The sequence below is a fragment of the Brucella sp. LJL56 genome (genome assembly GCF_054871705.1).
Window position 1 is genome coordinate 172,722 of sequence record NZ_JBTXLQ010000002.1, and the last position, 57,671, is coordinate 230,392.

Sequence of the window (57,671 nt, forward strand, 5' to 3'; positions counted from 1 at the left end):
GACGATCAAGATTATTCTTGAAATAGAATAAGTTAGAGCGCCAATCTGATCCAATCAGATAGAAACGTGCTCTAACGTCGCCCGATCGTTATCAGGAAACCGCCCTGCCCCCGGCCATATAACCCGGTGCATAATCTTGCATTATGAAATGATTTACAAACCTGACACATGCGGCATGCTGGGGCGTGCGTCGCGATAACAGGTTAAACTTCTCTTTTCAGCTCATCATGAGCATTGCCTTGCGTTGGAGTATTGACTTTTGTCAGCATCGATGACTAATGTCAGAACCTCCAACGGAAGAACCCATATGCCCGTCCGACCGATTGACCAGATCATCCACAAAGCCGCCTGGCTCTATTACACGCACGGCCTGCGGCAGGATGAAGTTGCCCAGCGGCTCGAAATCTCTCGTGCCTCGATCGCCATGTATCTACGCAAGGCGCGCGAAATGGGAATTGTCACGATCTCTACCTCTTCGCAGCTTTTTTCGGACGATGTTCTGGCTAGGGAATTGGAAGACGCGACAGGTCTGACCTCTGTCTGGCTGGTACCGGAAGACCGCCAGGCGATGGACCCCGCAGCGGAAATGCCGGTGGTCGCCGCCACTGTTTTCCTCGAACTCCTCAACAAGGGCGACCGGGTCGGCGTCGCGTGGGGCCGCACCGTCTATCACATTGCCGACGTGATGCCCTTCGCTGACCTGAGTGGCGTTACCGTCGTCCAGCTCTGCGGCAATCTCGGTGCGCCTTATTCCTACCGGCCAGACCAGTGCACCACGGAAATCGCTCGTCGCCTCAATGCGGAAGGCATCAATTTCTATGCGCCGCTCGTGCTTTCGTCCGAGCGCCTTGCCGACGAACTGCGCGGCGAGCCTGTCATCAAGGAGCAGCTCGCAACAATCTCGGATTGCGATCTGGCGCTTTATTCCGTCGGGGGCATCGAGGACGACAGCCATCTTGTCAAATGCGGCGCGCTTTCGGCTGCCGACATGCATGCCATGGGCGAAAAGGGCGCAGCCGGCGTCATTGCCGGCCAGTTGATTGATCGCGATGGCCAGTGGCTGGATTGCAATCACAACCGGCGCTGCATTTCCGCCGATCTCGATTCCATTCGCGCCATCAAGAAGCGCATGCTCGTCGTACAGGAAGACAACAAGTTCGATCCGCTGATGGCAGCGCTGAAGGGCGGCTTTGCCTCCCACCTTGTCGTCACCACTTCGATGGCGCGACGCATTCTGGAGCGCTGGACCAAGGAAAGACTCGTCAAGAGTGATTTGGGCCAGGGCGGTTTGGATAAGGCGTGAAAGAATATTTGGGTCCACCGATGCCGGTCGGACCGGTTTATCGGGAGGCTGAACACCATGGAAAATCTCTGGCGTGATGAAGAGGCGGAAAAAGTCGTTACCGACTATGCCGCAAAGGGCATTAACCGCGATCTCGCACTGCGTACCTATACGACACGGCTTCTAGGCGGCGAGCCAAGGCTGGTTCTGCACGGTGGCGGCAACACATCGGTAAAGACCGAGGTAACCGATCTCGTCGGCGATGCTCATGCGGTCCTATGCGTCAAGGGCAGCGGCTGGGACATGGGGACGATCGAACCGGCAGGACTCCCGGCCGTAAAAATCAGTGCGCTCCTCAAGAGCCGCAAGCTCGCAAAACTCTCGGACGAAGACATGGTGACGCTGCTGCGCGCCAATCTGATCGAACCCTCAGCTCCGAACCCGTCGGTGGAAGCATTGCTGCATGCCTTCCTACCGCACAAATTCGTCGATCACACCCATTCGACTGCCATCCTTGCCATTGCCGACCAGGCGAAGAGCCGGGAGATGAGCGCCGAGTTATTCGGCACGAAGATGGGTTTCGTGCCCTATATCATGCCAGGCTTCGCGCTTGCCAAGGCCGCAGCGGAGGTTTTCGAACAGGACCCGACAGTCGAAGGTCTTGTCCTCGACAAACACGGCATCTTCACATTCGGCGCGACGGCGAAGGAAGCTTATGACCGGATGATCCACTATGTCACAATCGCAGAGGATCACGTCAAGAACAACGGTCGCAATCCGTTCACACCCGCTGCCCTGCCCCCTTCGCTGGCAAGCCCGGGTGACATCGCCTCCATGCTGCGCGGCGCCGTGGCCGTTGATAAGGGAGAAGGCCGCTACGACCGGATGATTAGCGTATTCCGCACGTCTCCGGCCATTCTCGATTTCGTCAATGCCAGCGAAGTTGCGGACATGGCAGCACGCGGTGTCTCCACACCCGACCTTTCCATCCGCATCAAGACCGGACCGATGGTGTTGCCTGCACCTGCCACGGACGACCTTGCCGGTTACCGCGCGGTTATCGATCAGCATGTCGCCGCCTTCGCCGCCGAATATACAGAGTACTTCCACAACAACGACGGGCGCGACAACGTCAAGCGCACCATGCTTGATCCTATGCCGCGCCTGACATTGGTGCCGGGCCTTGGCATGTTTGGCCATGGCCGGACCTTCAAGGATGCGACCATCGCCAGCGATGTTGGTGAGATGTGGATCGAAGCGGCGCGCGATGCCGAATGCGTCGGTCGTTTTGAACCAGTCAGCCGTCCTGATCTCTTCGACCTTGAATACTGGTCGTTGGAACAGGCGAAGCTCGCGGGCGCCAAGCCGAAGCCGTTCACGGGACAGGTCGCGGTCGTCACCGGCGGCGCGGGGGCCATCGGTGTTGCCGTCGTCAAGGCATTCGCAGCCGAGGGCGCTCATGTCGTAGCGCTTGATCTCGACGGCGAGAAGGCCGCGGCGGCTGCCAAGGCTGCCGGAAATAACTCCATCGGCATTGCCTGCGACATCACCGACCCCACCTCTGCACGTGTTGCCTTCGACAAGGCCGTGGCGACCTTTGGCGGCATCGATATTGTCGTGTCGAATGCGGGGGCGGCCTGGGAAAGCCCGATTGCCACGATGGACGATGCGCTGCTGCGCAAGAGTTTCGAGCTGAATTTCTTCGCCCACCAGACTGTCGCACAAAATGCCGTGCGCATCATGAAGGCGCAGAAGACCGGCGGCGTACTGCTGTTCAATGCCTCCAAGCAGGCAGTCAATCCCGGCGCGAAATTCGGCGCTTACGGACTGCCGAAAGCGGCAACGCTTTTCCTGTCACGGCAATACGCGCTGGAGCACGGTGCCGACAACATCCGCGTCAATGCCGTCAATGCAGACCGCATCCGCTCCGGCCTGCTGAACGATGAGATGATCGCCAACCGTGCGGCGGCGCGGGGCCTCTCCGTCAAAGAATATATGGGCGGCAACCTGCTCGGCCTCGAAGTGACGGCAGAAGACGTCGCTCGCGCCTTCGTGCACCACGCGCTCGCCGAACGCACGACTGCCGACGTGACCACCGTCGATGGCGGCAACATTGCAGCCGCTATGCGCTGATCTTCCGGGTTGAGGGCAGGCAACTGCCCTTCCCTCAACCGGCTATACAAAAGGGGCGGCCCGATGGACCGCCCCTTTCTTCATTCCATCATCCCCGAATTCAGGGCTTTGGCATCCATGCGGGCATAGCGACATCGGCATGAGAAAACTGCGGCAGCTTCACACCGAGTTCTTCCATGTTCTTGATGTCTTGATCGTTGAGATCTTTCTGCGTGATCAGCGTCGGCGGTACGATGACCTGCTTGCCTGGATTTTCGCCAGCAAGCAGCATGGCAAGCGAACGTACGGAAACCTGACCGACCACAGCCGGGTTGGTCGCGGCCGTCGCAACCCATGCAGAACCGGATTCGCGCATGGCCGCGATGTCGGAGGTCGAGATATCGGCCGAGTAAATCTTTACGTCGGATGACATGCCAGCTTCGTCGACGGCAATCTTCACACCCTTGGCGAATTCGTCATAAGGAGCAAACATCACGGTTATATCGGGGTTGGCGGAAATCACCGAACGTGCCTGATTGGCGACCGAATTGGCGATAGGATTGTCCATCGTACCAAATTGGGCAGCTTCGTTGATGCCCGAATACTTCGCCTTGAACTCTTTCCATGTCTCGTCACGACGATCAAGCGGCGCAATGCCTGCAACATAGACATAGCCAGCCTTGAAGCTCTCACCATTGTCCTTGATCGCCTGTTCGAGTGCCAAACGAGCGAGGTCATGATCGGACTGTTCAACCTGAGGAATCTTCTCGTTCTCGACGTTTACATCGAAAGCAACGACCTTGATTCCCGCATCGACCGCGCGCTTGGCCGCTTCCTTCATGGACTCCGTCAAACCGTGCTGGATAATGATGCCCTGAACGCCGAGTGCGATGGCCTGATCGACCATATCTGCTTGAAGGGCCGCATCCTGACGGCTGTCAAACACCTGTAGCTGGACACCCAGCGACTTGGCCTGCGCTTCCACACCGGCGAGGTATGACTGGAAGAAATCACCGGTCGAAAGATAGCGGACCAATGCGATCTTCACATCACCGGGCTTGTCGAAAGGTTTCGGCATATCTGCAGCAAGGGATGGCGCGGCAAAAGTTGCCGCGGCCATCAGCCCGAGCGTCAACTTGCCCAGGGTTCTACGAGTAAAATTCATTTCAGTCTCCTCCACTGATGAATATTGGTAGCCCGCTGAAGGTTCCCGCCTCAGCGTTTGCCTCTTTTCGAGAGCGCAAAGGTGAAGATCAAGGCGATGACGAGCACCGCTCCCTTGACGAAATCCTGGGTGTAGTAAGGAGCGTTCATCATCGTCAGGCCTTGCAACAGGATGCCGACGAAGAGAGCGCCGACGGCTGTGCCGAACGCATTTGGCTTGGCAGCGCCCAACACGGCATAGCCGATGAGGGCAGCAGCAACGGCGTCGAGAAGCAGATTGTTGCCCGAAGCGATGTCGCCGCGCCCAAGCCGGGCAGCAAGCAGAATGCCGCCGATCGAGGCAAAGACCCCGGAAATGATATAGGCCGAGATCTTGTAGGCATTGACGGGCGCGCCGGCGAGGCTTGCCGCGCGCTCATTGGAGCCGACGGCATACATCATGCGGCCGAAACGGGTGTATTCGAGGAAGAACCAGATGACTATAGCCAGCACGATCAGCACGACGACCGAAACCGGCACGAGATTAGGCAGGATGAAATCGAAGCGGTGACGGCCAAGCGCCAGAAAGGCTGGGCTAAAAGCCCCCGTTGCGGTCGAGCCATCCGGCAACGTCATGCCCGTTGCGATCGAACGCCCTTCGGTCGGGATGCGCTGCAAACCGAGCAGCAGGAACATCATTCCAAGCGTCGCCAGAAGATCCGGAACGCGCATATAGACGATGATAATGCCATTGACGAGGCCGACGAGTACGCCGACAGCAAGACAGACGAGTGTCGCCGTCAGAGCGTCCCCGCCCATGACCACCATCACATAGGACGAGGCCATCATGGCAGTGGTGGCAACCGAACCGATGGAAAGATCGAAACCGCCGACGACGAGCGTCGCCGTGACACCAAGCGCCAGAATGCCCGTGATCGATACAGATTGCAGGATGAAGACCGCGCTCTGCGGCGAGGCGAAACCGCCGGTGACCAATGAGAAATAGAGCACCAGGCCAGCAAGCAGCACGAGGAAGCCATATTTGATCGCGGTTTCCCGGATATTCAGGGCCGCTGGCGGAACGGTGCCGGTGGCGGCGGGTTTGCTCTCTTCACTTATCATCATGCACTGACCTGTTGATGGAATTGTCCGGCAATCTCGGAGAGCAGCCGCTCGACATCGATGTCGACATTGCGGTGCTCGCCCACGATGGTCTGTTCCGACATCACGAGGATGCGGTCGGCGACTTCGAAGGCTTCGTCGAGTTCCGTCAGGAAAAGAATGGTGGTGCGCCCGACCGCGGAAGCACGCAGTTTCTCACCGATATCACGGCGGGCGGCGATATCGACGCCCTGGAATGGTTCGTCAAGAATAAGCAACCGTGATGGCTCGGACAGCCAGCGGCCGACCATAACCTTCTGCTGATTGCCGCCCGACAACGTTTGCATCTCGTCGCGCTCGCTGCGGCAAACAACACTGAGCGACGAAATCTGCTGGCGCGCCGATGCCTTCTCCGCCCGGCGGCTGGCAATGCCAAAAGTCGAAAGGCGGCGCAGAAACGGCAGGCTGATATTCTCGTAGATATTAAAATCGGGCACGATGCCGCTGATCGCCCGGTCCTTGGCAACAAGGAAAACGCCCTCGACAATAGCCTGGCCCGTCGTTTTCGGCGCATAGCGCATGCCATCCAGCGTCATTTCGCCGGCTGCCGGGGCGCGCGCGCCAAATAGCGTTTCTGCCAGCGCCGTTTTGCCGACACCGACAAGACCGGTAACGGCAACAATCTCGCCGTCACCGAGATCGAAATCAAAGGGCCGTGCCTGTTCTGACAACTTGAGGCCCCTCACGCTGAAGACCGGACGGCCAGCATCGCGCACATCAACTGCACCGGCGGACACCTTGCGACCCAGCATGGCATTGACCGCGCCTTCGTAATCAAGTTCCGGTCCTTCGAAGCGGCCAGTGATGCGACCGTCGCGTAGCGACACGATACTGTCGGCAAGGCGGCGGATATCCGACATGCGGTGCGAGATATAGAGAATGGCGACGCCCCGTGCCTTCAGCCGGTCAACGAGGTCAAACAGGCGGTCCGCCTCGGCGCTGGAAAGCGACGAGGTCGGTTCGTCAAGGATCAGCACTTTTGGTTCATGCGCCATGGCGCGTGCAATCGCCACCATCTGGCGGTCAGCAAGCGTCAAGTCATTGATATTTGCCGAAAGATCGATGGCAAGCCCCATGCGCGAGGCAACCGCAGCCGCTTCGCGGCGTACCCGGCGCGGATTGAAGAACAGTCGCGCGCCGCGCCCGTTCAGCCGGTCCAGCGTAAGGTTGGTCGCGACATCGAGGTCGGCGACGACGCCGTCATTGATGTTCTGGTGCACGGTGACAACACCCGCGCGGATCGCCTCGGCCGGTTTTGCCGGTTCGAAGACACCGCCCGCCAGCGTGATGGTTCCGGCATCGCGCTTATAGACACCGGAGAGGATGCGCACGAGCGTGGATTTTCCGGCACCGTTGGCACCCATCAAAACCGTCACTGCGCCTGCCTTGAGGTCGAGGTCCACACCCTGCAGTACCGTCACCGGCCCAAAGGATTTACGCACGCCCTCAATGCGAAACACTGGCTGTTCGCTCATAAATTCCTCCCACTGACGCCACGTTAAGATAGGCCGCCATCAAATGTCAAGACCATTGACATTTGACAGAATGATGCCTTAGCTGTTGGCAAAGACGGCATGGCGGCGCGTGGTGGAGGCGGCCCATGCGCAGGAGGAGAACATCATGGACAGCCACGTCTTCGAGGCGCTGAGCACAGAGACATTGCCGGTTCGGCTGGGCGGCAACGCCGCTCTGAGGGAGAAAATCGGGGGCGATTCGTCCCGCTGGACCATCAGGGAAGTTGGCGACGGAAACCTCAATCTCGTCTTCATCGTAACGGGTGAGACGGGGGCAGTGATCGTCAAGCAGGCACTGCCCTACGTGCGTCTTGTCGGCGAAAGCTGGCCGCTCCCGCTCAAGCGCTCGTTCTTCGAATATCACGCGCTCAAGCGCCAGGGCGCCCGCGATCCTGGCATGGTGCCGGACATCCTCTATTTCGATGAGGCCCAGGCAATCATCGTCATGGAGTTTTTGACGCCACATATCATCCTGCGCCGTGCGCTGATTGATGGGCGCGAGCTCCCGAAAATTGGTCGCGACCTGGGCCTTTTCGTCGCCCGCACCCTCTTCCGGGGGTCCGACCTTTCCATGGCGACCCGTGAGAAGAAGGCGGATGTTGCGCTTTTCTCTGACAATGTCGAGCTCTGCGACATCACGGAAAACCTCGTTTTTTCCGATCCCTATTTCGAGGCAAAGCTCAATCACCACACCACACCGCAGCTCGATCCAATCGTTGCGGAACTGCGCGCCGACCGTGAGCTCAAGGTAGAGGCACAGCGGTTGAAACACCTCTTCTCCGCCAAGGCCGAAACGCTCTGCCATGGCGATCTGCATACCGGTTCGGTCATGGTGACCGACGACGAGACGCGCGTCATCGATCCGGAGTTTGCCTTCTACGGTCCGATCAGCTTTGACGTCGGCATGCTGATCGCCAATTTCTGGATGAGCTATTTCTCGCAGGCCGGTCATGAGACCGCACCCGGCGCACGCGATGGCATGCGCGCTTATCTGCTCGATACGATCGACACTCTGTGGGAAACGTTCCGCGCCGAATTCGCTACTCTGTGGCGCTCCGAACGCAAGGGTATCCTTTATCAGGCAAGTCTCTTCGAAGATCGCCAGGACCCGCTTGCTGCCGAACAGGCGCTTAACATCGTCATCGACGAAATCTGGCACGAAATGCTGGGCTTTGCCGGCATTGAAACCCACCGCCGCATCTTGGGTCTTGCCCACAATGCCGATTTCGAAACCATCGCCGACCCCGACCGCCGCGCCTCTTGCGAGACCAAGGCGCTGAAGTTCGGGCGTCACCTCGCCGTCAACCGGCAGCGCATCCATAGTCTCCGGGATATCCGTGAGACGGTGGAACGGCTTGAAAAGGAGATCCTTGCGTGAAAGTCGGAGAACGCCACTACCATACGATCTGGCTGAACGAAGACGGAAGCTCCGTCGACATCATCGACCAGCGCTGGCTGCCGCATGAATTCCGCGTCGTGACGCTGAAGACCGTCGCCGACGTTGCTGTAGCAATCCGCGATATGTGGGTTCGAGGCGCTCCGCTGATCGGTGTCACGGCTGCCTATGGCGTCGCCATCGCCATGGCGAAAGATCCATCCGATGCGCATCTCGATGCCGTCTGGGAAGAGCTGAACGAGACGCGCCCGACGGCCATCAACCTGCGCTGGGCGCTGAATGCGATGCGCGAATATCTGCGCCCGTTGCCGGAGGCAGAACGTGCGGATGCAGCCTACAAGCGCGCCGCCGAGATCGCCGAAGAAGATGTCCAGCTTAACCGCGCCATCGGCGCCAACGGCCTCGATGTCATTCGCAAGATCGCCTCGAAGAAAAAAACGGGCGAGCCCGTGCGCATCCTCACCCATTGCAACGCCGGCTGGCTTGCAACCGTCGATTATGGCACCGCGACCGCACCGATCTATATGGCCGTAGAGGCTGGAATCCCGGTCCACGTCTATGTCGATGAGACGCGTCCGCGCAATCAGGGCGCCTATCTGACGGCATGGGAAATGAACGGCCATGGCGTGCCGCATACGCTGATCGTTGACAATGCCGGTGGGCATTTGATGCAGCATGGCGATATCGACATGGTAATTGTCGGTACCGACCGCACCACGGCAAACGGCGATGTCTGCAACAAGATCGGCACCTACCTCAAGGCTCTCGCGGCGCACGACAACGAAGTGCCCTTCTATGTTGCACTCCCCTCGCCGACCATCGACTGGACGGTGCATGACGGCGTCAAGGAAATCCCCATCGAGGAACGCACCGCCGACGAAGTAAGCTTCGTCCAGGGCCGCGCCGCCGACGGCTCGATTGCCAGCGTGCGTATCTCGCCGGAGGGCAGCACCGCCGCCAACCCCGCCTTCGACGTCACGCCTGCACGCCTGATCACCGGCCTCATCACGGAGCGCGGCATCGCAACGCCGTCGCCCGAAGGTCTGAAGGCGCTCTTCCCGGAAAGGAGCTGAGACGATGGTTCTAGCCAACGAAAAATCCACCGAGGAAATCGCACTCGGCATTCGTCGACGAGTCTTTTTCCATACGATGAAGAATAACGGCGGCTATCTGAGCCAGGCCTGCTCGGCTGCCGAGAGCCTAGCATTGCTCTATAATGAGTTGTTGACACTCGGCGAACCGACCCTGCCAAAAGTGCCGCTGCCTTTCCGCGGCGTGCCCTCGGCGCATAATCCAGACGCCTTCACCGGTGCTGGATATCATGGCCCCGTCGGTCCGAACTTCGACCGCTTTTTCATCTCGCCCGCCCATTATGCACTCGTCATCTATTCCGCGCTGATCGAGATGGAGCGGATGGACGAACACGCGCTCGATCATTTCAACAAGGACGGCGGCTCGGTCGAAATGATTGGCGCCGAGCATAGTCCTGGCATGGAAGTGACGACGGGTTCGCTGGCGCAGGGCCTTTCCATGGCCTCGGGCGTCGCCTGGGCGCGACTGAGGAAAAAGGAACCCGGCAAGGTTTGGGTCTACATGTCCGATGGCGAATTCCAGGAGGGCCAGACCTGGGAATGCTTGGCGGCAATGAGCTATCACAAGATCGACAACATCCGCGTCATCGTCGACGTAAACCGTCAGCAATGCGACGGGGCCATGTCCTCCGTGCTCGACCTCGGCGATCTGGCGGCCCGCGTCGCGTCCTTCGGCGCCACCTGCCGCTCGGTGGATGGCCATGATCTGGGTGCGTTGCGTGTCGCTGCCGAAAGTGCGGAGGCTGGCAAGCCGCTTATCATTCTCGCCAATACCTCGCCTTACCAGGGCATGGATTTCCTGAAGAAGCGTTTTCCTCGCCTGCACTATGTCCGATTCAAGAGCGCGGAAGAGAGGCTGGAAATGCAGACGGCACTTGCGGCCGAACTCGGCATCGATCTCACTGCGATGGAAGGGGCCTGACCATGGTCGAAATCGTCAACCGCCCCTATGCCAAGGCTTTCGAAGCCTTCGCAACCCCGCGCCCGGAAGTTCTGTGCCTTTCGGCTGACCTCACCTCATCCTGCGAGGTCGACGGTTTTCGCGACCGGCATCCGGAACAGTTTCTCACTCTCGGCATGGCCGAACAGAACATGTTGTCCTTTGCCGGAGGCCTCGCCATGCAGGGGTTCCGGCCGTTCATCCATACCTTCTCGGTTTTCCTATATCGCCGTCCCTATGACCAATTGATCAACTCGATTGCCTATTCCAATCGTAAGGTGCGACTGATGGGGTTCCTTCCCGGCATCACCACGCCGGGCGGCATTACGCATCAGGCGATCGAGGATATCGCCGTATTACGCGCGGTACCGAACATGACGATCCTCGAAACGGGCGATGCGACGGAAGTCGAGACTGTGCTGGAAGTCGCCGACAGCATCGACGGCCCGGTTTACGTGCGCATACTGCGCGGCGAAGTGCCCCGTCTGTTTTCGACGCCCTTTGAATTCAACAAGCTGCGCACTCTGTCGGAAGGCGACGATATCCTCGTTGTCTCTTCCGGCGTGTGCACCGAAGAAGCGCTGCGCGCCGCCGGTGCGCTCGCCGCGCGTGGTATCGGCATCCATCATCTTCACGCCTCGACGTTAAAGCCATTCGATAGGGACGGCCTCCTGAAAGCCGCACGCGGCAAGAAGGGCATCGTCACGCTGGAAAACCACACCATCGTCGGTGGGCTCGGTTCGCTGGTCGCGGAAATCCTGGCGGAAGAAGGGGTAGGCATCTGTCTCAAGCGCCTTGGCCTCAACGATACTTTCGCGCATGGCGCTTCGAAGCCGTATCTCATGAAGAAATATGGCCTCGACGCAGGCGCTCTGGTCCATGCAATTGAAGAGCTTGTCGGCAAAGAGCTCGCCATCGGCGAGGAAGAATTGGCGGAAGTGCGTCTCGACCACGTGCATTCCGCGCAGAAGGCCGAGGCGCTCTGATGGCACCGCGCTTTACAGTCACCTATTTCGTGCGCGCTATCGACGAAGCGGAAGCCAAAGCGCGCGCGCTCGATATAGCGCTGGAACAGACCGTGGAAATTCCGCGCAACGTCGTGCCGAAAGGCTATGTCGAGGACGAGATACTCGGTCAGTTGGAAAGCCTGCACCGGGCCCCCGAAGGCAGGTCGGGATTTCTCGCAGCAATCTCCTATTCGGAGGACGATGTCGGCGGAGATTTCCTGCAGTTTCTCAATATCGTCTTCGGCAACATCTCCATCAAGCCGGGTATCAAGGTGGAAGATATCGGCTTGTCGCCGGGCCTGCTCGACCTGTGCAAAGGACCGCGCCACGGCATCGACGGCTTGCGTTCCCGGGCCGGTGTCGGCCCAAAACCATTGCTGATGTCCGCCATCAAGCCGGTCGGTCTTTCGACTGCCGCCCTTGCCCGTCTCGCTCATGATTTTGCGCTTGGCGGCATGCATTTTGTGAAAGACGACCACGGCCTTGTCGACCAGAAAACGGCACCCTTCGAGGAGCGGCTGAAGGCCTGCGTCGACGCTGTCGGTGAGGCCAATGCGAAGAGTGGCGGTCACACGAGCTTCGTTCCCAACATCACCGGCCCTGCAACCGCGATCATTGAGCGGGCAAAACAGGCGCAGGAGTGCGGCGCTGGCGGCGTCATGATTGCGCCGGCGCTCGCTGGTTACGATATCGTGCGCGCACTCGCTGCCGATCCAGACTTTTCCCTGCCAATCGTCTCCCACCCGGCCTTTTCCGGTGCCAATGTCGTCTCGCCCGATTGTGGTTTCTCGCACCGCGCCTTTTTCGGCACGCTGCATCGCTTGATGGGTGCCGACGCCGTGGTCTATCCCAATTTCGGTGGCCGCTTCGGCTTTACCCGCGAGGAATGCCAGTCGATCGCAGAAGCTTGTGCCACTGATATGGGTGGCCCCAAGGCCATCGTCGCGGCACCCGGCGGCGGCATGACCTTCGCCCGCATCCCGGAAATGCGCGAGGCTTATGGCAATGAGGTCATGTATCTCGTCGGTGGTGCGCTGCTATCGGAACCGGATCTGATCGGCGCCTGCAAACGCCTGGTCGCCGCAACTGAACATCCAATAACGAAGTGCTGATCATAGTGAAATTTCCGCAGAAAATCCGGTCGGTTTCCGCAGGTTGTGCGGGCGGTATCCGCCACCCTTTTTCCTGTGCATGCAGCACATAGACCTAACGAAGCTTTGTGTCTTTTCACGCCATTTCAGTATCCTCGATAGGCGCCTAAGCCACACGTTATGAACGATCACTTTTCAGGGGCGAGCCATCCATCATAGCTAGACAGGCGGTAGTTCTTATCGCTCGTCGCGGACTCGAATCATTGACTTTTCAAAACAGCCGCATTTAAACACGGTGAAAATTCCCGGAATGGGTCATTCATAAGCGTCCATATTGACCTGTGCGCTGCGTTAGAAATCAAGAGTAAATCATGGCAAATGAAGATCTCGAAGCTCGGCATCTAGAGACTCTGGATCGGGACTTAGGCCGCTTCGTCAAGCTGGAAACGGCGGCGAGTTACGTCTCACGTCCGCTAATGGCACCAGGTATCGCTCTTGTATTCATCATGCTTGCCGGGCTTGGCGCGGCTATGCTGCTCGGCCAGACCAGTCAAATGCTCATTGTTGTAGCTGCAGCCGTTTTTGGCGCCTACATGGCTTTGAACATTGGTGCCAATGACGTGGCAAACAATATGGGGCCGGCTGTTGGTGCCAATGCGCTGAGCATGGGCGGTGCGATTGCGATCGCCGCCGTGTTTGAAAGTGCAGGTGCGCTCATTGCCGGGGCTGACGTCGTGTCGACGGTAGCAACAGGTATAATTGCGCCGGAAACACTCGCAACCCCGATCACGTTCATCTGGGCAATGATGGCAGCTTTGCTCGCCTCCGCGCTTTGGGTCAACCTTGCCACATGGATCGGCGCTCCTGTTTCGACCACGCATGCCGTTGTCGGAGGGGTCGTGGGAGCTGGTATCGTCGCGGCAGGCTTCGGAGCAGTGAACTGGTCCCAGATGACGGCCATCGCTGCGAGCTGGGTTATTTCGCCGTTGCTGGGTGCGATCATAGCCGCTGGTTTTCTCTGGTTGATCAAAGCCCGTATCGTCTATCGCCCAGATAAAATCGCAGCCGCTCGCGTGTGGGTGCCTATCCTTGTTGGTCTCATGGCAGGAACCTTTGCAACATATCTGATCATGAAAGGGCTGAAGCAATTAATCGATGTGTCGATTGGGGTGGCCCTGATCATTGGGTTGGCTTTTGGGCTAGGAAGTTGGATTGCCTTAATCCCGGTCATTCGACGCCAGTCACGTGGACTCGAAAACCGCAACAAGTCACTCAAAGTGCTGTTTAGCATCCCATTGGTCGTTTCGGCTGCGTTACTGAGTTTTGCCCATGGTGCAAATGATGTGGCAAATGCGGTTGGACCGCTCGCGGCAATTGTTCAGACATCGCAGACTGGCACGTTAAACGATGGTGTGGTGATTCCGCTCTGGGTAATGCTGATCGGCGCATGTGGCATTTCATTCGGCTTGTGCTTGTTTGGCCCCAAACTCATTCGGATGGTCGGCAATCAAATTACCAAGCTGAATCCGATGCGTGCTTATTGCGTGTCCCTTTCGGCCGCTATTACAGTCATTCTGGCAAGCTGGCTGGGATTGCCGGTCAGTTCGACCCATATCGCCATCGGCGCAATCTTTGGCGTCGGCTTCTTTCGCGAATGGGATACAGAACGACGATTGAAAAAGGCACGCCAAGCGCTACCGGTAAACGATTCCATTCCAGTTGAAGAGCGTCGTCGTCGCAAGCTGGTTCGCCGCTCCCACGCCTTGACGATTGCTGCTGCCTGGGTGGTAACGGTTCCTGCTGCCGCAATCCTCTCAGCCATTCTGTTTGCGCTATTGAATCAGATCCCCGTCGGGGCCCCTTGATCCAGCAACGCGGACAAGGCTTTACAACGTTTAATATCTAGAATCGCGTATTTGCAGTCATCAGGACCAGATATTGGCAAATTGCAGGCATTCTTCGGTCCTGCTTTCCTATCGGCGAACGAGCTGTGCACCTGCTGAAGCGCCCCAAAGCGCGCTTTACTGTCTAAAGATGCAGCAGTGAACCTGCCCCATCTATCATCGAGGCGCGTTCCAAGCCTGCCTTTTTGGCTTTACAGCGCAAACCATCCACAGGATCACGCACCCCAAAATCGCACATGTAACTTTCGGCGAATCGGGTGATTCTCAACATCAATCCGGCTGACATTCAAACGTCGCAAATCTAGGAAATTGCGGCGTTTTTCCGGCATACAGGGACGGCCTTCCTCATTTGTAAATTCCATAAAAATGTCTCGTTCCGTACCGAAAAACAGACACAGAAATTGCTCAATAAAATGTGAATATGTTAATTAAGTCAAAGCGTTGATAAGTTCTCTTGCAAGTGGCGTTCTTATCCATAAGATGCGAGCCATTTCAAAAATTACAAAGGAGGGGTTCTCAAATGTATCGTAAATTTCTACTGACAGGTGTGTGTCTTCTGGCGCTGGCCGGAGTAGCATCGGCTGAAGTCGTCCTCAATCGCGGCAACGACACCGATCCGGCGACTCTTGACCATCACCGCACGTCGTCGGTGGCTGAAGGCAACGTCATGCGCGACTTGTATGACGGTCTGACAATTCAGAACGCAAACGGCGAAGCAGTGCCGGGCGTAGCGAAATCCTGGGATGTTTCCGAAGACGGCACGGTCTACACCTTCCATCTGCGCGATGACGCAAAATGGTCGAACGGCGATCCGGTCACAGCCGGTGACTTCCAGTTCACTTTCCGCCGCCTGATGGACCCGAAGACAGCCGCCGGTTATGCCAGCATGTTGTTCATCATCAAGAACGCCGAAGATATTGCCGGTGGCAAGAAGCCGACCGACCAGCTCGGCGTCGAAGCTGTCGATGACCATACGCTCAAGATCACGTTGAATGCCCCTGCTCCGTATTTCCTTGAGCTTCTGACCCATCAGACCGGCTTTCCGATGAACCAGAAAAGCGTCGAGGAAAATGGCGACAAGTTCACCACGCCCGGCAAGATGGTGACGAACGGCGCTTATATGCTGGAAAGCTTCACCCCGAACGACAAGATCGTGATGAAGAAGAATCCGTATTATTATGAAGCGGATCAAGTGAAGATCGATACGGTGAACTGGATACCGTTCGAGGACCGCGCAAGCTGCATGCGCCGTTTCGAGGCGAAGGAAGTGCAGATCTGCTCCGACGTTCCGGCCGAGCAGATGGACTATGTGAAGAAGAACCTCTCCAAGGAATTCCGCATGGCGCCTTATCTCGGCGTCTATTATCTGCCTGTTAAGGGCAAGACTGCGGACAGCAAGTTGAAGGATCCGCGCGTCCGCCAGGCAATTTCCATGGCTATCGACCGTGATTTCATCGCCGACCAGGTCTGGCAAGGCACCATGCTGCCGGGTTATTCGATGGTTCCTCCAGGCATCGCCAACTATGTGAAGGATGCGCCAAAGCTCGACTATTCCGACGACATGCTGGAGCGCGAAGACAAGGCCAAGGAGCTGTTGAAGGAGGCTGGTGTCGAGCCGAACGCGCTTTCTATCGAACTGCTGTATAACACCTCGGAAAACAACAAAAACACCATGGCAGCCATCGCCGATCAGCTCGGCAATATCGGCATCAAGGCTTCGCTCAACGAAACCGAAGGTGCGACTTACTTCAATTTCATGCGCGACGACGGCCCATTCGATATCGCCCGTGCGGGCTGGATCGGCGATTACAACGATCCACAGAACTTCCTTTTCATCAGCCAGAGCAATGTGAGCTTCAACTATTCCAAAGTGAAGAACGCCGACTACGATGCGTTGATGGCGAAGGCCGAAAAAATTCTCGATCTCAATGAACGTGCCAAGACGCTGGCTGAAGCCGAAAAGCTGAAGCTTGATGAGATGAGCAATATCCCGATCCTCTATTATTCGTCGCGCGCCCTTGTTTCGGACAAGATCGACGGTTGGAACGACAACCTGATGGATAGCCACAAGACGCGCTGGCTTTCGTTTAAACAATAAATTTTCAGCTTGGGCTGCGCTTCTCGGCGCGGCCCTTTTTTCTTCCGGCAGTTCCGGAGGGCCCTCATTTATCGGGGCAAACATTTTTAAAAAGCATATGGGAGTTTTTCAATGGTTCGCGGATTCTTGATGACAGGCGTTTGCCTGATAGCGCTGAGCGGTGCCGCAGCGGCAGAAACAGTGCTCAACCGGGGTAACGATACCGACCCCGCCACGCTGGACCAACATCACACGACCACCGTTTCGGAAAACCGTGTTCTGCGTGACCTTTATGAAGGTTTGCTCGCGCAGAACGAGAAGGGCGAGGCCATCCCCGGCGCGGCTGCATCGTGGGATATTTCCGAAGACGGTCTCACCTACACATTCCATATGCGCGAAAATGCCAAATGGTCGAATGGCGATCCCGTCACTGCGGGCGATTTCGAGTTTTCCTTCCGCCGCATCATGGACCCGAAGACGGCTGCCGGTTACGCCAGCGTTCTCTATGCGATCAAGAATGCCGAGGAAGTGGCCACCGGCAAGATGCCGGTCGATCAGCTTGGCGTGAAGGCGTTTGATGACAAGACGCTGCAAATCACTCTCAAGAACCCTGCTCCTTATTTCCTCGAGCTTCTCACGCACCAGACGGGATTTCCGGTCAACAAGAAGGCTGTCGAGAAGTTCGGCGACAAGTTCACCCTGCCCGGCAATATGGTGACCAATGGCGCTTATACGCTTGTCGGTTTCACTCCCAATGACAAGATCTCCATGAAGAAGAACCCGAATTACTGGGACGCTTCCAATGTGAAGATCGATGCGGTCAACTGGATACCGTTTGAAGACCGAGCAAGCTGCATGCGTCGCTTCGAGGCGAAAGAGGTCGACATCTGTTCCGATGTTCCTGCCGAACAGATGGATTATGTGAAGAAGAACCTCAGCAGCCAGTTCCGCCTCGCTCCTTATCTGGGCATTTATTATTTCGATATTAAAGGCGAACCGTCGAGCAAACTGCGCGATCCGCGCGTGCGCCGGGCCATATCGATGGCTGTTGACCGCGATTTTATCGCCAACGAAGTCTGGCGCGGCGTGATGCTGCCAGCTAATTCCATGGTACCGCCTGGTATTGCGAACTACGTGAAGGACGCACCAAAGCTGGATTTCGCCGATGAAGATGTGCTGGATCGGGAAGACAAAGCCAAGGAACTGCTGGAGGAGGCTGGTGTACAGCCCGGCACCCTCTCGGTAACCTTGCGTTACAACACTTCCGAAAATCACAAGAACACCATGGCCGCGCTTGCCAATATGCTGGGTAATATCGGCATCAAGGCAACGCTCAATGAAGTCGAAGGTGCTACTTTCTACAACTACCTCCAAGAGAAGGGGATGTTCGACATCACCCGCGACGGATGGATCGGCGATTACAACGATCCGAATTCGTTCCTGGAGCTTTATACCACCGACAATTACTTCAATTATGCCGAATGGTCGAACAAGAATTACGACGCGCTGATGGCGAAATCCGCAACCACGACCGATCTTAAAGAGCGGGCAAAAATCCTCGCTGAAGCGGAGAAGATACTGCTCGGCGACGGTGCTGTCGTGCCCCTGATGTACTATTCGTCCACCGCTCTCGTTGCCGACCGCGTTCAGGGTTATGAAGACAACCTCATGAATTCGCACGGCACGCGTTGGCTATCGACAAAGAATTAAAAACAAAAATGAAACACGCCCTTAGTGGGATTTGCCGGATCGTTTGAAAGCGATCCGGCAAAGAAGGGAAGAGAACATGCTGGGCTATACGCTCCGACGATTGGGTAGTGCGATACCCACGATATTTATCATCATCACGCTGACATTCTTTCTGATCCGGCTTGCGCCCGGCGGACCTTTCGACCTTGAAAGGCCGATTGATCCACTGATCCTGGAGAACCTCAAGAAGGCCTATAATATGGATGCGCCTTTGTGGCAGCAGTATCTGATCTATCTGGGCAATCTTCTGCACGGCGATCTTGGACCAAGCTTCACGCGACGCGATTTCACCGTGAACGACCTTTTCGCTTCCGGCCTGCCGGTTTCGATCATGCTCGGCACGCTCGGACTGACGCTTGCGGCAATTATCGGAACGTTTCTCGGCACACTGGCAGCGCTGAAGCAGAATTCAGCCGTCGACTATTTCGTTGTCGCACTGGCCACATTCGGCATCACCACACCGAACTTCGTCGTGGCCCCTCTCCTCAGCCTTTTGTTCGGTGTCATCCTCGGCTGGGTTCCGGCAGGCGGCTGGTCGTCGGCCAATGTAACCTACTGGATATTACCGGTTCTGACACTTGCATTGCCGCAGGTCGGCGTCATTGCGCGTCTCGTACGCGGAGCGACCATCGAAGCTTTGCGCGCCAATCACGTGCGCACCGCGCGCGCCTATGGCCTGCCATCGCGTGTGGTTGTGGGCGTGCATGCATTGCGCGCCGCCATGCTTCCCGCCGTCTCCTATCTCGGCCCGACGGCTGCAGCCCTGCTCACGGGTTCGGTCGTCGTCGAGACGATTTTCGGCATTCCCGGCATCGGTCGCTATTTCGTGCAGGGCGCGCTCAGCCGCGATTACACCCTCGTCATGGGAACCGTTGTTGTCATTTCGGTCTTCGTCGTGGTGTTCAACCTGATTGTCGACCTTCTTTATGCATGGCTTGATCCGAGGGTTCGCTATGACTGATCTTTCTGTACCGACGGAAACAGCCCGGCTGGAAGTTCCAAGCCGCTCGCTCTGGCAGGACGCATGGTTGCGCCTGCGCAAGAACAGGGCTGCGGTGGCAAGCGCTATCGTCCTTCTCCTGATGGCTTTTCTGGGCATATTCGGCCCGATGCTGAGCCCGCATCCTTACGACAAGATTTATCCGCAGTTCGTGCGTGTGGCCCCAAGCCTGGAAGCCTATCCGCGTGCGGATACCATCCTGCCGGGCCTTGACCGCGAACTTGCCCGCGCGCGATTGAAAGCTGCCGGCGAACCGGAACTGAGCGGCAACAATGTCGTTGTCGATTTCACCGCACAGCGCCCGACGGATGAACGTGTGCTGCGTTATTTCCAGCGCTCCGACTTGTTCAGCAATCCGAAGATTGACATCGCTTCCGATGGGCTGTCGGGCAAGCTGACCCTCAACGTGACGCGCAATTATTTCCTGCTCGGCACTGATAATCTTGGCCGCGATCTGATGACGCGTATCTTCATCGGCGTGCGCATGTCGCTTGCCATCGGCCTGCTTGCTTCGGCAATGTCTCTGATACTGGGCGTGTCCTTCGGTGCCATCTCCGGTTATCTGGGCGGACGCGTCGATAACGTGATGATGCGGCTGGTGGATATTCTCTATTCGCTGCCCTTCATCTTCTTCGTCATACTGATGCTCGTCTTCTTCGGGCGATCCATTTTCATCATCTTCATCGCCATCGGCGCGACGGAATGGCTGGATATGGCGCGCATCGTGCGCGGACAGACATTAAGCCTCAAACGTCAGGAATTCGTTCAGGCGGCAGAAGCGCTTGGCGCGACGCGGCGCGGCGTCATCACCCGCCACATCATTCCGAATGCGCTCGGCCCGGTCATCGTTTTCGTGACGCTTCTGGTACCGAAGGCAATCCTGCTCGAAAGTCTCCTCTCCTTCCTCGGTCTCGGCGTTCAGGACCCTCTCACCTCTCTGGGGCTGCTGATTTCCGAAGGTGCCCAGAACATGCGTGGAGCAAGCTGGCAATTGATCTGGCCTGCCGCAACGCTGACCATCATCCTGTTTGCGCTGAACTTCCTTGGCGACGGCCTGCGCGACAGCCTTGACCCGAAGGACCGCTGAGATGACGAGTGAAAACATTCTGAGCGTGCGCGACCTGAAGGTCACTTTCGACACGCATGACGGGCCGGTGCAGGCGGTGCGCGGCATCAATCTCGATGTCAAAGCCGGTGAAACCATCGCCATCGTCGGCGAGTCCGGCTCCGGCAAGAGCCAGACGACCATGGCAATGATGGGGCTTCTGGCCCAGAACGGCAAGGCGACCGGGCAGGCGCTCTATCGCGGTCAGGATCTGATCGGCATGTCCGAAAAGAAGCTGAACAATATCCGCGGTGCAAAGATCACCATGATCTTTCAGGAGCCGATGACGTCGCTCGATCCGCTTTACCGCATTGGCGACCAGCTTGCCGAACCGCTTCGCTATCATCGCGGCATGAACAAGAAGCAGGCGCGCCCGCGTATTCTTGAACTGCTCAAGCTGGTCGGCATTCCGGAACCGGAGCGCCGCATCGACAGCTATCCCTATGAGCTGTCGGGCGGACAACGGCAGCGTGTCATGATCGCCATGGCGCTCGCCAACGAACCGGATATCCTGATTGCCGATGAACCGACGACCGCGCTCGATGTCACCATTCAGGCCCAGATTCTCGATCTTCTGGCCGATCTGCAGAAGCGGTTGGGCATGGCGGTGGTCTTCATCACGCACGATCTTGGCATCGTGCGGCGCTTTGCCGACCGGGTCTATGTCATGCGTTCAGGGGAAGTGGTTGAAACCAACGAGACGGAAAAACTGTTCACCGCGCCTGAGCATCCCTATACGAAGATGTTGCTCGATGCGGAGCCGGAAGGCGAAAAGGCCCCTCCCCGTGAAGATGCACCGGTGCTGGTTCGTGCAGACAATGTGAAGGTCAACTTTCTCATCAACAAGCCATGGCTCGGCGCTGCGAACTATCTCACCGCCGTCAATAATGTCTCGCTGACATTGAAAGAAGGCCAGACCATCGGCATCGTGGGAGAATCCGGTTCCGGCAAGTCCACGCTCGGCCGCGCCATTCTGCGTCTTCTCCCGTCAGAAGGCCGCATCGCTTATCTCGGTAAGGAATTGCCGACGGAATCGCAGGCGATGCGTCCGAAACGCCGCGAATTGCAGCTCGTTTTTCAGGATCCTTTCGGCTCGCTCAGCCCGCGCATGACCGTGGGACGCATCATCACCGAAGGGCTTCTGATCCACGAACCGAACCTTTCGGCGAAGGAGCGCGATCGCCGCGCGCAGGAAGCCTTGCGGGAAGTCGGCATGGACCCGGCTATGCGCAATCGCTATCCGCACGAGTTTTCCGGCGGCCAGCGTCAGCGCATCGCCATCGCGCGCACTATGATCCTGAAACCGCGCGTGATCGTACTCGATGAGCCGACAAGCGCGCTGGATCGTTCGGTCCAGAAGCAGATCGTCACGCTGCTGCGCGACCTGCAGAAGGATCACGGCCTGTCCTATCTCTTCATCAGCCACGACATGGCGGTCGTGCGTGCGGTCTCGGACTATGTGATCGTGATGAAGAACGGAAAGATCGTCGAACAGGGCGATACCGAACAGGTCTTCGATCACCCGCGCGAGGACTATACCAAGGCCCTGATGGCGGCGGCACTCAGCGAAGAACGCTTCGGCACGTAACATCATGATTGAGTAAACAAGCGAAAGGGCCTGATCAACAGGCCCTTTTTCATGCGGAAGAGTTCAGGCGACGCTGTGCAGTTCCGTGCAAACCTTGTTGCGGCCCATATGCTTGGCGCGATAAAGCGCGGCATCGGCTCTGCGGAAAACAGTCTGGAAATCATCGTCTCCCGGCGTGCAGAAAGCGATCCCCGCACTGGTCGTCGTTGAGAAGTCCCCCGTCGGGGCCTCGAATGCAATCGCCGCCAAGGCTTTGCGGATTGCGTCGGCCAGAGCGAGAACATCGCTATTTTGCTTCTGCCTCAAGATCAGAACGAACTCCTCGCCGCCGATACGGGAGATGAGGGCCGCGCCTTTGACATGGCTACGCAGAACGTCGGAGAAGGTGCCCAGCACCTGATCGCCCACAATGTGTCCATGCGTATCATTGATGGATTTGAATGCATCGAGATCGAAGATCACGACTGAATCCCCGAGTTGCAGTTCATTATCGTCCAGCACGTCGTAAAGCGCGCGCCGGTTCAGCAATCCGGTCAGGCTGTCGGTGCGTGCCTCATTGGCATGACGGCGGGCAATGCGCGACTGGGTGAAATTCAGTGACAGCGCGCCAATGCCCGTAATGCCTATGATGGCGGTAATGGCATTGATATCTTCGGCCCAATTGCTTGGGATCGTAGTCATGACCCACTGTTGTTCATGCAGGATGACAGCGCCGCACAGAAAAAACGAAATCGCCGTCAGGGTATATAGAGCGATCATGCCTATGACAGGGACCGGCGCTTCCCGATAAACACGGAAATATTCTTTCGCCGTCAGCAGGAGCAGCAGAGCCGAAGTCAGATTGAAGATCGCCGTGCCGGTACCCGTCTGCCCGGCCAGAATAGGAAGCGTCGTTGCGCATATGACGGCAACCGCCAGAACGACCAGAAAGCTGCGTTGTATCGGACGTCCGGAAATCTGCCGAGAACCAATAATCAGAAATATGAAACCGATACTTTCCAGGCTGAAAGCAACAATCGAGGCCGTAGCCAGCGACAAAGGCCCCGCATAATAAAGCACTGCTCCCGTGCCGAGCAGGATCATGCCAAGGCAGCCCCAAAGCAAAAACTTGTCCCGCGAATTCTGATACCAGACGCTGAGAATCGTAAGGCCTACTGCCAGCGAGCAGATACCAGTCGCAAAAAACAAAGTGTTCTGGTCGAGTCCCAAAGCTGCCTTTCCCCCACCGCATGCCCGCGATGAAACCAAGTGTAATTCAGCTCTTGAAAATAAGCGATAAGCAATATGCTCCCATCAGACAGGCATCGTCCCATTGGATGCCATATCTATACAGAACAGATGAGCTATGGTTAATAATCAGCGCGCGGGGTTTTGGTAAAAGAGGTCGAGATGTTGAAAATTGCATTGCTGGCAGGCAGCCTGACACTTCTTGCGGCGCAATCGTCGTTCGCAGACGAACAGACAATCGAAGGCGTGGGCCTCGGCAGGGAAATCACCTGCACCTCCGGCGATGTCGGAATCTACGGTGCGGAAAATAACGTCAAGCTCAAGGGAGAATGCGGCCACGTCACCGTTCATGGCGTTTCCCATACCGTGACCTTTGAGAACGCCCAGAAGCTCTCGATATCGGGAACTGACAACACGGTGTCGGGCGGAGCAACGCAAAATCTGATTGTTGAAGTGTCGAACAATCAGGTATCCGCCACCTTGAAGGAAGGAACGGACCCTTCAATTCTGGAGGTTTCCGGCGCAGCGAATATCGTCAATGTAAAGGTCGACGGGCCTTCGCAATTCGACGTCAGCGGCGCGAACCATCAGGTGACCTGGTCACTTGCCGACGGCTCCACCGAACCGACAATCTCGATCTCCGGTGCCGATAACGATGTAACCAAGGCTGAATAAAAATAGCCTGCGCAGCACCAGGAAGGAGCCGCGCAGCTTATCGGTTCAGGCTGCCAGCGAAGCCATATCGATGACGAAGCGGTAGCGCACGTCGCTTTTCAGAACGCGCTCATAGGCTTCGTTGATGTCCTGAATAGTGATCTTCTCGATTTCCGAAACGATGTTGTGCTGACCGCAGAAGTCCAGCATTTCCTGCGTTTCCTTGATCGAACCGATCATCGATCCCGCAAGCGACTTGCGACCGGGAATGAGCGAGAACGCATGCACCGGCACCATGTTTTCGGGAACGCCGACGACAACCATCGTGCCGTTCACCTTGAGCAGGGCAAGATAGGCATTCCAGTCGATGGCAACGCCAACCGTGCAGATGATGAGATCGAACGATCCTGCCAGCTTCTCGAAGGTGGTTGCGTCGCTGGTCGCATAATATTCGTGGGCACCAAGTTTGAGGCCATCTTCTTTCTTTGAAAGCGACTGGCTCAGAACCGTTACATGCGCGCCCATGGCGTTGGCAAGCTTGACGCCCATATGCCCGAGCCCACCCATGCCGATGATCGCAACCCTTTTGCCGGGACCGGCATTCCAATGGCGCAGCGGCGAGTACAGCGTGATGCCTGCACAAAGCAGCGGTGCTGCTGCATCGAGCGGAAGGTTGTCCGGCATGGAGAGGACATAGCCTTCCTTGACGACGATATGGTCGGAATATCCGCCCTGCGTCCGTGCCTTTCCTTCCGCATCGAAGGTGTTGTAGGTCTGGATGAGACCGGGAAGATAATGCTCATTGTCGACATCCCGGCTGGCGCAGCCAACACAGGAATCCACGAAGCAGCCGACGCCTACCTTGTCGCCGACCTTGAACCTGGTGACCGCATCGCCGACGGCGGTGACGACACCTGCGATTTCGTGCCCCGGAACGATGGGATAAACTGCGTTCTTCCATTCATTGCGGACGGTATGGATGTCGGAATGGCAAACGCCGCAATACTGGATCGAGATGACCACGTCATCCGCATTGGGCTCGCGCCGTTCAAAAGTGAACGGAACCAACGGCTCATCTGCATCCGTAGCAGCATAACCTCTTGCTATGGCCATGATAGACTCCATTTATTGGATTGGGGAAGCAGGCTAAATATGCCGGATGCAAGGACAGATGCGGTAGACCGATCCTGCAAGCTTCTTGCACGATCCTGCAAAACTGCCTGCTTCACGATTGCTGATGCATGCCTGTCTGATCAATAATTTCTGTATTCTATCTCATCTCAAGCGGATAACCTATGACCTCACTGACAGACACCTATAAAGAGCTGGCCGCTCTGGCTGAGCGTTTCACCGGACAGGACGGTGAATATCGCACACCAATCGAAGGTCTGGGGATCAGCAGGCGGACAACGCCAAGCATCCCATGCCACAGCAGCTATCGGCCCTGCCTCGCCATGGTGTTGCAGGGAGCGAAATCCCTGCGTCTCGGTTCCGAGACGATCAACTACACCAAGGGCGAATATCTGGTGACGTCACTCGACCTGCCCGTCACATGGCGGGTGGTGGAAGCAAGCCCGGAAGCGCCGCATCTTTGTCTGGCTCTCGCTATCGACAGCGAAAAGCTCACCGACCTGATAGGGCGCGCCGACGTTCGCAGGCATATGATGACCGACGGCGATCAATGGGGCATCACCGTCAATGCTGCACCAGCGGGATTGCTGGATGCAGCCTTGCGCCTGCTGCGCCTCCTCGACAACCCGGAGGATATTCCGGTGATGGCACCCCTCATCGAACAGGAAATTCTCTATCGCCTTCTGACAGGTCCGGGCGGCGAGCGCCTGATCAACATCGCAACCGCCGACAGCCAGGCTAACCGGATAGCCCGCGCCATCGGGTGGCTTCGGCAGAACTTCGCAGCGCCATTGCGGATCGAACAGCTTGCCGAACACGTCAATATGAGTGCGTCGTCATTTCATCATCATTTCAAGGCGATTACGGCTATGACGCCGGTTCAATATCAAAAGCAGTTGCGTCTGAACGAGGCACGCAGGCTGATGCTGGTCGAGCGGCTGGATGCCGGTACGGCGGGTCATCGCGTCGGCTATCAAAGCCCTTCGCAATTCAGCCGTGAATATAGCCGCTTCTATGGAAATCCGCCCATGCGCGACATCGAAGCCGCATAGATAGAAACGGCGGAACTTGTGTTCCGCCGTTACTTTATTCTCAGTGGGTCTGGCTGCCGCGGACCGCTGCGACATCTGCCGCCTTTACCGGTCCTGCGCTGTTCCCCCATGCCGAGCGCACGAATGTCGCCAGTTCGGCAACTTCGTCATCCGACAGGCGGTCGGCATAACCCTGCATCACCAGACGCATCGGACGCTTCGCCGTGGACGGAACCTCGGCGCCGTGCAGGATGATCGAGATCAGCGGCTTCGTTTCCGAACCTGTCACAAGATCATTCCCGGCAAGCTCTGGGAAGATTTCCGGTGCGCCCTTGCCCGTCACGAAGTGACACGCGGCACAATTGTCTATGTAGAGACGCGCACCAAGAGGCATATCCGGAGAAGCTTCCGTCAGCATCTTTGTCGTTGCTTCACCGGCGGCATCGGCCGGAGCCGCTGGCAATGCCATCGACGCCTTTGAAGCAAAACCCTGCGGCACTTCGACGGCTGCGCCGTCGATCCCCTTCAGGAATGCGGCAATCGCCAGATTGTCTGCATCGGTGAGATGTTGCAGCGAATGCTCGACCGCAAGGCCCATTTCGCCATTGGCCGTGGAGTAGGAATTGCGGCCTGTTGCAAGATAGGTCGCCAGTTCCTCGATGGACCACTTCTGCGGAGCGGAATTGGCGCCGCGCAGGGACGGTGCATTCCAGCCATCGACGACGCCTCCGGTGAGGAAGTCCTTGTCACCGACCTGTGTGCCACTTTGCGCCATCAGCGGATTGCGCGGGCTATGGCAGGCGGCGCAATGCGCCGGTCCCTCGACCAGATATTGTCCGCGATCCTCTGCTTTCGATTTGCCAGCGGCCTTGAAGCCTGCTTCCTGGCCAAGAGCCAGCCAGTTCCAGGCGCGAATGCCGAAACGCATGTTGAACGGGAAGCCTAGCTTGGTTTCCTGAACGACATTGTTCACCGGCTCTACCTGATGCATGAAATAATCATACAGCGCACGGACGTCTTCTTCCGTCAGCTTGCGATAGTTCTCATACGGCATTGCCGGATAGAGATGCGAGCCGTCGGCACGAATGCCGTCATAGAGAGCGGCGCGAAACTGATCGAGTGTCCAGTTTCCAATGCCGGTCTCCTTGTCAGGAGTGATGTTGGTCGTCCAAATCGTGCCCATCGGGCTTGCAATCGGGCGACCACCGGCAAAGGGCTTGCCGCCTTCCGCCGTATGGCAGGCCATGCAGTCGGAGGCATACATGACATACTGGCCCTGCCCTTCAGCGGGCTTCCAGTCTGCGGCCAGTTCCTTGGTGGGCTTGGTCAGTTGTACCGGCACGAAGATGAAGGCCAGCAGCGCGATAATCCCGATGACGACCAGAACGCCGATTATGCGAAGAAAAGTTTTCATCACCATTCTCCTCAGATCAGCGGACGCGGATTGGACAGATATTGCGTGCGGATCGCATGCGCAGTCGAATAGGCCAGCCCGCCGAGCAGGCCTGTCGGATTGTACTGCGTGTTCTGCACGAAATTGCCTGCGCCGGTCATGAACACATTGTGCTTGTCCCAGGCCTGCGAGTAACGGTTGACCACGCCCTCACGCGGATTTTCCGACATGATATGGCCACCCGTATTGTGCGTCGTCTGATATGGGCGCACGTCGTATTGAGCGCCTTCCTTCTTGAACGACGACTGCAGCAGGTCCGGATTCATCGTCTTCGCCAGCTCTTCCATCTTGGTCTTCATGTACTGGGTCATCCGGATATCGTTCGGATTCCAGTTGAAGGTCATGCGCATAAGCGGGCGACCGTGACGGTCCTTGTAGGTCGGGTCCAGATCGAGATGGTTGGTCCGGTAGGACATATGCGAACCATGGCTGCCGATGGACATGGCGTGGCCGTACCATTCGGCGATGGCTTTTTTCCATGCCCCACCCCAAGCTGGAGTGCCTGACGGCAGCGGCATGCTGCGGATCGGCTGACCGTTGGTCTGGCCTGCGCGCCAGTACGAACCGCCGATGAAGCCTTCCCGTCCGAAATCGATCTGATTGACACCGAAATCGTCGATGCACATGCCGTTCGCGCCGGTGCCGATGAACGGATTGAACTCTTCATCCTTGAAGAAGAGCGTCACGCCGCCATTCATCTGATAGGCATAATTACGCCCGGTCACACCTTCGCCCGTCGCCGGGTCGTATGGCTGGCCGATGCCGGAAAGCAGCGCCAGATGCACATTGTTGAGTGAGAAGGACGCAAGAATAACGATATCGGCGGGCTGGAACACTTCTTCCTGTGTCGCCTCATCGAAATAGGTCACGCCTGTAGCCGTCTTGCCATCCGGCGCCATTTCGACGCGCAGAACTTCCGACTCCGTGCGATAGGAGAAGTTCGGCATGCGTTTCAGTGCATCCAGAATTGCCGTCTGCGGCGAAGACTTGGAATACTGATAACAGCCGAAACGCTCGCAGAAACCGCAATGATTGCACGGCCCCATCTGCATGCCATATTCGTTGACATAGGCCGTCGACGCGATACCGCCCGGCGACGGGAACGGGTGATACCCCATGCTTTGGGCGGCATCTCCAAATTTCCGTCCGTCCCAGGTCGTGTGCATTGGCGGCATAGGATAGTCGTTGGAACGCCATCCCTCGAACGGATTACCGCCTTCGACGGTCTTGCCCTTGAGATTGCCAGCCTTGCCGGAAATGCCGGCAATGCGCTCGAAGCGGTCGAAGAACGGTTCCAACTCGTCATAATGGATTGGATAATCGCCCAGGAGCATGTCTTCCGGAATGATCTGGTCGCCCCAGCGTTCCCGTACATAGGAGCGCAGGCGCAGCTCTTCCGGCTGCGGACGCCAGTTCAGCCCGTTCCAGTGCGTACCCGCTCCGCCGACGCCATTGCCCGGCAGGAACGAGCCGAAGCTGCGATAAGGCAATGCAATTTCGTTCTCGTTGCGCCGGATCGTGACCGTCTGCTGACTGGCGCGCTGCATCAGCTTGAGGCGCACGCCATATTTCAGCTCGTCGATCATGTTGGGATATTTGAAATCGGGGACCGTGTTCTGGTCGTGGCCGCGCTCAAGCGCGACGATTTCAAGCCCTTCCTGAGCCAGTTCCATGGACAGAATTGCGCCGGTCCAGCCGAGGCCGACGACGACCACGTCTTTTTTCTTTTCCTGACGTGCCATTGTTAAGCCCTCTCGCCCTTGATCGAAATCGGGCCTAGTGGATAGCGAACATTATAGCGTTCAACCCATTCCTTGTAGCTGCCGCGCGCACCGGGGAAGCCGATATAGCTCCACGCCTGCATGCCGTGATTGCCGCCATACATCGGATCGGCGAAATAGCCTTCCTTGGTGTTCTGCAAGAGGAGCGTGAAGAAGTCGCGCAGCTCGGGCTGCAAGCCGACCTCCCCTTTCTGCAGCGAAGTCAGCGCCGCATCCTGTTGTTCCGCCGTCAGTGCGGAGAAGGCTGCGCCGTGCTTTTGTTCACACCACGCATTGAAGGCAGGGATACCCTGACGATAAATCTGTGCCGGATTGAGCGGCGTCTGCCAGCCGCGCGTCGGATCGGCGGACGGATCATGGGGACCGACCATGTACCAGTCATCCGCGCGACCGAAATCACCGGCAAGCTGGAGGTCGATGAATACCGGAACACGGGCTTCGATAGCGCCGGGACCGTCGCCATCAGACGGGATCAGTCTCGCCGTCGCGGCAAGGATGAAAGCCCATTCGACTTCATTGAAATATTGACGTTCATATTCTTCAAGCGGAACCGGGGGAGTTTGTGGTTCCGCTTTGGCTGAGACAGCGAGCCCTGAAAGCATCACACTTGCTGCGGAGGCTTTCAGAAAACTACGCCGACTTGGATATCCGGGAAGGTCGGTCATTGTCGTTTCCTGCCGATTAGGTGGGTAAGACTTTTTGAGGTGTTTCCGAGAAAGATCCACGATGCGCAGATGAGAAACATACACGCTGGATATACACACCTCCAGAATAGTTCAAATATCTTGTACCCTAGTTTTGTGAAAACCAACTAGGATTCGCTATAAAACTAGCGCCCTGACGAAATCTGGAAAGCCCGGCAAACGAGCAAAATCGGGTTAAATGAAAACTCGCTGCGCACTGTTCTCACAATCACGTGAACGCGACTTCGAACGCCGGATATTCCCTGCTCTTACCGCCCCAGCCCTTCGTTACGGCCGAACTTGCTTCATTCGAGCGGAACCGACATAGGCTTTTCGCGTTGAAAGCGATGGCCGGAAGTGGCCATTATGGCGTCATCGTGTTTTTCGCGCGATGGGAGTGAAGCGAAGGGAGGTCAAAAATGAAAGCACGCACAGCGACTATCGGTGATCTTGAAGCCGTTTTTCACGACCTTTCGAGGCGTATGGCGATTGAGTATATCGCGGCCGGCAAGGATACCAAGGCTGCCTATGACAACTTGATGATGAACCTGCGGGAAGGCCGGGCGCACGCTTTGCTACAGAACGACAAGGTGGTCGCAGTTATCGCCTGGCACGAGGCAAACGGCGCAACGGATACGCTTTTTGCGGCGAAGGAAGCCTTCTTCAACCGAAATACGGTGCGCTTCTGCAAGCAGCATATCCGGCAGATTCAGGCTTTGGCAGGCGACTTGCCCGTCCATTCGCGAAGCTGGCTTGACCGAGCCGACATCGTGAAATGGTTCAAGATCATCGGTTATGAGGAAAAGGGGACAGACAACGGTGCCCGACTATTCGAACTGCCTGCCCGCCGCGATAGTATAGTTGCCGCGTGATACTGTGCAGCCGGCTTCAAATTACTGCAACATTTGCATGGAAAGATCGGTTTCTCCTCGCGCTTTAACGCATTTCTGACGAATAGCCGTTATTCAGAAACCCGACTGCCAATCGGGTGGAATTCATGGCTTGGAAATTCATGCTTGCAAGTGCCCTTCTCGCTGTTGCGCGGACAATGCCGAGAGCCTTCGTTGCATCCAGGGGGCCGTCTGTGGTTTCCAACAACGCCACGGAGATGGAACTCAAATCCGCGCCAATCAATCCGGACTGGGTGCTGGAAGGTAATCCGCAAGCGCGATCCTGCGAGCAATCAGCAAGCAATGACCGTGCAGCCTATACAGCCATTTGGGATTGCACCGCAGGCACCTTCCGCTGGTATTTCGGTTGGGATGAAACCGTCTATATTCTGGAAGGCGAAGTACACGTTACCGACGCAGATGGCGGCACACGCACTTTGCGGGCTGGCGACGTCGCTTATTTTCGTGGCGGCACATGGGCAACATGGAAAATCGACAACTATCTGCGCAAGGTCGCTTTCATGCGACGTACCTTGCCAAAACCTGCATCTTTCATCTATCGGGCAAGCGACGCCGCAGGACGGCGACTGGGACGTCGCAAAGGCGGCACCCTCTCCTGATGACCGCTTTAGGACAGATACGGCGCTAATCGCAGCCCCGTCAGATTGACGGCTGCAGTCGCTATTCTGTATAAACGCAAAGCGGCACGCGCCGTGCATGATGGGAATGGGGTTCTCCCGAAACTGCCACCGACTGGCTGATGACTCCTGCTTGAATTGAAACAGGAGAAGAGTGAGTCGCAAGACCTCTCGGCTATATCAAGCTTCCAAAGGTCACGATCGGAGCTCTATCCATTATTGAATGGACACAGAACAATGCAAGCAACCCTAATGGTGGCACTGGGCGGAGCGATCGGAAGCGTCGCGCGATACTGGCTGGCCGTGTTGATGTTGCCTATAAGCCGTGAGCTTCCCTGGGGCACCATCGTCATCAATATTGTCGGTTCTTTTGCCATTTCGCTCTTCGGCGCATTGACGCTGGAACAGGGCCGTTTTCCTGTACCTGAAATCTGGCGCGTCGCCTTTATGGTTGGCGTGTGCGGCGGTTTCACCACTTTCTCGTCTTTCAGCCTGCAGACAATGGATCTTTTACGTGCTGGCCAACCCGGAAAAGCTCTATTCAATATCGGCTTTTCGGTCGTGCTTTGCCTGATCGCCGTATGGCTCGGACTCCTTGCCGCAGAACGCTTCAACGGCGGTATTGAGCAGGTCGCACAGAATGTGATCGAAGAAGAAGCATCATGAGCAATATGTGAGAAACAATGGCGGAGGGGGTGGGATTCGAACCCACGGTACGATCTCTCGCACGCCGGTTTTCAAGACCGGTGCCTTAAACCGCTCGGCCACCCCTCCAGGCAATTGTTTAATTTCTACTTTTCCAAAGTTTGGAAAAGCAGCAAATCGCAGCAAGCTACCGATTTGCGCCCAATCGCTCAGCGAGTGACTTCTTAGCAGCTTTTCTTGTCGCGTCAACGTGCACTGTCCCATTTGCCAGCATTCTGAACATTGGGGATCGAAGCCAGTATCAGGCACCCGATCACAAAAGCTCGATCAAGCCTCCAAAATGCAACTTTCAATGTGGCTGCCATGGGCAGTTGCTGAAAGCGCTCTAAGTTCCCGTATGTGGCCTTAATCGCAGATTGCCATTCCGGCATCATTCAACACGGAGGATTTCCCATGCAGCAGAAAATCCGGGAAAATATGGAAATCATCGGAGCCGATGGCGTGCATGTTGGCACGGTCGACCGCATTGAAGATAACCGCATTAAGCTGAAGAAGACTGATAATTCCGGGATGCATAGCAATCATCATCATTATATCGAGCTCGGCTTTGTTGCCGACATCGAAGGCAACAAGGTGAGATTGTCAGCCAATGCCGACGTGGCGGTGACCCTGGAAGAAGAGGCTTCGGGTCGTCCGGTGGATCTCTAGCATCAACCTCGGCGCCTGCTCATAACACGGGGCACCGGCTTCCGTGTTATGAGCCGAAGCCGCCTCGCTGCCCTTCCATCCATTCCCCTGAGAGATTATTGCAGATCGAGACTTCTATCTGATAGAAACTCAATACCAAAATGCCGCAAGGAAACAACCAGGCTTGTCCTTTGGTCCGTTGCGGCTTAAACTTGAGTTTAATAATCAGAATAAGAAAAAGGGAAGCGATGAGTCTGGATTCTGTTAAAGCCTTCTTTGCAGCCAAAGCGCCCGAGATCGAGGTAATTGAGCTGCCGACCAGTACTGCCACTGTTGTTTTAGCCGCCGAAGCGCATGGCGTGGAGCCGGGACAGATTGCCAAAACACTTTCCTTCTCTGCCAAGGATCGGACCATTCTCATCGTTATCCGTGGAGATGCCCGCATCGATAATCGCAAGTTCAAGGATCAGTTTGGAACCAAGCCGCGCATGCTGGATGCCGAGACCGTTCTTGCGGAAACCAGTCATCCGGTAGGAGGCGTTTGCCCGTTCGGTCTGCCGAGCGCCCTGCCCGTCTATTGCGATGTATCGTTGAAGAATTTCGAGGAAGTCGTACCTGCTGCCGGGGCCACCAACAGTGCCGTGCGCATTGCTCCGTACAAAATGGCTGAACTGGTCAGTGCCGAGTGGATAGACGTCTGCCAGTAGACCCAAACGGGCTTTTATAGCGGGTCTGGGAGGAACTCGCAGTTAATTGATACCGGTAACAACTTTTCCCCTTTAAAGGTGAGAAAAGACTTCATATATTTTAAGAATGATTCTAAAGTGGATCAAGAAATAGAAATCCGCTTAGCGCATGATCCAACCGGGCCTTGAACCTTTCCGGATCGTAGATGCGACAAGACCAGAATTTTGGAGCAACTCCGAAACAGGGAATAGGCCATTTTCGGTTTGGAATTGCGAACTCAAGGATTGGAGCGTCGTCCTCCTCGACATCGAGGTATGCAGTCGCTCCGAGACGTGTTGAAAGGAACAGTGATGCGTCTTACCCGCCAGACGAATTATGCCGTTCGTATGCTCATGTATTGCGCTGCCAACGATGGCAAGCTCAGCCGTATCCCTGAAATTGCGCGAGCTTACGGCGTTTCTGAACTGTTTTTATTCAAGATTCTTCAGCCACTTGTTGAGCACAAACTGGTGGAAACGGTACGCGGTCGCAATGGCGGCGTGCGCCTTGGCCGCGCAGCTCAGGACATTTCACTATTCGATGTCGTGCGCGTGACCGAAGAAAATTTCGCCATGGCGGAGTGCTTTGAAAATGACGCCTCCGAATGCCCGCTCGTCGATAGCTGTGCGCTCAATTCCGCGCTCCGCGAAGCACTCAACGCCTTCTTTGGCGTACTGATGAAGTACAGCATTGCAGACCTCGTCAAGGCGCGCCCGAATGTGCGCCATCTGCTTGGTCTCGATGAAATGGAAGAAGAACGCGTCGCGAGCTGATATTCCAGCGCGAATTTGAAATGAAAAGGTCCGGCTTGTTGCCGGACCTTTTCTTATTCAGCGGCTGCGCGATAGGCAGACTGAGGCAATACGAAAGGCACACCCTTTTCAGGCGGAACGCCTACCCTCAACGTGCATTCATAGACACGTTCAAGCCGCTCGTCGGTCAGGGCTTCGCGCGGCGTTCCCATCACATCCAGCCTGCCCCTGTTCATAACCGCGATACGGTCGGCAAACATAGCAGTCAAATTGAGATCATGTAGGATGGCGATCACCCCGCCGCCTGCTGCCGCGAAATCTTTTGCAATCTCCATCACCACGATCTGGTGGCGGATATCGAGGCTTGAAATCGGTTCGTCCAGAAACAGATAACGCGCCTTCCCATCCACGACCGGTTTCCAGACCTGGCATAGAACACGGGCAAGCTGTACGCGCTGCTGCTCTCCGCCGGAAAGTTCCTGATAAAGCCGTCCACCAAAGCCTGCGAGATCTACCTTCTGCAAGGCGGCATCCGGTAATCGTTTCTCTTCTTCGCGAGAAACGCCACTATAACCACCGGTAAGCCCGATCTTCACGATCTCGCGAACTGTGAAAGGAAATGACAAGGCGCTAGCTTGTGGAAGTACTGCCCGGCGCGCCGCCATCTGCCACGGCTTGATTTCAGCGAAAGAGCGGCCGTCTAGATAGGCCGTCCCCGTATATGCGGTGTCACCGGAAAGTGCGCGCAACAGTGTGGTCTTGCCTGAACCGTTCGGCCCCACGATTGCTGTCACCTCCCCCTGCCTCGCCGAAAAGGCGATGTCGCTGATGATGGTCTTTCCTGACAGGCTTACGCCCAATGCCTTCGTTTCAATCATGATGGCCTCACAGATCGAGAAGGCCGCGCTGGCGCAGCAATATCCAGAGGAAGAACGGCGCCCCGAAAAGCGCTGTGATAATGCCGATCGGCAATTCTGCCGGGGCCACAATCGTGCGGCTGACGGCGTCCGCCAGAAGCAGAAGCGTCGCGCCAAGCAAGGCTGATGCCGGCAGGAGATAGCGATGGTCCGGACCGATGCTGAGGCGCAGCATATGCGGCACCACAATACCGACAAAACCAATCCCCCCAGCAACGGCGACCGTCGCACCAGTAGCGGCAGCCACGGTCACAATCGCTATGTTCTTGATGCGCTGCACCTGAATGCCGAGATGACCGGCGGCAGCTTCACCCAGAGCCAACGCATTGAGGCCACGCGCAAGCAACGGCGAAACAACCAGAATGATGGCAATAATCGGTCCCGCGGCGCCAATCTTGGCCCAGGTGGAACCCGCGAGCGAACCGAGCCCCCAGAACGTCAGATCACGCAACTGTCGATCATCGGCCAGATAGATGAGTCCACCGGTCGCTGCACCTGCCAAAGCGCCAAGCGCTATGCCTGCAAGCAGCATGGTTGCAACAGAGGTGCGCCCTCGGCGCGTCGCGACACGGTAGAGCAGCAGGGTGCTGGCAAGCCCGCCGAGAAATGCGGCGAGCGGTAAAGCATAAACGCCGAGGATCGCAATAACGGGTGTAAGAAAAGTGCCACCCAGAACGATCATCGATACTGCGCCAAGGCCGGCACCGGCAGACACACCGACAAGCGCCGGATCGGCCAGCGGATTGCGGAAGAGGCCCTGCATCACAGCCCCGGAAACGGCGAGCCCAGCTCCTATCAAAATGCCCATAACGATACGCGGCAGGCGGATCTCCATGATAATCAGGTGATCACGGCGAAATGCATCCGCACCTTCGGCTGCGCCGGAGGAGGTCAGAGTGCGCAGAACCGAAAGCACGGATGCATCCGAAGCACCAGCCGTCAGGCTGAACAGAGCGGCGATGCATAAAGTGAGCATAAGTATTATGATGGTTAGACGCGCACGGGCCGCGCGGTCTCCCGTGATGTCACCATCTGGGATGGCTACTTCTTTTTCAGAATGACGCGCTGCAAAGCGCTGTTCGCGCGCTACGCGACCTTGGCTGGTCATTTCGAATAATCCTCGTAATCAGGCCTGCATGTTCTTCAAACGCGCAAACCCGATCATGTTATTGCGCTGCGGTAGCACCATAGAGTTTTGCTGACAGATCACGAATGGCAGCGCCGGTCCGTGGACCAAATCCCAACAGATAGGTCGCATCCATCGAAACGATATTCTTGTTTCGCCCTGCCGGTGTTGCGGCAATGATGGGATTTTTGAGCAGCGATTCCGGCGTCATCCCGTCCGCACCCGTATCCATCATCAGGACCATGTCGGGCGCTGCTTTCTCGACAGCCTCGTCCGTCAGTTGCTTATATCCGTGATATTCGGTGATGACGTTCTCGCCACCGGCAAGCTCGATCATTCCGTTGGCTGCCGTGCCTGTGCCCGATGCCATCATACGCCCGCCAGGAGCCGACAGTACGAAAAGCACACGCTTGCGTGGGCTGTGGCCTGCCGCAGCCTTCTCTGCCGCTTCGATATCGCGCGAGACTTCGGCCGCGAGTCGTTTGGCCTTGTCTTCGAGGCCAAGAGCCTTTCCCACGATATCGATTTTCTTGACGACGCTTTCGCCTGTATAGGTTTCCGGCACGACGATCATCGGCACTGATGCTTTTTTCAGAACATCGAGCGTGTCCTGCGGACCGCTGCCTTCAAGGAGCAGAATACCGGTCGGGTTAACCGAAAGCACGCCTTCGGGTGCAAGCTGGCGCATATACCCAATATCGGGCAGCTTCTTCACCCCTTCAGGATACGCACTCGTCTGGTCACGCGCGGCAAGCATCTTGTCTCCACCGAGAGCATAGACGATTTCCGTCAGCGAGCCGCCGACGGAAACGATGCGCGACGTATCGCTAAAATGATCGACAGTCTCGGCGCGCGCTACACCGGTAACCGTCAGCGACAACGCGATGATAGCCAGGGCAGCTCCGCGCCTTAAGTGCGAGGAAATAAACGACATTGCCGTCACCTTATGCAGCAGACGACTGCGGTAGACGCGGAAGATTTTCCACAATCATACGCCAATCGGCCAGCTCTGCTTCCCCTTCGTGACGCTCGCCGAAGAACTGAACGATCAGTTCGCCATTGGCATCATAGGCTTCCAGCGATGTCACATGACCGTCCTTCGTCGGCTTGCGCACGACCCAGACATCGGCGATGTGATCGACACGCAGATGCATATGGAACGTCGGGTCCAGTACGTTCAGCCACGGGCCCATCATCTTGATCTCGAGGATCGGGCCAGTATGGATCTGTATGCAGCCGCGGCTACCGACAAAGCACATGATCGGAAGCTTTTCCTGCACCGCATGGTTCATCATAGCTTCGACCGACGACGTGTCGACACGCCAGGCGAAATCATGACCGGCAAGATGCACAGCCTGATGCCGATCCACGCCGAAATCCTTCAACAAGCCGACAAACTGATGCACATCGGTAAGAGAACCCCAGCGTTCGCGGAAAGCATCAATGTCGAGAAGCGACACGTCCGTCTTCGGTCCCTTAGGCGCAAGAGCGCTGGTCTCAATGGCGGGTGACTGATCGTCCAGCAGCAAATCGCTGACAAGCACCTCGTAGGCTTCAATGTTGGAAGCCGGACGCAGATGAATCTTGAAGACTGCCTCGCCCGTGGCATCGAAGAACTGCAGGCTGCGGCGCGTTGTTTCGCCATCCTGCTTGGAGACCGCAAAACCGTGAACCCAATGCTTCGGGAAAATACGGAGGTCGATTTCCTTGCCTAGCGCCAGCGAGGCATGCGGTCCCCAGACTGTCTTTTCAAAAGGCCCGATCTTCTCATGGACGACACTCTCATTGCGCGTCAGCGCCATGATTTCGCCGACGGCCCTAATGCGGTTCAACAGCGTTTCGACATCGGCGCGAACACGCCGCGCCGAAATCCCTGCCGTTGCATCTTGTCCGCAATGCGCTGCTACGAAATCGGCTTCTGATATACCGAGGCTCTGCGCAAAATCGCGTTCACGCATTTTCGGATTATCAGCCCGTGCCTTGAGAATCTGCTCTGGGGAGGGCTTGGAATGAGTCGTCATCTGATGGTTGCCTACTTGTTTAGGATGAGCTTGCCTTGGCGGGTGATCTTGAGGCGATAGAGCGAGCCGCCGTGCTCTATGCCCACTTCCCGGGAGCCGTCGAAGAGTTCGCGACTGCCATAGGTTTTAAGTTGCGGCTCAAGTGCACTCTCGCCGAAGCGAGGTTTTATCTGAGCCGGGACAGACCCGGTTGAATCGCCGCTGAGCTGGCTTTCAGGTATGCGATTTGCAGTTCTGTCGGAAACGGGTCCGCGCGGTAACCGCACCTGCATGTCGATATGGATTCGCCTGTTCATTTTCTCGCCTCAGCATCGACTTTTCACATGGTGATGTTCGCAAATTTGTTTTGTTGACATCAACAGTCATGTTTATTAATCACTGCATTACTGGAATAATCGAGTCAAGTTTAAATCTCGATTTTTCAACGCAAGCCCGGAAGAAACTGTCTTCCCAGCCAGCACGCGGCCTTCTCTTGAGGGGGAAGTCATAAACAATTGAATTTTTAGGTTTCTTCGTCGCCCGTTGGGTCGGCGAAGCGCGTCTGGGTCATGAAGGAAACATTGGAAATGCGGGCGACTGGTGGGGTTCACAAACATTCAATTCTAGCGAGCAAGGGGCTTGCTGTCATTCTTGTGGCGATGACGTCACAGTCATTCGCGCAGGAACAAAAAGCTTCCGACGAGGAAGCTGGCGTTGCGCTGAAGACGATCACCATTCGCCAGGCGACCGACGCACAGGCGCCAACCTCCGTTGCGGCACCGGTCGGTAGGGTCGGCCGCGAAGAGATCAATCGTTTCGGTGGCGCAAAACTCGATGATGTATTGCGCGGAACGGCAGGCGTGTTCACTCTTCAGAATGCTTCCAATCCGGGTGTGGCCGTCAATATCCGTGGCTTCGAAGGTTCTGGTCGCGTCAACATGATGATCGATGGCGTGCCGCAGAACTATCGCAACACCGCGCACGATGCGCAGGGTTATGCCTATATCGACCCGAATCTGCTGTCGGAAATCGATGTGGCGCGCGGCGCCGTGACGACCGAAGGCGGAACCGGCCTTGTCGGCAGCGTCAATTTCCGCACACTCGGCGTCGATGACGTCATTCTGGATGGCAAGGACAAGGGTGTCCTCGGTCGCGCTTCCTGGGGCAGCAATGGCACCGGTTTCTCCGAAATGCTGGCGGGTGCTGCCCGTGTCAATTCCATCGGGATTGTTGCTGCCATCAGCCGTCACGATTCCAACGATTACAAGAACGGCGACGGCGTGACCGTCGAGAAGACCGGCGAGGAACTGACTTCGGGCCTGTTCAAAGCCGAATTCGGCCTTGGCGAAGACCAGAAGCTGACGCTTGGCGGCGTGCTCTATAACAACCATTACGGAACATATGCGAACGGCTACCGTCCGGGAACCTATACGATCTACGATATGTTCCTGCAGAACCGCACGTTCTTCGCACAGTACAACTACAATCCGTCCGACAACAATCTCATCGGCCTGGACGTCAACCTCTACCACAACAGCACGCTGCAAAACTGGGTGGACGGCAATGGCAGCTATGTCGGGCGTCAGATTTCAACGGACACCACAGGGATGACCGCCTCAAACACGTCACGCTTCACCTTTGGTGATGTAGCTGTCGCGTGGAAGAACGGCTTTGAAATTAATCGCGACAATGCTGGTGGCAACATTACTGGTGTCAACCCGACAGACGCCACTTCCAATCGCAACGCGGTCTTCTCGGAAGCGACCTGGAATTATCAGGCTTTGCAGGTCGTCACCGGCCTTCGCTACGATTATTTCAAACTTGAGAGCGAAGACAGCTCGATCTCGAACAGCGATGGCGAATTCAGCCCCAAGGTCACCGTTGCCTATAACGTGACCGACTGGCTGCAGCCTTATATTACATATGCGCACTCCATGCGTTCGCCAACCTTGCAGGAAACCTTCCTTGGTGGCGTGGCCCATGCGGGTACAACAGGTTTGCGTGGCAATCCGGATCTACGCCCTGAAAAGCAGCGCGGATGGGAGTTCGGCGTCAATATCGCACGCGACGGCATATTTACAGCAGAAGACGGCCTGCGCATCAAAGCCAACTACTACATGATGCGTGTTGAGGACTACATCACCGCCTCCAGCACGAACAGCCAGTTCATCAATGTGGATGGCACTTCCGATGTGAAAGGCTTCGAGCTTGATGCCCGTTACGATGCCGGCTTCGTCTTTGGTGGCATTGCCTATACGCACTCCACCTCCGAACTCCCGGAACAGACGGCGGGCCTCGGGGCAAACCAGTATCTGCCTGAAGATGTCGTAACAGTTACGGCTGGTGCACGCTTCTTCGAACGCAAGCTTGAGAGCGGTCTGCGCGTTCAGCATGTTTCGAGCGGCAGAAGCATCACAGGAAACGACACCGATCCTTATGCGCTGGTGGACGTCTTCGCGAAGTACAAGTTCACCGACACGGTTGATCTTTCGCTTCAGGTGCTGAACATCACCGACAAGGAATACACCCCTGCTCTCAGCACCTATGGTTCTGGTCGCGGACGCACATTCCTCGTCTCCACACAGTTCCAGTTCTAAACGTTTGAGAGGCCTGCTCACCTCTCATTCATGATCGTCGCATCTTCGAAGACCGGCCAACCTGACCGCGGCGGCCTTCTGATCCCAAGATGTGGCGCGGCGAGTGCAGCCCTACCGCTGCACTCGCCGGAAACTATATAAAGTAGCCAGTCCCAAACCTGATGGAAAAGGATCAGCAATGTTCATAGCCATGAATCGCTTCAAAGTTCGCGTCGGCAGCGAAACCGACTTCGAGACCGTCTGGAAGAACCGCGACTCCAAATTGTCCGAACTTCCCGGTTTCGAAAGCTTTCATCTTCTGCGCGGCACGACCAACGAAGAGGAAGGCTACACGCTTTATGCTTCGCACACGGTCTGGCGCAATCGCGACGATTTCGTCGCTTGGACCAAGTCCGAACAGTTTCGCGATGCGCATCGCAATGCTGGAGACAACAAGCCGCTCTATCTCGGACCTCCGCAGTTCGAAGGCTTCAGCTCCGTTCTTGGCTCCTGACGCTCGGGAGAAACGCCTGTCCACAAGGTGCGGCGAAATAGCGCATAATGGCATGGCGACGCCATTGGAACGCTGCCATGGCTATACTAAAATGGCAATTATCGTTTAAAGATGGGTAGTTAACTCATATTTAGAATGATTCTAACTTATTGATTTTTAGAACGTTTCAAAAACATAAAAATTGACAGAATAGAGCCCCACCGGCCATAACCTGACTTAATTTGGTGGGTTTTATAAATGCCATCTAAGTAATACCTTTAATGTTCGGGCCTTTAACCCTTACAGTTGGAGGAACCATTGACCGGTTCAGTTCGGCTTTACGCCACAAGTGAAATAATGCTGCTAGTTTTCTGGACCAGCAACACAGTTGAAGTACAGAATGAGCCGGTAAAGTCTCTCCGTTCGATGCTTTTCGCATCTGATTTTTGCTTTGCAAGCAACGGGAGATAGTTCCTCATGCTAGTCTGTAGCTGCAACGTTATTACCGATAAAGACATTGAAGCTGTTGTTATCGAGCTTCTCGATCAGGATTGCTGGCAGCTTATCGTTCCTGGCACCGTCTATAATATCATGTCCAAGCGCGGCCGTTGCTGTGGCTGCTTCCCAAACGTCGTGGAAACGATCATAAGGGTGACTGAAGAGTATCATCTTCGTCATAACCAAATGGACGAAAACGTGGTCCAGTTCATGGATCGTGTACGTTCTCTACGCGACAAATTCGGGAGTTCATGGAATGAAAGGCGAACCAAAGGTCATCGAGCGGCTTAACGAGGCACTGTTCCTCGAGCTTGGCGCTGTAAACCAGTACTGGCTTCACTACCGCCTCCTCAACGACTGGGGCTTCACGCGTCTTGCCAAGAAAGAACGTGAAGAATCCATCGAAGAAATGCATCATGCTGACAAGCTGATTGACCGTATCATCTTCCTCGAAGGCTTTCCGAACCTGCAGACCGTAGCTCCGCTACGCATCGGCCAGAACGTGAAGGAAGTTCTGGAAGCCGACCTTGCAGGTGAATATGACGCACGCGCTTCCTACAAGAAGTCTCGCGAAATCTGCGACGAACTGGGCGACTATGTTTCCAAGCAGCTTTTCGATGAACTCTTGGCTGATGAGGAAGGTCATATCGACTTCCTTGAAACTCAGCTCGACCTCCTCGCCAAGATCGGCGAAGAGCGTTACGGCCAGCTCAACGCAGCTCCGGCCGATCAGGCAGAATAAGCCAAACTCGCCAAGTAAACAAAAGCCGGGGCTTTGCGCTCCGGCTTTTTTTATCATCTCAACTTTACCGTTGCCCCTTTATCGTGATATTGCGCGCCCAATTTTCCGAAATTCGCAAGGTATCACCATGAGCGCACCGCGCGTCAGTTTCGTTTCACTCGGCTGCCCGAAGGCGCTTGTCGATTCGGAACGCATCATCACCAGCCTCCGCTCCGAGGGCTATGAAATCTCTCGCAAGCATGACGGAGCCGATCTGGTCATCGTCAATACCTGCGGCTTTCTCGATTCCGCACGTGATGAATCGCTTGATGCGATCGGCCTTGCACTCAACGAGAACGGGAAGGTCATCGTAACTGGTTGTCTTGGCGCCGAACCCGATGTCATCCGTGAGCGCCATCCGAACGTGCTGGCCATCACCGGGCCCCAGGCTTATGAAAGCGTGATGAGCGCGGTGCATGAAGCCGCCCCTCCCGCGCACGATCCCTTTGTCGATCTGGTGCCGCCACAGGGAGTGAAGCTCACCCCGCGCCACTACGCCTATCTGAAAATTTCCGAAGGCTGCTCGAACCGCTGCTCCTTCTGCATCATTCCGGCACTACGCGGCGACCTGGTATCGCGCCCGATCGATCAGGTGCTGCGTGAAGCGGAAAAGCTGGTCAACGCAGGCGTGAAGGAAATCCTCGTCATCTCGCAGGATACGAGTGCCTACGGCCTCGACATCAAATATCAGGAAGCCATGTGGCAGGACCGCACGGTTCGCACCAAGTTCCTCGACCTCTCGCGCGAGTTGGGCGATATGGGCGTATGGGTGCGTATGCACTATGTATACCCCTACCCGCACGTCGATGAAGTCATTCCGCTGATGGCTGAAGGCAAGATTCTGCCTTATCTGGATATTCCTTTCCAGCACGCCTCACCGGCAGTTCTGAAAAACATGCGCCGTCCGGCACATCAGGAAAAGACCTCGCGCCGCATTCAGGCCTGGCGTGAGACCTGCCCGGATCTGGCCGTGCGCTCCACCTTTATCGTCGGCTATCCCGGCGAAACGGAAGAAGATTTCCAGATGCTTCTCGACTGGCTCGACGAAGCCAAGATCGAGCGCGCTGGCTGCTTCAAATATGAGCCGGTAAAGGGCGCGAAGGCTAATGATCTCGGCCTTGAGCAGGTTCCAGAAGAAATCAAGGAAGCGCGCTGGCATCGTTTCATGGCCAAGCAGCAGCAGATTTCGACCAATCTCCTCAAGAAGAAGGTCGGGAAGCGCCTGCCTGTCATTATCGATGAAGCAAACGGCACGATTGCCAAGGGCCGTACGCGCTACGACGCTCCGGAAATCGACGGCAATGTTCATATCCAGTCGCGCCGCCCGCTTCGCGTCGGCGACATCGTGACGGTGAAGATCGAGGCGAGTGACGCTTACGATCTGCATGGCATGGCGGTCTGATGGCGGCGGAAGTTGCCATAGCGATCCGAAAAGCCGCCGCGGCTGACGTGGCGGCAATTGTCTCCATGCTCGCCGATGATGCATTGGGTGCGCAGCGCGAAGATGCGAACCTCCCTTTGAGGGATTCCTACCGCAACGCCTTTGCAGCAATCGATGCTGATCCCAATCAGCTTCTGGCAGTCGTTGAGCATGATGGCGAGATCATTGGTTGCATGCAAATCAGCTTCATACCCGGCCTGTCGCGAATGGGCATGTGGCGAGGACAGATCGAAAGCGTGCGGATTGCGAGCCACATTCGTGGCGGTGGAATAGGCCGCCAGATGATCGGGTGGGCAATCGAGCAGTGCCGTGAGCGCGGCTGTGGTCTCGTACAATTGACGACGGATAAATCGCGTTCCGACGCGCTACGTTTCTATCAGTCGCTCGGCTTCACGGATAGTCACGAGGGACTTAAGCTATCGCTTTAAGAGGTGGATTCAATCCATTGTAAGAAAATAAAAAGGGCGCTTTGAGCGCCCTTTTCTGTTTCAGTCTGGAGAAACTTACTGTGGCAGCTTGTCGTCCACGCCAGCGACGTAGAAATTGAGGCCCAGCAGGGTCTTGTCGTCAGCCTGTTCGCCTTCTTTCAGCCAGACGGAGCCGTCCTGCTTCTTGATCGGGCCAGTGAAAGGCTTCAGTTCGCCCGACTTGATCTTGGCTTCGGTTTCCTCGGCCAGTTTCTTCACGTCGTCCGGCATGTTGGTATAAGGCGCCATCTTCACGAGGCCTTCCTTCATACCCCACCAGATGTTCTGGCTTTTCCACGTACCGTCGAGAACAGCCTTCGCGCGATCGATATAATACGGGCCCCATTCGTCCACGACAGCGGTGAGCTGCGTGTCGGGCGCGAACTTGATCATGTCCGAAGCCTGACCGAAAGCCTTGATCCCGCGATCATGAGCCACCTGAATGGCAGCAGTAGAATCGGTATGCTGGGTGATGATGTCCACGCCCTGATCGATCAGAGCCTTGGCCGCATCGGCTTCCTTGCCCGGATCGAACCAGGAGTTAGCCCAGATCACCTTGACCTTGAAGTCCGGGTTGACCGACTGCGCGCCGAGCATGAATGCGTTGATGCCCTGCACGACTTCAGGAACCGGCACGGATGCGATGTAACCGGCAACGCCCTTTGTCGACATCTTGGCAGCGATCACGCCCTGCACATAACGGCCTTCATAGAAGCGCGCATTATAGGCGGACATGTTGTCGGCGGTCTTGTAGCCGGTTGCGTGTTCGAACTTCACGTCCGGGAACTTCTTGGCGACCTTAAGGGTCGGGTCCATATAGCCGAACGACGTCGTGAAGATCAGCTTGTTGCCAGCACGTGCCAGACGTTCGATGGAACGTTCGGCATCGGCGCCTTCCGGAACACTTTCCAGAAATGTGGTTTCGACCTTGTCGCCAAGCGCCTCGACAAGTTCCTTGCGGGCCTGATCGTGCTGATAGGTCCAGCCGAAATCGCCCGGAGGTCCGATATAGATGAAACCGATCTTGAGTTTATCTTCTGCATGCGCTGCGCCGCCAAGCATAAAGCTGGCCGCAGTGGCCATGGCCATAAGCGTCTTTTTCATGTTCCCTGCACTCCTTGTTTTTACCCACTAACCAAAACGAAAACCCTTGGGACGGTTTACGTCTACCCCTCAGCCGTTCGTTCTACCGGTCAGGAACAAACGGCTTGCCGAGCGAAGCCGGCGTATTCATCATCGTCAGGCGCTTGTTGCGCGAGATGATGACCAGCACCACAACCGTCGCAAGATAAGGCAGCGCAGACAGAAACTGCGACGGCAAGCCAAAGCCGAGCGCCTGTGCGTGAAGCTGGCCGATGGTCACGGCGCCAAACAAGTAAGCACCGATCAATACCCGCCATGGTCGCCACGAAGCGAAAACGACAAGAGCAAGAGCGATCCAGCCGCGCCCGGCTGTCATGTTCTCCACCCATTGCGGTACATAGACGAGCGACAATTGCGCGCCCGCAAGACCGGCGCAAGCACCACCGAACAGAACCGCCAGATAGCGCGTGCGCACCACATGCACGCCGAGTGCATGGGCCGAGCCATGGCTGTCGCCGATGGCGCGCAATGTAAGCCCCGCTCGCGTGCGGAACAGAAACCATGCCACACCGACAACCAGCAGGATAGACATATAGAAGATCGGGTCCTGACCGAAGAGGAACCGCCCGACAAGCGGCAGATCGGTGAGGTAGGGAATATGGATTGCTTCAAGCCGGACGCCGGGAAGCCCGACAAAGCTTTCGCCGAGCAAGGCCGATGCTCCAACGCCAAGGATCGTCAGTGCCAGCCCGGTTGCCACCTGATTGGTGACGAGTATGAGCGTCAGAAAGCCAAAAACGGCGGAGAAAAGCGCACCGACCAAGACAGCGGCAAACAAGCCCAGCCAGGCCGAGCCGGTCATCTGCGCAATGGCGAAGCCGGACACGGCCCCCATCAGCATCATGCCTTCGACACCGAGATTGAGCACGCCGGAGCGTTCTACGACAAGCTCGCCGATGGCGGCGATCAGGAGCGGCGTCGCTGCTGTTGCAATCGTGAGAAGAATAGCCTGCGTCAAATCCATGAGATCAGGCCTTTCCCGCTTGGCGACCGGATATGAAGCGAATGCGATAAAGGATGAGTGTATCGCAAGCGAGAACGAAGAACAGGATCATGCCCTGAAACACGCGCGCAGATTTTTCGGAAATGCCGATAGCAACCTGTGCAGCTTCGCCGCCAAGATAGGAAAGCGCCAGCACCAGACCGGCTGCTATTGCTCCCAGCGGGTTGAGGCGCCCCAGAAACGCGACAATGATCGCCGTAAAACCGTAGCCCGGAGATATGACCGGACGAAGCTGGCCAATGGCACCGGAGGTTTCCGCGATGCCCGCGAGACCGGCAAGAGCACCCGAAACCGCAAAGACGAAGAACACCATCTTGCCTGCACTGAAACCCGCAAAACGCCCTGCCCTCGGGCTTTGGCCGATAACCTTGACCTCAAAGCCCTTCAGCGTGTGCTTGAGCAGGAACCAGACGAAAATCGCTGCAACGAGCGCGAAAATAAAGCCCCAATGCGCACGACCGGATGCACTCCAGATTTCCGGCAGAATGGCGCTATCGCTGAACTGACGGGTTTCCGGGAAATTATATCCTTCCGGGTTGCGCCACGGCCCGCGCACCAGCCAGTCGAGGAGCAGTTGCGCCACATAGACAAGCATGAGGCTGGTCAGGATTTCATTGGTATTGAAGCGCACTTTCAGCAATGCCGGAATGGATGCATAAGCCGCGCCACCCGCCATCCCCATCAGCATCATCAAGGGCAGAACCACCCATGACTGCAGGTCGGGAAACATGACAGGCAGGACCGATCCCGCTATGGCACCGGCGATAAACTGCCCCTCCGCACCGATATTCCAGTTGTTGGACAGAAAACAGACGCAGAGGCCGACCGCGATCAAGATCAGCGGCGCAGCCTTCACGAGCAATTCATGCCAAGACCAGATGTCGAACAAAGGCTCGACAAAGAAGACATAAAGCGCATGTAACGGATCCTTGCCCATCAGCGCAAAAGCAAGTCCGCCGAAAATCAGTGTCAACGACAGTGCCAGCAATGGTGACAAAGCACTAAAAAGTCTCGACGGCTGCGGGCGTTTGACGAGTTCAATCCGCATCATGCAGCTCCCGCCTCTCCTGAGATACCGCCCATCAAAAGACCGATCTTTTCCAGCGTTACATCGGCAATCGGCAAAGGATCGGAGAGCTGGCCATGATTCATCACGGCAATGCGGTCACTGATTTCAAGAAGCTCATCAAGGTCCTGACTAATGACGAGAACTGCGGAACCGGAGCGCGCAAGATCGACAAGTGCCTGCCGGATATGTGCTGCGGCACCGGCATCCACGCCCCATGTCGGCTGGTTCACAACCATGACCGATGGTGAGCGATCAAGCTCGCGCCCGATGATGAATTTCTGCAGGTTTCCGCCAGAAAGTGCAGATGCGGGCGGATTTTCAGCACTCTTGCGCACATCCATTCGTTCAATGATGCGTTTTGCAGCCGATCGAAGCGCGCTCTCTGCGATCAGCTTCATCTTGCCGCCACGCAGGAACATCTTTGCGTCGGTCTTGTATCGCGACAAGAACAGATTGTCGGTCAGCGTCATGGTCGGAACAGCACCGTGACCAAGCCGCTCCTCCGGAACGAAGGCTGCCCCCATCATGCGGCGGTCGCTGATGCCGGCCTTGCCTGCATCCTTCCCGCGAATGCGCACATTCGATGGATTTGACTGCAGCACTTCGCCCGAAACAGCTTCGAAGAATTCACCTTGCCCGTTGCCTGCAACACCGGCGATGCCAACGACTTCGCCAGCGGCAACCGAGAGAGAAATATCCCTCAATGCCGTCGAAAATGGTCCACGCGGCGGTTGCGACAATGATCGGATTTCAAAAAGCGCATCTTTACCGGTATTTACTGCCACGATGGGGCTGCGTGCCACGACATTGATATCATTACCGACCATCATCCGGGCAAGCGACGCGGCAGTCTCCTTGCGTGGATCGCAATGCGCGACGACCTTGCCATGTCGCAACACGGTTGCGCGGTCACAGAGGCGCTTCACCTCCTCGAGACGGTGGCTGATATAGAGGATCGACTTGCCTTCGGCTTTCAGGCGCTCCAGCGTTTCAAACAGCTTGTCCGCTTCCTGCGGCGTCAGCACCGAAGTCGGCTCATCCAGAATGATGAGATCCGGCTTCTGAAGAAGGCAGCGCACAATTTCGATACGCTGGCGTTCGCCAACCGACAGATCACCAACATGGGCTTGCGGATCAACTGGAAGACCGTACGTCTTGCCAACCTCACGCGCACGCTTTGCAACGTCTGAAAGCGGCAACGAACGGTCTAGCGACAGGGCGATATTTTCAGCGGCAGTAAGCGAGTCGAACAGCGAAAAATGCTGAAAAACCATGCCAATGCCGAGCTTTCTTGCGACACCGGGTTCGTCTATGGTGACCGGCTGCCCCTTCCAGACAATTTCGCCTTCAAGAGGTTGCAATGCGCCGAACAGCATTTTCACAAAGGTGGATTTTCCGGCGCCGTTTTCACCCAGAAGCGCGTGAATTTCGCCTTCCCCGATGGTGAGATCGACACCATCGCAGGCCCGCAGCTGACCAAATACTTTCGTGAGCCGGCGGACATCCAGAAGAGGCCGGTCGGTTAGAGGCGCTGTCATTGTTCCCCAATTGTATTTTTGTGCGACCTTATCCAGCAAGTCTGCTCTTGAAAAGCCTAAAAGCAAGCAGCGGTGGACATATGCACACCGCTGCAATCCTGGGCCTCATTATGGAAGCAGAATGGTGGTTCCAGTCGTCTTGCGGGCCTCCAAATCCTCATGTGCCTTGCCCGCATCCTTGAGCGCATAGGTCTGATTGATCTCGATCTTGACGGCTCCGCTTCCGACTACATCGAAAAGCTCTGCAGCCGTCTTTTCAAGGTCCGCCCGCTTGGCGATGTAATTGAATAGCGTTGGACGTGTGGCGAACAGCGAACCCTTCTGCGCCAGAATGCCTAGATCGAACGGTGGAATGACGCCAGACGATTGTCCGAAGCAGGCAAACATACCGAGAGGCTTCAGCACGTCGAGCGAGCCCATATAAGTATCGCGCCCAACAGAATCATAGACGACGTCAACACCCACTCCGTCGGTCAGTTCCTTCACCTTTTCGGCAAAGTTCTCGGTACGGTAGTTGATGACATGGTCGTAGCCATGCTTTCTGGCCAGCGCGATCTTTTCTTCCGATCCCGCCGTACCGATGACCTTGGCGCCAAGGTGTTTCGCCCATTGTCCGGCAATCAGCCCGACCCCGCCAGCAGCCGCGTGAAACAGTATCGTCTGCCCCGGCTCCACCTTGAATGTACGCCGCAGAAGATATTGCGCCGTCATGCCCTTCAACATCATGGAGGCGGCGGTCTTCAGGTCAACATTATCTGGAACCTTGACCAGCCGGTCGGCTGGCAGAATGCGCTCGTCCGCATAGGAACCCGGCGTTGCCACATAGGCAACACGGTCACCGACTTGAACATCCCCCGCGCCCGGACCAACCGCAATGACCGTGCCAGCACCTTCATTGCCGGGCGTAAACGGCATCTGGGCCGCCTTGTAAAGCCCGGTGCGAAAATAGACGTCGATAAAGTTCAGACCGACGGCTTCGTGGCGCACTTTCGCCTCGCCCGGACCGGGTTCGCCAATCTCGATCTGTTCATACTTCATGACTTCCGGCCCACCGGTCTGATGGACGCGAATGGCATTGATCATCATGCTTCTCCAGTCTTCCTTGCGGCAGCGGCTTTCTCAGCCGCGATGACAGTAGCAGTCCGTCCCAGTCCGGGAAAAAACTGCATGACAGCACCGATGAAGTAGATGTAGAGGCCCGTCACGGATATGCCGACACGGACCCACAACGGCGCGTCCAGAGTATAATAGAGCGCAGCCGCACCAAATGCACACCAAAGCAGGAAAACCGTCAGATTAAGCGGCCGCAGGCGCACGACACGTACCGGGTGCAGGAAATTGATCGGCAGGAACGAAAGGATTGCCGACGCGACAACCGTTGCGAAGGCGACCCATTCACCCGGTCTGACGATGAAAAGCGTAAAGACCACCATATTCCAGACCACCGGAAACCCTTTGAAGAAGTTCTCCTTTGTCTTCATGCCGGTGTCGGCATAGTAAATCGCGCTCGAAACCACGATAATGGCACCGGATATGAACGACAGATACGTTCCCATGAATCCGCTTTGATAGAGCGCGAAAGCCGGTATCAGAACGTAGGTGACATAATCGATGATATTGTCGAGAAGTTCACCAGACCAGTTTGGCAGAACATATTTGACCTCGAGCTTGCGCGCGATGGGACCATCGATACCGTCGACGAAAAGCGCCAGCCCCAGCCACCACCACATCGCCGTATAGCGCCCGTCACTGGCCGCCACGATGGAAAGGAACGCCAGAAACGAACCCGATGCCGTCAGAAGATGAACCGAAAACGCCTTGGCTTGCGGCGCGGTGACTTTCTTGGCTTTGAGTTTTCCGGTCAGTTTGGTTTTCACGCCATCCGCCATTTCAATTTGTCGCCGCGCATATCCCGCCCAAGATAATTCCCAAGCCAGCGAGTGCATTTCATCTATCGGGGAACGCGTACACCAAACAAATTGGCGTTCCCCACCCTCAAGATCATCCAACAGATTCCCAATCAAGAAAAGCCGTGAACTTGCAGCAGCTTTCCCTGAATAAGCACAAAAGAGCAAGTAAGGCGTGAGGCAAATCCGCCATAATCCCACGGAAGAATGGCCTTTGGACTACATTTCGGTTTAAGTGCACCTCAAACGCATCTGACTGGAATCATCAGACGATGCGAGATGCGTAGCGAACGGTCACGAGGTCTGCACTGTCGGACCAGGGATGAAATACGATGAACGATCTTGTTGTGAACAAGCCTCTCACCGACATTGTCATCAGCGGCGGCGGCCCCGCCGGAATGATGGCAGCTCTGGCACTTGGAGCGAAAGGCTATCGCACTGTGTTGCTGGGACCGGAGACCGACAAAGGTGATCGTCGTACCACCGCGCTCATGATGCCTGCCATCCGACTGCTGGAAGGACTGGGCGTCTGGTCGCATATCGAGCCGGAAGCGGCAGCTCTTGCCTCCATGCGCATTATCGATGCGACGCGCCGCCTCGTGAGAAGCCCGGTTGTGACCTTCCGTGCCGGCGAAATCGATGAAGCTGCATTTGGCTACAATATCCCGAATGCCGTTTTGAACGAGAAACTGGCAGAGGCCGTCGCACGTAATCCGAATGTTCAACGCATCAATGCCCCAGTTATCGAATATCGCCACAATGGCGACCATGTGACCATCACGCTTTCAGGCGGCGACACATTGCATACACGGCTGGTCGTAGCGGCGGACGGGCGCAATTCCATGGCTCGCGAAGCGGCAGGCATCCGCACGCGCCGCTGGAGCTATCCGCAGACAGCCGTCGTGCTTTCCTTCTCGCACAGTGTCGATCATGAAAACATCTCGACAGAATTTCACACAGAAGAAGGCCCATTCACTCAGGTGCCATTGAAGGGTAAACGCTCAAGCCTTGTCTGGGTGGTCAATCCCGGTCGCGCTGAAGCGCTTCTCGCGCTTGATGAAGCTGCACTTGCTGCACGCATCGAGGATATGATGCAGTCCATGCTGGGCAAGATCAGGCTCGAAATCAAGCCGCAGGCCTGGCCCCTTTCCGGCCTGGTGCCCCACGTCTTTGCGGCCAAGCGTACGATCTTGATCGGTGAAGCCGCGCACGTGTTCCCGCCAATCGGCGCGCAGGGCCTCAATCTTGGTTCGCGCGACGTCGAAACGCTGGTCAGGGCCATTGAGAGCGATCCTGTCGATCCCGGCTCGGATCGGGTCATTCGCGCCTATGACCGCGCAAGACGGCCAGACATTCTGGCGCGCACCGGCTCGGTCGATGCGCTCAATCGTTCGCTTCTCTCCGGCATGCTTCCGGCACAGATCATGCGTGGCGTCGGGCTGGAAATGCTTCGCTCATTCGCGCCGTTGCGTGCATTCTTCATGCGTGAGGGGCTGCGCCCCGGCAGCGGTTTCTCGCATTTCCTTCCGAAACTGCCGGGCCTTCCACACCGAAGCGACGGCAAGCGTTCCAGCTAACCTGATTTTCAGATTATCCGAAACATCAAGCTGACAGAATTGCCGGTTCCCGTCGACTTTAATTTGTCACGCGGTGAACTACATAACGTTGCATGGGTATGACACAGATAAAGCACGCGAAATTTCAGATCGGCCAGGTCGTCAGGCACCGGTTATTCCCCTTCCGTGGGGTTATATTCGACGTGGATCCCGAGTTTGCGAATACGGAAGAATGGTATGCGTCCATTCCTGAGGAAGCACGCCCGCATCGCGATCAGCCTTTTTACCACCTGCTCGCGGAGAATGCAGAATCCGAGTATGTCGCCTACGTGTCGGAACAGAACCTTGTGCCTGATCTAAGCGGTGAGCCTCTGCGTCACCCTCAAATCGAGGAGATGTTTGATCGGCTGGACAATGGCTCCTATCGCGTAAAATCACAGCATTCGAACTAAGATAGAACTTTCTTTTAAAGTGATAGCTCAAAACACAAAGGGGCGCTCGAAGCGCCCCTTTTTTATAACAGACTGGAGAGCAGCTTAGTTAGCTGCTCCCTTTGCCTTGTCCTGTTCAGCCTTCATCTTGGCTTCGAAATCCTTCTGACGCTTCTGAACAGCGTCTTGAAGTTCCTTCTGGCGTTCTTCCAGTTCCGACTGCTTGAGAGCTGGGCCAGTCAGGGCCCCGGAGAAACCGGTGAGCGCGACCGGAATCGGGTTTGGCTTGTTCTGATAGTTGACCGAAGTCAGGGTCAGCTTGCCACCCTTCTTGAGCGCATTGATGAGATCGTCGGTCAGCGGAGCTTCGGCAATGCAGCGGTCCGGGAAGCAGATGCCGTATTCGAGCTTGACCGGCTTGTTGTTGTCGATCTGAAGACCAACACCGGCAGGAATCAGGCGACCGATAGGAACAGTCACCTGAAAGATCTTACGGTTGATCTTGCCTTTGATTTCGATGAGGTTGACGGCGGTCAGGAGCTGGCCGGAATCCGCAGTGACGATGTTCTGCGTGTTGCAGATGTCATTGTCTTCCTGCTTCGAGCAGACCTTGAACCAGCCCTGTGGTGGCTGCTGTGCCGATGCAGGCATCGTCGCGGAGGCAAGCAGGGCGAACGCGCCAGCGATGGCAGATGCGGCAGCGATTGTCTTCGTGCTGGACATGATCAACAGGTTCCTTTCAACGCTCTGATCTATAGTTCCCGTTCTGTATTCTTAAGTCAGCGATAGACCGTCACTGGTTTGAAAATGCGGCAACAGCGTGACCCTGGGGATTTTGACCCCCAACAAGGCCCTATCCGGGCCTAATCCGGAGCCGTGTTACAACGACTAGGGGTATGAATCCAGATGAGTTTCGACATTCCATGCTCGGAATCCGCCAAAATCTTTATTTTAGCCCCTACTGTCACGTGACGGACACGCCCTAATTCCGCACATAATGTACGATCATGCTAGTTTTCGGTTCCGAATCGACGCCTCCCAGCGGCGACCATCAAACTTATTTACAATGGACGATTGAAGTTGAACGGATTGATTGCCCTTCTCCGCAAAGTGTTTCTTGCGAGCCTTACCGGAGCTGTCGTCGGCGTGCTGTCGGCGCAGGCGATAGCCGAAACACAGCCGGACTATGCGCTCTCCATGCATGGAGACGTGGCGCTACCGGCTGACTTTACCCATTTCCCGTATGCAAACAGCAATGCGCCGAAGGGTGGTGCACTCACAATGGGCGTTGTCGGCACTTTCGACAGCCTCAATCCGTTTGTGCTGAAAAGCATGCGCACGACAGCCCGCGGGCTGTTTGGGGACGTCGACCTCGGCAATCTGGTCTATGAAACACTCATGCAGCGTTCGCGGGATGAACCATTTACCCTTTACGGCCTGCTGGCTGAGAAGGTTACTGTCGATCCGGACCGCAAATGGGTCGAATTCACTTTGAATCCGAAGGCGAAATGGTCGGACGGCCAGCCCGTCACGGTGGACGACGTTCTCTTCACCTACGACATTCTGACGAAAAAGGGGCGTCCTCCTTACAACAACCGGATGAGTCGGGTCGATAAAATCGAACAGACGGGGGAGCGCTCAGTTCGCTTCACTTTCAACGACAAATCGGATCGTGAATTTCCGATGCTGATCGCCTCATCGATGCCCGTGCTGCCAAAGCACGCCATCGATCGCGAAACCTTCGGCAATTCATCGCTGAAACCACCTGTCGGCAGCGGTCCTTATCTCGTTTCCGGCGTGCAGCCCGGCCAGCGCATCATCTACAAGCGCAACCCAGACTATTGGGGCAAGGATCTGCCGTCGCAGCGCGGTCTCAATAACTTCGATAGGTTGACCATCGAATATTATCGCAACGAAACCTCCCTGTTTGAATCTTTCAAGAAAGGTCTGCTTGATATTTTCATCGAGGCAAACCCGACACGCTGGGAAAAGCTTTATGATTTTCCGGCTGTAAAACAGGGCAAGGTCATCAAGGACAGCTTTGAAAAAGGCACGCCAGCCAACATGCTGGGCTTCGTGTTCAACACGCGCCGTCCAATTTTCGCCGACTGTCGCGTCCGGCAAGCTCTGGGGCTGCTGTTCGACTTCGAATGGGCTAACCGCAACCTTTTCGCCGACCAATACCGCCGTACGCAGAGTTTTTGGGAAGGTTCGCAACTTTCTTCCATCGGCAAGCCAGCAGATGAACGCGAGAAGCAGTTGCTGAAACCGTTCCCCGAAGCCGTTCGTGAGGACGTCATGAATGGCACATGGCACCCACCCGTGACGGACGGCAGTGGCCATGATCGCACGCCAGCAAAGAAAGCCTATGACCTCCTGACGGAAGCCGGTTTCCATTTTGAACATGGCCTCGCCGTCGATGCCTCTGGCAAGCCGTTTAAGTTCGAGATCATGACGCGCTCGCCTGATGAAGAAAAAGTCGCGCTGGCCTATAAACGCAATCTTGCGCGGCTGGGTATCACAGCCGAGATACGTACAGCAGATGACGCTCAATATCAGCAACGTCTCCAGACATTCGACTACGACATGATTCTCGGCGCGCTGACCGGTTCCCTTTCGCCCGGTAACGAACAATGGATGCGCTGGGGTGCAGCTTCGCGCGAAGTTCAGGGTAGTTTCAACTATCCGGGCGTTGCCGATCCGGCAGTCGATGCGATGATCGAAGCATTGCTGGCCGCAAGAAGTCGCACTGATTTTGTGAGCGCGGTGCGCGCGCTTGACCGCGTACTTATCTCTGGTGACTACTACATTCCGCTTTACCACCTGCCCTACCAGTGGGTGGCGCACTGGGATCGTATAGAACATCCGCAAAAGACTTCGCTCTATGGCTACCAACTGCCAACCTGGTGGCGTGCAAAGCCGTGAACGCTCTAACTATTTGTTTCAACCCGTATCTTACCCGAAAATCGCTTCCCACTTTTCGAGATGCGCTTTAACGTTGATGTAATTCGCCCTACATGCACCCGATATATGATGAATATTCAACTGGAGGCTGAGCCTCCGGTTCTTGCACGGAGACGCTACCATGGCCACCAGAAAGATTACTATCGATGTCGTATCGGACGTTGTCTGCCCATGGTGTTTTCTGGGACGCAAGCGCCTCGAATCGGCTTTGGCCATGGTGCCCGACGTGGAGGCAGAAGTGCGCTGGCGCCCATACCAGCTAGACCCTACCCTGCCTCTGCAGGGCAAGGATCGCCAAGCCTATATGCGGGAGAAATTTGGCAGCGGTTCCAAGATCGATGACATCCACAAACAACTGACCGAGCTGGGCGAAGAAAGCGGCATCGTCTTCGATTTCGATGCAATCGCCCGCGCGCCGAACACGCTCGATGCGCATCGCGTCATCCACTGGGCCGCACAGGCTGCCCCAGATACGCAGGATCGGGTGGTCGGCATGTTGTTTTCGCTCTACTTTGAGCAGGGACAAGACATCGGCGATCACGAAGTGCTGGTCGATGCCGCAGCAAGCGCCGGCATGGATGCCGCCGTCGTCGCCCGTCTGCTGGAGAGCGAAGCCGACAAGGCAACAATCCGTGAGGAAATCGACACCGCCAACCGTATCGGTGTGCGCGGCGTGCCCTGCTTCATCATTGACCAGAAATACGCCGTTATGGGCGCGCAAACCGCCGATGCTCTGGCCGATGCCATTCGCCAGACGGCGGAAGGCTTCGAGCCGGGCATTTCCGAAGACCGGTAAACTGACAAAGGCAGCGGTTTAACCCGCTGCGATTTTCGCCATTTGTGTCATGATAACGGCAGCCCCGTTGAGACGTTTTTCCGGCGTCGGCCAGTCGCGGATGAATACAATGCTCTGATCCGGCCTGATTTTCGCCATCGAGCCCTGCTCGCCGATCATCTTCACCAGACCGACCGGATTGTTGAACGTCGCATGACGGAACTGGACGACGACGCCCTTCGGGCCAGCATCCAGCTTTTCGACATTGGCGCGACGGCACAGTGCCTTGATGTAGACGATCTTGAGCAGATGCTGCACTTCTTCCGGCATCGGGCCGAAGCGGTCGATGAGTTCCGCGCCGAATGCATCGATATCCTGTGGATCTTCCAGATCGGCAAGGCGACGATAAAGGCCGAGGCGCAATTGCAAATCAGGCACATAGGCTTCAGGGATCATAACCGCCGTGCCAATGGCGATCTGCGGCGACCACTGGCTGTCTTCCACTTCGCCGGAACCCTTGAGCGTCGC

The 57,671-nt window shown here is 56.4% G+C and carries 52 protein-coding genes, 1 tRNA gene and 1 riboswitch (1 of these 54 only partly in view); of the genes, 31 read left to right on the plus strand and 22 right to left on the minus strand.

Translation table 11 applies throughout. The features are described 5' to 3' along the window. Positions 1-271 precede the first annotated feature (271 nt). Both ACYSN1_RS09445 and ACYSN1_RS09450 read left to right on the plus strand, forming a co-directional pair. Positions 272-1,303, plus strand: coding sequence for a sugar-binding transcriptional regulator (locus ACYSN1_RS09445; protein ID WP_461725441.1), 1,032 nt, complete (start codon positions 272-274; stop codon positions 1,301-1,303). Between the two features lie 57 nt (positions 1,304-1,360). After that, a complete protein-coding gene (locus tag ACYSN1_RS09450; protein WP_461725442.1) occupies positions 1,361-3,415 on the plus strand; it encodes a bifunctional aldolase/short-chain dehydrogenase in 2,055 nt (684 codons plus the stop codon). Between the two features lie 100 nt (positions 3,416-3,515). Here the strand turns inward: ACYSN1_RS09450 and ACYSN1_RS09455 are convergent, their stop codons facing one another. Genes ACYSN1_RS09455 through ACYSN1_RS09465 form a run of 3 tightly spaced genes read right to left on the minus strand, consistent with a single transcriptional unit; the run spans position 3,516 to position 7,173 of the window. Then, positions 3,516-4,559 carry a substrate-binding domain-containing protein gene (locus ACYSN1_RS09455; RefSeq protein WP_140019220.1) on the minus strand — a complete coding sequence of 348 codons (1,044 nt, stop codon included), beginning with the start codon at positions 4,557-4,559 and terminating at the stop codon, positions 3,516-3,518. Positions 4,560-4,609: 50 nt separating this feature from the next. Next, entirely contained in the window at positions 4,610-5,659 is a 1,050-nt protein-coding gene (locus tag ACYSN1_RS09460; RefSeq protein ID WP_140019394.1) for an ABC transporter permease, read from the minus strand. Beyond that, entirely contained in the window at positions 5,659-7,173 is a 1,515-nt protein-coding gene (locus tag ACYSN1_RS09465; protein ID WP_461725443.1) for a sugar ABC transporter ATP-binding protein, read from the minus strand. Before ACYSN1_RS09465 ends, ACYSN1_RS09460 begins: the two co-directional genes overlap by 1 nt. A 145-nt stretch (positions 7,174-7,318) precedes the next feature. Between ACYSN1_RS09465 and mtnK the strand changes: the two genes are divergently transcribed. From mtnK to ACYSN1_RS09520, 11 genes are all read left to right on the plus strand, one after another. Then, the gene (gene mtnK / locus ACYSN1_RS09470; RefSeq protein ID WP_461725862.1) at positions 7,319-8,590 is read left to right on the plus strand and encodes an S-methyl-5-thioribose kinase; all 1,272 of its coding nucleotides are present in this window, start codon (positions 7,319-7,321) and stop codon (positions 8,588-8,590) included. Further along, entirely contained in the window at positions 8,587-9,681 is a 1,095-nt protein-coding gene (mtnA, locus tag ACYSN1_RS09475) for an S-methyl-5-thioribose-1-phosphate isomerase (protein ID WP_461725444.1), read from the plus strand. Before mtnK ends, mtnA begins: the two co-directional genes overlap by 4 nt. A 4-nt stretch (positions 9,682-9,685) precedes the next feature. Next, positions 9,686-10,621 carry a transketolase gene (locus tag ACYSN1_RS09480; protein ID WP_461725445.1) on the plus strand — a complete coding sequence of 312 codons (936 nt, stop codon included), beginning with the start codon at positions 9,686-9,688 and terminating at the stop codon, positions 10,619-10,621. Between the two features lie 2 nt (positions 10,622-10,623). Then, positions 10,624-11,625 (plus strand): transketolase family protein, encoded by a 1,002-nt coding sequence (locus tag ACYSN1_RS09485; protein WP_461725446.1) that lies wholly within the window; start codon positions 10,624-10,626, stop codon positions 11,623-11,625. Further along, positions 11,625-12,758 carry a RuBisCO large subunit C-terminal-like domain-containing protein gene (locus ACYSN1_RS09490; protein WP_461725447.1) on the plus strand — a complete coding sequence of 378 codons (1,134 nt, stop codon included), beginning with the start codon at positions 11,625-11,627 and terminating at the stop codon, positions 12,756-12,758. The genes ACYSN1_RS09485 and ACYSN1_RS09490 overlap by 1 nt, the downstream gene beginning before the upstream one ends. A 350-nt stretch (positions 12,759-13,108) precedes the next feature. Continuing rightward, positions 13,109-14,602, plus strand: a complete 1,494-nt coding sequence (locus tag ACYSN1_RS09495) for an inorganic phosphate transporter (RefSeq protein ID WP_461725448.1) — start codon at positions 13,109-13,111, stop codon at positions 14,600-14,602. A 559-nt stretch (positions 14,603-15,161) separates the two neighbouring features. Then, positions 15,162-16,739: a peptide ABC transporter substrate-binding protein gene (locus ACYSN1_RS09500; protein WP_461725449.1), complete on the plus strand. Its 1,578-nt coding sequence runs from the start codon at positions 15,162-15,164 to the stop codon at positions 16,737-16,739. A 111-nt stretch (positions 16,740-16,850) separates the two neighbouring features. Continuing rightward, complete coding sequence (locus tag ACYSN1_RS09505; RefSeq protein ID WP_461725450.1) at positions 16,851-18,428, plus strand: peptide ABC transporter substrate-binding protein; 1,578 nt, start codon at positions 16,851-16,853, stop codon at positions 18,426-18,428. Positions 18,429-18,504: 76 nt separating this feature from the next. Next, complete coding sequence (locus tag ACYSN1_RS09510) at positions 18,505-19,428, plus strand: ABC transporter permease (protein ID WP_109989404.1); 924 nt, start codon at positions 18,505-18,507, stop codon at positions 19,426-19,428. After that, complete coding sequence (locus tag ACYSN1_RS09515) at positions 19,421-20,554, plus strand: ABC transporter permease (protein ID WP_176036097.1); 1,134 nt, start codon at positions 19,421-19,423, stop codon at positions 20,552-20,554. The genes ACYSN1_RS09510 and ACYSN1_RS09515 overlap by 8 nt, the downstream gene beginning before the upstream one ends. Position 20,555: 1 nt before the next feature. Beyond that, on the plus strand, positions 20,556-22,160 hold the full coding sequence (locus tag ACYSN1_RS09520) for an ABC transporter ATP-binding protein (protein ID WP_461725451.1): 1,605 nt from the start codon (positions 20,556-20,558) through the stop codon (positions 22,158-22,160). Between the two features lie 63 nt (positions 22,161-22,223). Here ACYSN1_RS09520 and ACYSN1_RS09525 read toward each other — a convergent pair whose 3' ends face one another. Further along, positions 22,224-23,369, minus strand: coding sequence for a GGDEF domain-containing protein (locus ACYSN1_RS09525; RefSeq protein WP_461725452.1), 1,146 nt, complete (start codon positions 23,367-23,369; stop codon positions 22,224-22,226). Positions 23,370-23,549: 180 nt separating this feature from the next. On the opposite strand from ACYSN1_RS09525, the gene ACYSN1_RS09530 reads away from it, so the two are divergent. Next, positions 23,550-24,062, plus strand: coding sequence for a DUF3060 domain-containing protein (locus tag ACYSN1_RS09530; protein WP_176036095.1), 513 nt, complete (start codon positions 23,550-23,552; stop codon positions 24,060-24,062). Between the two features lie 45 nt (positions 24,063-24,107). On the opposite strand, the gene ACYSN1_RS09535 is transcribed toward ACYSN1_RS09530, so the two are convergent. After that, on the minus strand, positions 24,108-25,154 hold the full coding sequence (locus tag ACYSN1_RS09535; protein WP_461725453.1) for an NAD(P)-dependent alcohol dehydrogenase: 1,047 nt from the start codon (positions 25,152-25,154) through the stop codon (positions 24,108-24,110). Between the two features lie 182 nt (positions 25,155-25,336). On the opposite strand from ACYSN1_RS09535, the gene ACYSN1_RS09540 reads away from it, so the two are divergent. Continuing rightward, positions 25,337-26,224: an AraC family transcriptional regulator gene (locus ACYSN1_RS09540; RefSeq protein ID WP_176036093.1), complete on the plus strand. Its 888-nt coding sequence runs from the start codon at positions 25,337-25,339 to the stop codon at positions 26,222-26,224. A gap of 40 nt (positions 26,225-26,264) precedes the next feature. On the opposite strand, the gene ACYSN1_RS09545 is transcribed toward ACYSN1_RS09540, so the two are convergent. From ACYSN1_RS09545 to ACYSN1_RS09555, 3 genes are read right to left on the minus strand one after another with little or no spacing between them, the layout of a single operon-like run. Further along, the gene (locus tag ACYSN1_RS09545) at positions 26,265-27,617 is read right to left on the minus strand and encodes a c-type cytochrome (protein ID WP_461725454.1); all 1,353 of its coding nucleotides are present in this window, start codon (positions 27,615-27,617) and stop codon (positions 26,265-26,267) included. A gap of 11 nt (positions 27,618-27,628) precedes the next feature. Further along, positions 27,629-29,398 (minus strand): GMC family oxidoreductase, encoded by a 1,770-nt coding sequence (locus tag ACYSN1_RS09550; RefSeq protein ID WP_461725455.1) that lies wholly within the window; start codon positions 29,396-29,398, stop codon positions 27,629-27,631. Between the two features lie 2 nt (positions 29,399-29,400). Then, positions 29,401-30,102, minus strand: coding sequence for a gluconate 2-dehydrogenase subunit 3 family protein (locus ACYSN1_RS09555; protein ID WP_461725456.1), 702 nt, complete (start codon positions 30,100-30,102; stop codon positions 29,401-29,403). 437 nt (positions 30,103-30,539) lie between these two features. Between ACYSN1_RS09555 and ACYSN1_RS09560 the strand changes: the two genes are divergently transcribed. The 3 genes from ACYSN1_RS09560 (at position 30,540) to crcB (ending at position 32,314) form a co-directional block, all read left to right on the plus strand. Then, complete coding sequence (locus tag ACYSN1_RS09560; RefSeq protein WP_461725457.1) at positions 30,540-30,992, plus strand: hypothetical protein; 453 nt, start codon at positions 30,540-30,542, stop codon at positions 30,990-30,992. A gap of 125 nt (positions 30,993-31,117) precedes the next feature. Then, on the plus strand, positions 31,118-31,630 hold the full coding sequence (locus ACYSN1_RS09565; protein ID WP_461725458.1) for a cupin domain-containing protein: 513 nt from the start codon (positions 31,118-31,120) through the stop codon (positions 31,628-31,630). 93 nt (positions 31,631-31,723) lie between these two features. Then, positions 31,724-31,787: riboswitch (Fluoride riboswitch) on the plus strand. A 98-nt stretch (positions 31,788-31,885) separates the two neighbouring features. Beyond that, the gene (gene crcB / locus ACYSN1_RS09570) at positions 31,886-32,314 is read left to right on the plus strand and encodes a fluoride efflux transporter CrcB (RefSeq protein ID WP_461725459.1); all 429 of its coding nucleotides are present in this window, start codon (positions 31,886-31,888) and stop codon (positions 32,312-32,314) included. Between the two features lie 18 nt (positions 32,315-32,332). On the opposite strand, the gene ACYSN1_RS09575 is transcribed toward crcB, so the two are convergent. Next, positions 32,333-32,422, minus strand: a tRNA-Ser gene (locus ACYSN1_RS09575). A 324-nt stretch (positions 32,423-32,746) separates the two neighbouring features. Here ACYSN1_RS09575 and ACYSN1_RS09580 point away from each other — a divergent pair. The 3 genes from ACYSN1_RS09580 (at position 32,747) to rirA (ending at position 34,479) form a co-directional block, all read left to right on the plus strand. Continuing rightward, positions 32,747-33,001 carry a DUF2171 domain-containing protein gene (locus ACYSN1_RS09580; protein WP_461725460.1) on the plus strand — a complete coding sequence of 85 codons (255 nt, stop codon included), beginning with the start codon at positions 32,747-32,749 and terminating at the stop codon, positions 32,999-33,001. A 227-nt stretch (positions 33,002-33,228) separates the two neighbouring features. Next, a complete protein-coding gene (locus ACYSN1_RS09585; RefSeq protein ID WP_461725461.1) occupies positions 33,229-33,687 on the plus strand; it encodes a YbaK/EbsC family protein in 459 nt (152 codons plus the stop codon). Between the two features lie 330 nt (positions 33,688-34,017). Further along, entirely contained in the window at positions 34,018-34,479 is a 462-nt protein-coding gene (rirA, locus tag ACYSN1_RS09590) for an iron-responsive transcriptional regulator RirA (RefSeq protein WP_140019194.1), read from the plus strand. Between the two features lie 53 nt (positions 34,480-34,532). Here the strand turns inward: rirA and ACYSN1_RS09595 are convergent, their stop codons facing one another. The 5 genes from ACYSN1_RS09595 to hemP are packed head-to-tail and all read right to left on the minus strand — an operon-like array spanning position 34,533 to position 38,794. Further along, entirely contained in the window at positions 34,533-35,336 is an 804-nt protein-coding gene (locus tag ACYSN1_RS09595) for a heme ABC transporter ATP-binding protein (protein ID WP_461725462.1), read from the minus strand. A gap of 7 nt (positions 35,337-35,343) precedes the next feature. Continuing rightward, positions 35,344-36,483 (minus strand): FecCD family ABC transporter permease, encoded by a 1,140-nt coding sequence (locus ACYSN1_RS09600; protein ID WP_461725463.1) that lies wholly within the window; start codon positions 36,481-36,483, stop codon positions 35,344-35,346. Positions 36,484-36,541: 58 nt separating this feature from the next. Beyond that, positions 36,542-37,435 (minus strand): heme/hemin ABC transporter substrate-binding protein, encoded by an 894-nt coding sequence (locus ACYSN1_RS09605; protein ID WP_461725464.1) that lies wholly within the window; start codon positions 37,433-37,435, stop codon positions 36,542-36,544. A 10-nt stretch (positions 37,436-37,445) separates the two neighbouring features. Next, complete coding sequence (locus ACYSN1_RS09610) at positions 37,446-38,522, minus strand: hemin-degrading factor (RefSeq protein WP_461725465.1); 1,077 nt, start codon at positions 38,520-38,522, stop codon at positions 37,446-37,448. Between the two features lie 11 nt (positions 38,523-38,533). Then, positions 38,534-38,794: a hemin uptake protein HemP gene (gene hemP / locus ACYSN1_RS09615; protein WP_328593080.1), complete on the minus strand. Its 261-nt coding sequence runs from the start codon at positions 38,792-38,794 to the stop codon at positions 38,534-38,536. Between the two features lie 276 nt (positions 38,795-39,070). Between hemP and ACYSN1_RS09620 the strand changes: the two genes are divergently transcribed. The 6 genes from ACYSN1_RS09620 (at position 39,071) to ACYSN1_RS09645 (ending at position 44,718) form a co-directional block, all read left to right on the plus strand. Next, positions 39,071-41,098 (plus strand): TonB-dependent receptor domain-containing protein, encoded by a 2,028-nt coding sequence (locus ACYSN1_RS09620; protein ID WP_461725466.1) that lies wholly within the window; start codon positions 39,071-39,073, stop codon positions 41,096-41,098. 178 nt (positions 41,099-41,276) lie between these two features. Continuing rightward, on the plus strand, positions 41,277-41,591 hold the full coding sequence (locus tag ACYSN1_RS09625) for an antibiotic biosynthesis monooxygenase family protein (protein ID WP_461725467.1): 315 nt from the start codon (positions 41,277-41,279) through the stop codon (positions 41,589-41,591). A 456-nt stretch (positions 41,592-42,047) separates the two neighbouring features. After that, positions 42,048-42,359, plus strand: coding sequence for a (2Fe-2S)-binding protein (locus ACYSN1_RS09630; RefSeq protein WP_109986605.1), 312 nt, complete (start codon positions 42,048-42,050; stop codon positions 42,357-42,359). Further along, complete coding sequence (gene bfr / locus ACYSN1_RS09635) at positions 42,325-42,810, plus strand: bacterioferritin (protein ID WP_006468896.1); 486 nt, start codon at positions 42,325-42,327, stop codon at positions 42,808-42,810. Before ACYSN1_RS09630 ends, bfr begins: the two co-directional genes overlap by 35 nt. Positions 42,811-42,937: 127 nt before the next feature. Beyond that, the gene (rimO, locus tag ACYSN1_RS09640; RefSeq protein ID WP_461725468.1) at positions 42,938-44,251 is read left to right on the plus strand and encodes a 30S ribosomal protein S12 methylthiotransferase RimO; all 1,314 of its coding nucleotides are present in this window, start codon (positions 42,938-42,940) and stop codon (positions 44,249-44,251) included. Next, on the plus strand, positions 44,251-44,718 hold the full coding sequence (locus ACYSN1_RS09645) for a GNAT family N-acetyltransferase (RefSeq protein ID WP_461725469.1): 468 nt from the start codon (positions 44,251-44,253) through the stop codon (positions 44,716-44,718). Before rimO ends, ACYSN1_RS09645 begins: the two co-directional genes overlap by 1 nt. A 75-nt stretch (positions 44,719-44,793) precedes the next feature. Here ACYSN1_RS09645 and ACYSN1_RS09650 read toward each other — a convergent pair whose 3' ends face one another. The 6 genes from ACYSN1_RS09650 to pcsA all read right to left on the minus strand — a co-directional run bounded on the left by ACYSN1_RS09650 (position 44,794) and on the right by pcsA (position 51,399). Next, positions 44,794-45,861, minus strand: coding sequence for a BMP family ABC transporter substrate-binding protein (locus ACYSN1_RS09650; RefSeq protein WP_461725470.1), 1,068 nt, complete (start codon positions 45,859-45,861; stop codon positions 44,794-44,796). Between the two features lie 82 nt (positions 45,862-45,943). Continuing rightward, positions 45,944-46,864 (minus strand): ABC transporter permease, encoded by a 921-nt coding sequence (locus tag ACYSN1_RS09655; protein WP_151646599.1) that lies wholly within the window; start codon positions 46,862-46,864, stop codon positions 45,944-45,946. Positions 46,865-46,868: 4 nt separating this feature from the next. Next, positions 46,869-47,951: an ABC transporter permease gene (locus tag ACYSN1_RS09660; RefSeq protein WP_109986660.1), complete on the minus strand. Its 1,083-nt coding sequence runs from the start codon at positions 47,949-47,951 to the stop codon at positions 46,869-46,871. After that, entirely contained in the window at positions 47,951-49,510 is a 1,560-nt protein-coding gene (locus ACYSN1_RS09665) for an ABC transporter ATP-binding protein (protein ID WP_461725471.1), read from the minus strand. Before ACYSN1_RS09665 ends, ACYSN1_RS09660 begins: the two co-directional genes overlap by 1 nt. Positions 49,511-49,618: 108 nt before the next feature. Then, the gene (locus ACYSN1_RS09670; RefSeq protein WP_461725863.1) at positions 49,619-50,593 is read right to left on the minus strand and encodes a quinone oxidoreductase family protein; all 975 of its coding nucleotides are present in this window, start codon (positions 50,591-50,593) and stop codon (positions 49,619-49,621) included. Then, the gene (gene pcsA / locus ACYSN1_RS09675) at positions 50,593-51,399 is read right to left on the minus strand and encodes a phosphatidylcholine synthase (RefSeq protein WP_461725472.1); all 807 of its coding nucleotides are present in this window, start codon (positions 51,397-51,399) and stop codon (positions 50,593-50,595) included. Before pcsA ends, ACYSN1_RS09670 begins: the two co-directional genes overlap by 1 nt. A 350-nt stretch (positions 51,400-51,749) precedes the next feature. Here pcsA and ACYSN1_RS09680 point away from each other — a divergent pair, with 350 nt between their 5' ends. Both ACYSN1_RS09680 and hspQ read left to right on the plus strand, forming a co-directional pair. Further along, positions 51,750-52,994, plus strand: coding sequence for a UbiH/UbiF family hydroxylase (locus tag ACYSN1_RS09680; RefSeq protein WP_461725473.1), 1,245 nt, complete (start codon positions 51,750-51,752; stop codon positions 52,992-52,994). A 92-nt stretch (positions 52,995-53,086) separates the two neighbouring features. Then, positions 53,087-53,425 (plus strand): heat shock protein HspQ, encoded by a 339-nt coding sequence (hspQ, locus tag ACYSN1_RS09685; RefSeq protein WP_461725474.1) that lies wholly within the window; start codon positions 53,087-53,089, stop codon positions 53,423-53,425. A gap of 84 nt (positions 53,426-53,509) precedes the next feature. Here the strand turns inward: hspQ and ACYSN1_RS09690 are convergent, their stop codons facing one another. Beyond that, a complete protein-coding gene (locus ACYSN1_RS09690) occupies positions 53,510-54,127 on the minus strand; it encodes an invasion associated locus B family protein (protein WP_010658835.1) in 618 nt (205 codons plus the stop codon). Positions 54,128-54,478: 351 nt separating this feature from the next. Between ACYSN1_RS09690 and ACYSN1_RS09695 the strand changes: the two genes are divergently transcribed. Both ACYSN1_RS09695 and ACYSN1_RS09700 read left to right on the plus strand, forming a co-directional pair. Continuing rightward, positions 54,479-56,329, plus strand: coding sequence for an extracellular solute-binding protein (locus ACYSN1_RS09695; RefSeq protein ID WP_461725475.1), 1,851 nt, complete (start codon positions 54,479-54,481; stop codon positions 56,327-56,329). Positions 56,330-56,489: 160 nt separating this feature from the next. Next, entirely contained in the window at positions 56,490-57,164 is a 675-nt protein-coding gene (locus ACYSN1_RS09700) for a DsbA family oxidoreductase (RefSeq protein ID WP_140019176.1), read from the plus strand. Between the two features lie 18 nt (positions 57,165-57,182). Here the strand turns inward: ACYSN1_RS09700 and mfd are convergent, their stop codons facing one another. Continuing rightward, positions 57,183-57,671: the end of a transcription-repair coupling factor gene (gene mfd, locus ACYSN1_RS09705; protein WP_461725476.1), read on the minus strand. It continues 3,024 nt past the right edge of the window; only the last 489 of its 3,513 coding nucleotides appear in the window; the start codon falls outside the window, past its right edge; its stop codon occupies positions 57,183-57,185.

Coding starts and splice junctions, on each gene's coding strand:
- ACYSN1_RS09670 (WP_461725863.1), bottom strand. CDS start 50,593: ATGATCAATGCCATTCGCGTCCATCAGACCGGTGGGCCGGAAGTCATG.
- ACYSN1_RS09490 (WP_461725447.1), top strand. CDS start 11,625: ATGGCACCGCGCTTTACAGTCACCTATTTCGTGCGCGCTATCGACGAA.
- ACYSN1_RS09510 (WP_109989404.1), top strand. CDS start 18,505: ATGCTGGGCTATACGCTCCGACGATTGGGTAGTGCGATACCCACGATA.
- crcB (WP_461725459.1), top strand. CDS start 31,886: ATGCAAGCAACCCTAATGGTGGCACTGGGCGGAGCGATCGGAAGCGTC.
- ACYSN1_RS09530 (WP_176036095.1), top strand. CDS start 23,550: ATGTTGAAAATTGCATTGCTGGCAGGCAGCCTGACACTTCTTGCGGCG.
- rimO (WP_461725468.1), top strand. CDS start 42,938: ATGAGCGCACCGCGCGTCAGTTTCGTTTCACTCGGCTGCCCGAAGGCG.
- ACYSN1_RS09455 (WP_140019220.1), bottom strand. CDS start 4,559: ATGAATTTTACTCGTAGAACCCTGGGCAAGTTGACGCTCGGGCTGATG.
- ACYSN1_RS09580 (WP_461725460.1), top strand. CDS start 32,747: ATGCAGCAGAAAATCCGGGAAAATATGGAAATCATCGGAGCCGATGGC.
- hspQ (WP_461725474.1), top strand. CDS start 53,087: ATGGGTATGACACAGATAAAGCACGCGAAATTTCAGATCGGCCAGGTC.
- ACYSN1_RS09595 (WP_461725462.1), bottom strand. CDS start 35,336: ATGATTGAAACGAAGGCATTGGGCGTAAGCCTGTCAGGAAAGACCATC.
- ACYSN1_RS09460 (WP_140019394.1), bottom strand. CDS start 5,659: ATGATAAGTGAAGAGAGCAAACCCGCCGCCACCGGCACCGTTCCGCCA.
- ACYSN1_RS09620 (WP_461725466.1), top strand. CDS start 39,071: ATGAAGGAAACATTGGAAATGCGGGCGACTGGTGGGGTTCACAAACAT.
- pcsA (WP_461725472.1), bottom strand. CDS start 51,399: ATGGCGGATGGCGTGAAAACCAAACTGACCGGAAAACTCAAAGCCAAG.
- hemP (WP_328593080.1), bottom strand. CDS start 38,794: ATGCAGGTGCGGTTACCGCGCGGACCCGTTTCCGACAGAACTGCAAAT.
- ACYSN1_RS09520 (WP_461725451.1), top strand. CDS start 20,556: ATGACGAGTGAAAACATTCTGAGCGTGCGCGACCTGAAGGTCACTTTC.
- ACYSN1_RS09665 (WP_461725471.1), bottom strand. CDS start 49,510: ATGACAGCGCCTCTAACCGACCGGCCTCTTCTGGATGTCCGCCGGCTC.
- ACYSN1_RS09690 (WP_010658835.1), bottom strand. CDS start 54,127: ATGTCCAGCACGAAGACAATCGCTGCCGCATCTGCCATCGCTGGCGCG.
- bfr (WP_006468896.1), top strand. CDS start 42,325: ATGAAAGGCGAACCAAAGGTCATCGAGCGGCTTAACGAGGCACTGTTC.
- ACYSN1_RS09650 (WP_461725470.1), bottom strand. CDS start 45,861: ATGAAAAAGACGCTTATGGCCATGGCCACTGCGGCCAGCTTTATGCTT.
- ACYSN1_RS09550 (WP_461725455.1), bottom strand. CDS start 29,398: ATGGCACGTCAGGAAAAGAAAAAAGACGTGGTCGTCGTCGGCCTCGGC.
- ACYSN1_RS09625 (WP_461725467.1), top strand. CDS start 41,277: ATGTTCATAGCCATGAATCGCTTCAAAGTTCGCGTCGGCAGCGAAACC.
- ACYSN1_RS09700 (WP_140019176.1), top strand. CDS start 56,490: ATGGCCACCAGAAAGATTACTATCGATGTCGTATCGGACGTTGTCTGC.
- ACYSN1_RS09480 (WP_461725445.1), top strand. CDS start 9,686: ATGGTTCTAGCCAACGAAAAATCCACCGAGGAAATCGCACTCGGCATT.
- rirA (WP_140019194.1), top strand. CDS start 34,018: ATGCGTCTTACCCGCCAGACGAATTATGCCGTTCGTATGCTCATGTAT.
- ACYSN1_RS09555 (WP_461725456.1), bottom strand. CDS start 30,102: ATGACCGACCTTCCCGGATATCCAAGTCGGCGTAGTTTTCTGAAAGCC.
- ACYSN1_RS09535 (WP_461725453.1), bottom strand. CDS start 25,154: ATGGCCATAGCAAGAGGTTATGCTGCTACGGATGCAGATGAGCCGTTG.
- ACYSN1_RS09495 (WP_461725448.1), top strand. CDS start 13,109: ATGGCAAATGAAGATCTCGAAGCTCGGCATCTAGAGACTCTGGATCGG.
- ACYSN1_RS09485 (WP_461725446.1), top strand. CDS start 10,624: ATGGTCGAAATCGTCAACCGCCCCTATGCCAAGGCTTTCGAAGCCTTC.
- ACYSN1_RS09680 (WP_461725473.1), top strand. CDS start 51,750: ATGAACGATCTTGTTGTGAACAAGCCTCTCACCGACATTGTCATCAGC.
- ACYSN1_RS09605 (WP_461725464.1), bottom strand. CDS start 37,435: ATGTCGTTTATTTCCTCGCACTTAAGGCGCGGAGCTGCCCTGGCTATC.
- ACYSN1_RS09660 (WP_109986660.1), bottom strand. CDS start 47,951: ATGCGGATTGAACTCGTCAAACGCCCGCAGCCGTCGAGACTTTTTAGT.
- ACYSN1_RS09560 (WP_461725457.1), top strand. CDS start 30,540: ATGAAAGCACGCACAGCGACTATCGGTGATCTTGAAGCCGTTTTTCAC.
- ACYSN1_RS09585 (WP_461725461.1), top strand. CDS start 33,229: ATGAGTCTGGATTCTGTTAAAGCCTTCTTTGCAGCCAAAGCGCCCGAG.
- ACYSN1_RS09540 (WP_176036093.1), top strand. CDS start 25,337: ATGACCTCACTGACAGACACCTATAAAGAGCTGGCCGCTCTGGCTGAG.
- ACYSN1_RS09465 (WP_461725443.1), bottom strand. CDS start 7,173: ATGAGCGAACAGCCAGTGTTTCGCATTGAGGGCGTGCGTAAATCCTTT.
- ACYSN1_RS09630 (WP_109986605.1), top strand. CDS start 42,048: ATGCTAGTCTGTAGCTGCAACGTTATTACCGATAAAGACATTGAAGCT.
- ACYSN1_RS09500 (WP_461725449.1), top strand. CDS start 15,162: ATGTATCGTAAATTTCTACTGACAGGTGTGTGTCTTCTGGCGCTGGCC.
- ACYSN1_RS09505 (WP_461725450.1), top strand. CDS start 16,851: ATGGTTCGCGGATTCTTGATGACAGGCGTTTGCCTGATAGCGCTGAGC.
- ACYSN1_RS09655 (WP_151646599.1), bottom strand. CDS start 46,864: ATGGATTTGACGCAGGCTATTCTTCTCACGATTGCAACAGCAGCGACG.
- ACYSN1_RS09545 (WP_461725454.1), bottom strand. CDS start 27,617: ATGAAAACTTTTCTTCGCATAATCGGCGTTCTGGTCGTCATCGGGATT.
- ACYSN1_RS09450 (WP_461725442.1), top strand. CDS start 1,361: ATGGAAAATCTCTGGCGTGATGAAGAGGCGGAAAAAGTCGTTACCGAC.
- ACYSN1_RS09565 (WP_461725458.1), top strand. CDS start 31,118: ATGGCTTGGAAATTCATGCTTGCAAGTGCCCTTCTCGCTGTTGCGCGG.
- ACYSN1_RS09645 (WP_461725469.1), top strand. CDS start 44,251: ATGGCGGCGGAAGTTGCCATAGCGATCCGAAAAGCCGCCGCGGCTGAC.
- ACYSN1_RS09515 (WP_176036097.1), top strand. CDS start 19,421: ATGACTGATCTTTCTGTACCGACGGAAACAGCCCGGCTGGAAGTTCCA.
- ACYSN1_RS09600 (WP_461725463.1), bottom strand. CDS start 36,483: ATGACCAGCCAAGGTCGCGTAGCGCGCGAACAGCGCTTTGCAGCGCGT.
- ACYSN1_RS09610 (WP_461725465.1), bottom strand. CDS start 38,522: ATGACGACTCATTCCAAGCCCTCCCCAGAGCAGATTCTCAAGGCACGG.
- mtnK (WP_461725862.1), top strand. CDS start 7,319: ATGGACAGCCACGTCTTCGAGGCGCTGAGCACAGAGACATTGCCGGTT.
- ACYSN1_RS09445 (WP_461725441.1), top strand. CDS start 272: ATGACTAATGTCAGAACCTCCAACGGAAGAACCCATATGCCCGTCCGA.